We start from the raw sequence: 55,391 nt of genomic DNA on the forward strand, positions 1-55,391 counted from the left end.
ACGATCTCCACCCAATCGCCCTTCATGGTGCGATCCCCCTTCCGGGAAGGCCTGTCGGACGCCCCCTGAGCAGGGTTTTCCCCGCCCCTGACTGCCGCGCGCCCACTCCCCCAGTCTCCCACCGGGCACTGACAACCGGTGTGTTCCTCATGCGCGGCCTGTCGGCGCGAGGGGGCCTCAGTCCGTAAGCTGTGGCACGTCAGAGGGACCGGGCAGTGCGGGGCCGCCCACCGGGGCGGGACGGGCTCCCGGCCGGAGGTAGGGGAAGGACATGGCGATGATGCGGCTCCGGCGCGAGGACCCGCGAGTCGTCGGCTCGTTCAGGCTCCACCGGCGGCTGGGCGCGGGCGGCATGGGCGTGGTGTACCTCGGCTCCGACCGGCGCGGTCAGCGGGTGGCACTGAAGGTGATCCGGCCGGACCTCGCGGAGGACCCCGAGTTCCGCTCGCGCTTCGCGCGCGAGGTGTCGGCCGCCCGCCGGATCCGCGGCGGCTGCACGGCCCGGCTGGTGGCGGCGGACCTGGAGGCGGACCGCCCGTGGTTCGCCACCCAGTACGTGCCGGGGCCCTCGCTGCACGACAAGGTGAACGAGGAGGGCCCGCTGCCCGCCGCGCAGGTCGCCTCGATCGGCGCGGCGCTGGCCGAGGGGCTGGTGGCGGTGCACGAGGCCGGTGTGGTGCACCGGGATCTGAAGCCGTCGAACATCCTGCTGTCGCCCAAGGGCCCGCGCATCATCGACTTCGGCATCGCCTGGGCGACCGGCGCCAGCACCCTCACCCACGTCGGCACGGCGGTGGGCTCTCCGGGCTTCCTGGCGCCCGAGCAGGTGCGGGGCGCGGCGGTGACCCCGGCGACGGACGTGTTCTCGCTGGGCGCGACGCTGGCGTACGCGGCGACCGCGGACTCGCCTTTCGGGCAGGGCAGTTCGGAGGTGATGTTGTACCGGGTGGTGCACGAGGAGCCCCAGCTGCACGGTGTGCACGCGGCGTTGGCGCCGCTGGTGCGGGCGTGCCTGGCGAAGGATCCGGAGGACCGGCCGAGCACCCTGCAGCTTTCGCTGCGGCTGCGGGAGATCGCCGCCCGGGAGGCGCGCGGGCTGCCGGAGGGCGCGGCCACCGGGGCGGCCGTGCGCCCGGCGCGGCCGACCGGGAAGCGGGCCGAGCAGTATCTGCGGCAGCGCACCTCGCGCGACGGCGACCGCCCCTCGGGCGGCCGCGGCTCCCGGGGGACCTCCGGCCGCGCGGGCCTCGCCGACCGGGACGGGGCGGGCGCGTCCCGGGGCCCGGCGCCTCGTACACCGGCCCGGAACACCCCCCGGCCCTCCGCCGGGGGGCGGTCGGGCGGCTCGGCGGGAGGGGCGTCGGCCCGTCGTCCGGTGCGTACCGCGGGCGGCGCCCGGCCGGGGCCCAGGCGGCCGGCGAACCCCCGTCTGCTGCGCCAGCGCCTGGTCGTGTTCGTGACGGTGACGCTGCTGGTCGCGCTCGGCATCGCGGCGGCACAGGGCTGCCAGGGGCCGGCGCGGGGGCTGGGACGTCCCGCGGGTCCGGCCGTCGACACCGGGGACGCGGCCGGGGCGGGGGCGCCGGTCTCAGCCGGTCCGGTGGTGCGCCCGGCTCGCTGACGCCCGCTCACCTCCGGTGCCTACAGCACGCCGAGCGCGGACAGGACGGTCAGGCACAGCGGGAGGGTGGCGGCGAAGGCGCCGCCCGCGTGCAGCGCGGCTTCGGGGAGGGTACTGCCCGCGGCACCGGAGAGGATGCCCGCGACCAGGGCGACGAGGGCGGAGAACAGAACGGCGACCAGGACCCACAGGGCTCTGACCACCGGGGGGTGTGAGACGGGCTGGGTGCTCATCGGTCGTCTTCCTTCCCTTCGGGAGGACGGCCGGGGCGAGCGCGGACAGCCCCGACCCGACCGCCCTCTGGATGGGGCAAAGTCGAGATCTGCACCCCCAGTACAGACCTGTGTGTCATCGACGTGAGCGGGTCGGCGGCGGTCGGCCCGCCGCCGGCCGCGCCGACCGAGTACTGGCGCGTTCACTTTATCACCCAGTGTCACCAAATGCCCGCTTTGGCGGACAGTGGACACACGGACGGGCTCACCCCGCGGCGGGGCCGGTCGCGTAGAAGGCCACGGCCGCCGCCGCGGCGACGTTGAGGGAGTCCACGCCCGCGCTCATGGGGATCCGCACGGCCACGTCGGCGGCCGCGACCGTGGCCGGGCGCAGACCGTCCCCCTCGGAGCCGAGGACCAGGGCGAGCCTGGGGTGCCGGCGGGCCGCGAACTCGCCCAGCCCGACCGCGTTCTCGTCCAGGGCGAGCGCCGCGGTGACGTACCCCGCCTCCCGCAGCACCCCGACATCCCCGGGCCAGGACTCCAGTCTGGTCCACGGCACCTGGAGGACCGCGCCCATGGAGACCTTGACCGAACGCCGGTACAGGGGGTCGGCGCAGTCCGGTGAGAGCAGTACCGCGTCCATGCCCAGTGCCGCCGCGCTGCGGAACAGGGCACCGATGTTGGTGTGGTCGTTCACGGCCTCCAGCACCGCCACCCGGCGCGCGCCCGCCAGCAGGTCCGCCGCCTCCGGGAGGGGCTTGCGCCGCATCGAGGCCAGGGCCCCGCGGTGCACGTGGTAGCCCGTCACCCGCTCGGCCACCTCCGGGCCGACGCTGTAGACGGGCGCACGGGTACCGGCGACCACGTCGCGCATTGCCTCGGCCCACTTGGGCGTCAGCAGCATCGACCGCATTTCGTAGCCGGCCGCGAGGGCGCGCCGGATGACCTTCTCGCCCTCGGCGATGAACAGGCCCTCCGCCGGTTCGCGCACGCGCCGCAGCCCGACGTCGGTCAGGCCGGTGTAGTCGCCCAGGCGCGGATCGCCGGGATCCTCGACGGTGATCGGACCCCGGGCCGCCCCGGTCCCGGCCCCGCCCTCCGGCCCGGCGGTGTCCACTCCCTGTGCCCCGGTCCTCCCGGTGCCCTCGGCCTCCCGCGCCGTCACCGGCCGGCCCCGGCCCGGTTCACGCCGACCACCTCGCCGACGACGATCACCGCGGGCGGGCGTACGCCCTCCTCCTCGACCGTGCGCGCCGCGGTCGCCAGGGTGGCGTCCACCCGGCGCTGGCCGGCCATGGTCCCCTCCTGGACCACGGCGACGGGCGTGTCCGGGGCCCGCCCGTGCTCGACGAGGGCCTCGGCGATGGCGCCGATGCGCTCCACCGCCATCAGCATCACCAGGGTGCCGCGCAGCTTCGCCAGGGCCGCCCAGTCCACCAGCGAACGCGGATCGCCGGGGGCGACGTGGCCGCTGACGACGGTGAACTCGTGGGCCACCCCGCGGTGTGTGACCGGGATGCCCGCGGCGCCGGGCACACTGACGGAGCTGGAGATGCCGGGCACCACCGTGACCGGGATCCCGGCCTCGGCCAGCGCCTGCGCCTCCTCCATGCCGCGGCCGAAGACATAGGGGTCGCCGCCCTTGAGGCGTACGACGAACCTTCCGGCCCTGGCGTGCTCCACGAGGGCGGCGTTGATGGCCTCCTGTGCCATCGCCCGGCCGTAGGGGATCTTGGCGGCGTCGATGACCTCGACGTGCGGCGGCAGTTCGTCCAGCAGGTCGCGCGGGCCGAGCCGGTCGGCGATCACCACGTCCGCCTCGGCCAGCAGCCGGCGGCCGCGCACCGTGATCAGGTCCGGGTCGCCCGGGCCTCCGCCGACCAGTGCGACGCCGGCCCTGCGGGCACGGTGCCGGGGGGCGGTCAGGGTGCCGTCGCGCAGGCCCTCGACCACCGCGTCGCGCACGGCGGCCGAGCGGCGCGGGTCGCGTCCGGTCAGGACGGCGACGGTGACGCCCTCGCTGCGTCCGGTGGCCGGGGTCCAGGCGGTGGCGGCGTCGGCGTCGTCGCTGCGGACGCACCACACCCGGCGCTCCTCGGCCTCGGCGGAGGCGGCCGCGTTGGCGCCGGCGTCGTCGGTGGCGACGACCGCGTACCAGGCGCCGTCCAGATCGCCCGGACGGTAGGCGCGGCGCTCCCAGCGCAGCTCGCCCGCCTCGGCCATGGCCTCCACCGAGGGGGTGGCCGAGGGCGCGATCACCAGGACGTCGGCGCCCGCGGCCAGCAGCGCGGGCAGCCGCCGCTGGGCTACGGTCCCGCCGCCGAGGACGACCACGCGGCGCCCGGTCAGACGCAGACCCACGGGATAGGCGGGGTGCGCGAAGTGCTCGGACATGGCGATGCGGCTCCTTGGAGGATCGCGGGCCGCTGCGGCGCTGGAGCGGCAGAGACGGGACTGGCTGCGGAGGGCAGCGGATGCGGGCAGCGTACGACGCGGCGGCCCGGACCCGCTGTGCCGCAGGTCACCGGAGGAGACCTGCGGTTCTCCGGCGACCTGCGGACGGTACGGCGGTGGGGCGTGTCAGTTCTTCTCGGTGACGCCCGCCGAGTCGAAGGTGGCCACCTCGTGCATGGCCCGGGCCGCGCTCTGCACCACCGGCAGGGCCAGCAGGGCACCCGTCCCCTCGCCGAGCCTCAGGTCGAGGTCGATCAGGGGGCGCAGGCCCAGCTTGGTCAGCGCGGCGACGTGGCCGGGCTCCGCGCTGCGGTGGCCGGCGATGCAGGCCGCCAGCGCCTCGGGCGCGATGGCCCGCGCGACCAGGGCCGCCGCCCCCGCGCTCACTCCGTCCAGGACGACGGGGGTGCGCAGCGAGGCGCCGCCGAGGATCAGCCCGGTCAGCGCGGCGTGCTCCAGCCCGCCGACCGCCGCCAGGACGCCGAGGGGGTCGGAGGCGTCGGGCCGGTGCAGCTCCAGGGCTCGGCGGACCACCTCGACCTTGCGGGCGTGCATCTCGTCGCTGACACCGGTGCCGCGACCGGTGACCTCGGCCGGGTCGGCGCCGGTGAAGACCGCGATCAGCGCGGCGGAGGCGGTGGTGTTGGCGATGCCCATCTCACCGGTCAGCAGCGCCTTGTTGCCCGCCGCCACCAGGTCGCGGGCGGTCTCGATGCCCACCTCGACCGCGCGCAGCACCTCCTCGCGGGTGAGCGCGGGCCCGGCGGTGAAGTCGGCCGTGCCGGGCCGCACCTTGCGCGGCAGCAGACCGGGCGCGGACGGCAGGTCGGCCGCCACCCCCACGTCCACCACGCAGACCTCGGCGCCCACCTGGTTCGCGAAGGCGTTGCAGACCGCGCCGCCGGCCAGGAAGTTGGCGACCATCTGCGCCGTGACCTCCTGCGGCCAGGCGGTGACGCCCTGGGCGTGCACCCCGTGGTCCCCGGCGAAGACGGCGACGGCCGCGGGCTCGGGGATCGGCGGGGGGCACTGCCGGGCCAGACCGCTGAGCTGCGCGGAGATGATCTCCAGCATGCCGAGCGCACCGGACGGCTTGGTCATCCGCTTCTGGCGCTCCCACGCCTCGCCGAGCGCCTTGGCGTCCAGCGGGCGGATGCCCGCCAGGGTCTCGGTGAGCAGGTCGTGCGGCTCCTCCGCGCCGGGCAGGACCCGGCGGCCGTAGGACTCCTCGTGGACGACCCAGGACAGCGGGCGGCGCTTGGACCAGCCCGCCTGCACCAGCTCGGGCTCGTCCGGGAAGGCGTCCACGTACCCGATGCACAGGTAGGCGACGACCTCCAGGTGCTCGGGCAGGCCGAGGGCCCGGACCATCTCGCGCTCGTCGAAGAAGCTGACCCAGCCCACGCCCAGGCCCTCCGCGCGGGCCGCGAGCCAGAGGTTCTCCACCGCCAGGGCCGAGGAGTAGGGCGCCATCTTCGGCTGGGTGTGGCGGCCGAGGGTGTGGCGGCCGCCGCGGGTGGGGTCGGCGGTGACGACGATGTTGACCGGGGTGTCGAGGATCGCCTCGACCTTCAGCTCCTTGAACTGCTTGGCGCGGGCCCGGGGCAGCGACCGGGCGTACGCGTCGCGCTGGCGCATGGCCAGCTCGTGCATCGCCCTGCGGGTCTCCTCGGAGCGGATGAGGACGAAGTCCCACGGCTGGGAGTGGCCGACACTGGGGGCGGTGTGCGCCGCCTCCAGGACGCGCAGCAGCACGTCGTCGGGGATCGGGTCGGAGCGGAAGCCGTTGCGGATGTCCCGCCGCTCGCGCATGAGGCGGTGCAGCGTCTCGCGTTCGGCCTCGTCGTAACCCGGGGCGGCGGGGGCGGCAGCCGCGGGTTCGGCGGCTTCCCCCAGGGCTTTGCCGGCCTCGGCGGCGTCGGCCGCCTCCGGCGTTCCGCTCCCGGGCTCCTGACCGGCCACGGGTACGGCCGGCCCGCCGTCGGCGGGCGGCTGTGCGTCCTCCTGCCCGGGGGCCTCGGCGGTGACCGCCACGGCCTCCATCACCTGCGGCCCGGCGCCGGGCACCGCGGCCACGGCGAGCCGCTGCTGCTCGGGGGCCGGTTCGGGGGCCTCCGCGGCCGGCGCCTCGCCGGTCTCCGGAGCGGGAGCCCCGGTCCCGGCGGGCACGGGCTCGGCGGGCACGGGCTCGGACGGCGCCTGGGCCGGCGCGGGTGCGGCGGCCGCGGGTTCGGGGGCGGGCACCTCGGCCGTCTCCTGGGAAGCGGCTTCCCCGGAGGCGGGTTCCTCGGAGGCGGGTTCCTCGGAGGCGGGCTCGGTGGGGGCGGGTTCGGTGGGGGCGGGTTCGGTGGGGGCGGGTTCGGCCGAGGCGTTCACCGGGACCTCCGCCGCGACGGGCTCCCCGGTGTTCTCCGGGGCTTCCGGGGTCCTGCGCGCCTCGGGCCCGGGCTGCTCCGGTTCCGCCTCCTGCGACTCGTGGGCGGTCCGGGCTCCGGGGCCGGCCACGGAGGGCTCGGGTGCGCCGGCCTCGGCGGCCGGCGACGCTGCGACGGGGGCAGTGGCCACGGGAGGCTCGTCCGCCCCGGCCTCCGCCTCGGGCACAGGCTCCGCCTCCGGGGCGGGATCGGGATCGGGCGTCTCGTCCACCGGCGCCGGCGCGGGCTCCTGGGGCTGCGGCTCTGCCGCCTCCTGGGAAGCGGCATCCTCGGGCACGGACTCCGCCTCGGGCGCGGCCTCCGGCTCGGCCACGGCCTCCGGCTCCGGGGCGGGAGCGGGAGCGGGAGCCTGCGCGGCCGGCGCCTCACCGGTCTCCGGAGCGGGAGGCATCGCGGCGAGGTCCGGGCCGGGCAGCGGCTCGGCCGGCCACCCGGCCGCCGGCTGCGCGGGAGCGGTTCCGGGTTCCGCCGCCGGGGGCTGCGGTGCCCAGGCACCGGGCTGCACCGGGTCGGACGGAAGCGTGCCGGGCTGCGCGGCGGGAGCGGGCGCGACGGCCTCGGGCGCCTCCGGGGAGGGAGCGGCCTGCGCCGCGGGCTCCTCGTGGGCGACGTCGAAGTACTCGGGCCCCGTGGTCGGCGGCCCGGGCTGCCGTACGGGCACGCCCTGCGGGGGCGTGGGCGCCGGAGCCGCCGGAGCGCTGCTGCGGTCGGCGAGCGTGCGCACCACGCCGGACTGCTCGGGCACGGGCGGCCCCAGGTGCGGCGGCCGGGGAGGCGTCGCGGCGGTGTGGGGCGCGTGCCCCTGGGCCGTCTGCGCGGGCGGCACGGGGTACTGCCCGTATCCGTCCGACTCGCGCGGGCCGGGTACGGGTGCGGGCGCCTGAGGCTGCGCGGACGCCGGCGCCTCGCCCCATCCGTGGGAGCCGGGCAGCAGCAGATCGTCCTCGTAGCCCGAGGCCACACCTTCGACCGGGCCCGCGAAGGTGTACGTGCCGGGTGCCGGTGCGCCCGGCTGCTCCGGCTGTCCGCCTGCGTTCTCCGGCTGTCCCTCGCCCGGGACCCGGCCGGTGTCAGTCATGCGTACCCCTCGCCCATCGGTAGTGCTCCTTCCGGCCCCAGCGGGCGCCCGCCGTGCCCCCGTCCGACCCGTCCGGACATCGACAGACAAAGTGTCAATACCGGCAGGCGGCACAACGGTCCATCAGCCTACCCGCCACCGCGCCCCGCGGGAGGCGGGGGTGGACGACTGGGCCCGGTTGGTCCGGTTCGTCTCGGACGAGATCACATCCGGCTGCCGGACAGCAGGAAGACGACCGCGCGTTCGCGTTCCGTCCACTCCCGGGTGTCCAGTTCCAGGGACTGGAGCAGGGCGCACTCCACGGCGTATCCGCCGTCCGCCAGCACCCTTCCGACGGCCTCGGCCTCGTCGCGGGTGGAGGCGTGTGTGACGATCCTCTCGGGCCTGCGGTCGGCGCAGGCGGCGACCGTGCGCACCCCTCCCCCGCCGACGCGCACCACGTCGGGTTCGGGCAGCGCCTCCAGGGCCAGGGGCGCGACGCCGTGCACGACCTGGAGCTGGACGCCGAAGTGCCGTGCGGCGGCGGACATCCGCGCGCAGGCCGCCGCGTCGCGCTCGACCGCGAGGACCGCGGCACCGAAGCGGGCGGCCTCCACGGCGACGGCTCCGCTGCCCGCGCCGATGTCCCACAGCAGGTCGCCCGGTCTGGGACCGAGTCTGGCGAGCTGGACGGCGCGCAGCTGCGCGGAGTCGGCGGTCCCCGCCACGGCCGCCCGGGTGTCCTGCCCGGTGTACTCGGCGGCCGGCAGGGCCCAGCCCCGCACGGCGGGCGGGTAGTTCGGATCGCGTCCGGCCAGCCATCCGCCCTGGCCCGCCGCGCCGGGCCCGGCCGCGGCCGCCGAACCGCCCACCACGATCACGACGTTGGGGTCGCGCCAGACGTGGTCGGCGACCTTGTCGGAGGTCAGTACGGTGACCCGTTCGCGGTCGGTGCCCAGTGCCTCGCAGATGAAGAAGGTGCGGTGCACCCCCTCCAGCAGCAGGGCCAGTTCGGCGGGCCCGGCGCCGGGCGAGGTGAGGACGGCGACCTTGGTGTGGGCGCGGCAGACGTTGACGGCACGGCGCAGGGTGCGGCCGTGGGCGACGACGATCCGGGCGTCGTCCCAGGGCATCCCCGCGCGGGCGAAGGCCGCGGCGACGGAGGAGACGGCGGGTACGACCTCGACCTCCAGGCCGTACTCGGGTGCGCGCAGGGTGCGCACGACTCCGAAGAACCCCGGGTCTCCGTCGGCGAGGACCACCGCGGTGCCGCGGTGCCCGGCGATGCGGCGGGCGGCGAGCGCCACGCTGCCCAGCCGGACGCGCTCGGCCGCGGGCGGGACCTCGGGGAGGGCCAGGTGGTGGGCGGCGCCGGCGACGAGGGTGGCGGCTCCGAGCGCGGCGCGGGCGGCCTCGGTCAGCGGCGAGCCGTCCCACCCGATCACGGTGACACGGTCGGCCATCGTCGGCTCTCTCCTGGCGCGTGGTGGGGGCGGGGACGGAAGGCGTCGCGGGGGACGTGCGCGGGTGCGGGGTGCGGTGCCGGTGGGACGGCGTCGCCGCAGTGAGGTTACCGCGCCCGGCGCGGGAGGACGGCCGGGGCTTCACGGCTCGGACTCCGTGCTTGCGGGCTCCGTGCTCGCGGGCCGTCAGCGCCAGTCGGGATAGGCGGTGTAGCTCCCGGCCTCGGGGTAGGCGGAGTAGCCTCCGGTGTCGGCCGCCTCGCCCGGCCCGTCCTCCAGGTCCTCCGGCAGCAGGCTCCACACGATCAGGTCGGTGCGGATGTCGGTCCAGCTCCCGTCCTCGGTGCGGGTCCGGGCTATCCAGGCGTTGCGCAGTACGCCCTCGCTGACGCAGCCGACCTTCTGCGCGACCTGCTGGGAGGCGGTGTTGCCGGCCGGGGTGCGGATCTCCAGCCGCTCGAACTTCCGGTCCTGGAACAGCCACTGGGCGGCGGCGAGCAGCGACTCGGCGGCGTACCCCTCACCTCGCGCCCAGGGGGCGATCACGTACGCGGCCTCGGCGGACAGCACCCGCCAGTCGGCCTTGCGCAGATGGACGGTGCCGACCAGTCGCTGGGTGAGGAACTCGGTCACGGCGAAGACGATGCCGTCTCCCCCGGTCCGCTGCGCGGGCGCCCCCCGGGCTATCCACTCCAGGGCGTGCTCCTCGGTGTAGGGGACGGGCACGGAGGTCCAGGCGGTGACCAGTTCGTCGTTCATCATCTCGGTGAACGCGGGGGCGTCCTCGGTCTCGAGGGGACGCAGCACGAGCCGTTCCGTGCTGATCGAGATCTCCGGGAAGATGGATGTCATGCGCCACTCCAGCCTGACGGGGTCGAGTGCACAGCATGCAGCATCACCCCGGCGGTGCGCAGCGCGGGCCCCGGTGGTGGGCCGGGCCCCCGGAAACCGCCGCCGGGGCCCGGCCCACCACCCCACCGGTGTCAGGAGGCGTCGGAGGCCGCCACCACCGAGCCCCGGTACTTCTTCTCGATGAAGTCGGCGACCTTCTGGGAGGCCAGCAGGTCGGCCAGCTTCCTCACCCGGGGGTCGTCCTCGTTGCCCTCCTTCACGACGAGGAGGTTGACGTAGGGGTTGCCCTCGGCCTCCTCCAGGGCCAGGGCGTCCTCGGCGGGCTTCAGACCGGCCTCGATGGCGTAGTTGCCGTTGACGACGGCGGCGTCCACGTCGTCGAGGGAGCGGGGCAGCGCGGCCGCCTCCAGCTCCTTGAACTCCAGGCCCTTGGCGTCGGCTATGTCGGCCAGGGTGGCGTCCTGCCCGGCGCCGTCCTTCAGCTCGATCAGGCCGTGGTCGTCCAGGAGCTTGAGGGCGCGGCCCTCGTTGGTGGTGTCGTTGGGCACCGCGACGGTGTCGCCGGCGCCGAGTTCGGAGGCCTTCTTCAGGGTGGAGGAGTACAGGCCCAGCGGTTCCAGGTGGACGCCCGTCACGGGCACCAGGTGGGTGCCCTGCTTGGCGTTGACGTCGTCCAGGTAGGGCTTGTGCTGGAAGTAGTTGGCGTCGACCTCGCCGTTCTCGGTGGCGGTGTTGGGCAGGACGTAGTCGGTGAACTCCCTGATCTCCAGCTTCAGCCCGGCCTTCTCGGCCAGGTTGTCCCTGACGAAGCCGAGGATGTCGGCGTGCGGGGTCGGGGAGGCGGCGACGGTCAGCGGTGCGTCGGCGTTCCCCGGACCGCCGGAGGCGGCGGGGTCGGAGTCGGTTCCGCAGGCGGCCAGCGACAGGGCCAGCGCGGCGGTGGCCGTGACGGCGGCGGCCCTGGTGCGGGCGGCCCTGGTGACGGCGGACTTGGTGATGGTGCGCACGAAGAGTGCCTCTTTCCGTTGTGCGTTCTCCGGGCTCCGGGGTGCCGGGGCTCCGGTCGGTGCCGGACAAGGGGTCCGGCTTCCATGGGTGGGGGGTGGGTCGGGGGTGGTTCAGGTGGTGCGCTCGCGGCGGGAGAGCAGGCGCACCGCGCCGTCGCCCAGGAGCTGCACGGCGGTGACGAGGGCGAGCAGCACGACGACGGTGGCGAGCATGAAGCCGGTCTCGAAGCGCTGGTAGCCGTAGGTGATGGCCTTGCTGCCCAGACCTTCGGCCCCCACCGCGCCGGCCATCGCGGAGTAGCCGACGAGGGTGATGACGGTGGTGGTCAGGCCGGCTACGAGGGAGGGCAGGGCCTGCGGCAGCAGCGCCTTGAAGACGACCGTGCCGGTGCCGCCTCCCATGGACAGGACGGCCTCGACCAGTCCGTGGTCCACCTCGCGCACGGCCGTCTCCACCAGGCGGGCGAAGAAGGGGATGGCGCCGATGGACAGCGGCACCACGGCGGCCGTCGGGCCGATGGAGGTACCGACGACCATGCGGGTGAAGGGGATCAGGGCGACGACGAGGATGATGAAGGGCAGGGAGCGCCCGACGTTGACCACGGTGCCGACGGCCTTGTTGACCGCCCTGTTCGCCAGCAGCCCGCCGCGGTCGGTGAGCACCAGCAGCACGCCCAGCGGCAGGCCGCCCAGGACGGTGACGAGGGTGGACCAGCCGACCATGTAGAGGGTGTCGACGGTGCCCTGGAGCAGGATGGGCTGCATCTCCGGCCAGGTCATCGGGTCTTCTCCACGGTCTCGAAGGTCTCGGGGGTCTCGGGGGTCCCGGAGGTCTCAGGGCGCTCAAAGCCCCGGGCGGCTCCGGCCGCCCCGGGGAACTCGACGGTCAGCCCCCGCTCGCGCAGGAAGCCGATCGGCACGGCGTTGTCCTCGCGGCGGCCGGGCAGTTCGATCCGCATCCGTCCCACCTGGCGGCCGCCGATGGTGTCCATGGCGGCGCCGAGGATCGACACGTCGATGGCGTGGGTGCGCGAGAGCTGGGAGATCAGCGGCCGTCCGGTGCTCTCGCCGTGGAAGGTGACGTCCACGACGGTGCGCTCCCGGACCTCCCCCTCCGCGGTCTTCACCTCCCCGGCCGGGGCCGCTCCCCCGAGGGGGAACAGCTCGCGGGCCAGCTCCGAGCCCGGGGTGGCCAGCAGTCCGGAGACGGTGCCGGACTCCACGACCTTCCCGTCCCGCATCAGCGCGGCCGAGTCGCAGACGGTCTTGACGACGTCCATCTCGTGGGTGATGAGCAGGACGGTCAGACCGAGCTGCCGGTTGAGGTCGCGCAGCAGGGCCAGGACGGAGCGGGTGGTCTCCGGGTCGAGCGCGGAGGTCGCCTCGTCCGACAGCAGCACCCCGGGGTCGCCCGCCAGCGCCCGGGCGATGCCGACGCGCTGCTTCTGGCCGCCGGAGAGCTGTGCGGGCCAGGAGCGGGCGTGGTCGGCGAGACCGACCAGGCCGAGCAGTTCGCGGGCCTTGCGGGCGCGCTCGCGGCCGGGGACGCCGAGGATCTCCAGCGGCAGTTCGACGTTGCCCTGGACGGTCCGGGAGGACAGCAGGTTGAAGTGCTGGAAGACCATGCCGATGCGGCTGCGGGCCCGGCGCAGCTCGGCGCCGGCCCGCGTTCCGCGCCCGGCCAGGGCGGTGAGGTCCTGTCCGTCGACGACGACCGTGCCGGAGGTGGGGCGCTCCAGCAGGTTGACGCAGCGGATGAGGGAGGACTTCCCCGCGCCGCTGCGGCCGACGACGCCGAAGACCTCGCCCTCGCGGACATGGAGGTCGACGCCGTCGAGCGCTGTCACGTCGCGGCCTCGGGAACGGTAGACCTTGGTGAGTCCCGTGGTGGTGATCACTGGGTGTCCATCACTGTCGAGTGCGCGGCGCGGGGATGCGGCGCCGGGCACGGGAGGTTCCTGACGAAAGGGGTGGGAACCCGCGGTCCGGGCCACGCCCGGTGCGGGCGGACGGCGGGCGAGCGCGGGGCCGAGCACATCCGGCGCCCTCCCGGCGGAATACCGGCAGGCGGGAGGCTCAGATCTCGCTTCGGGGCGCGAGGCGGCTCAGGCGGGGGCCCTCAGCGGTCACACATTCGACACATACGGCGAGCACCGGGCGTCGTGGTCGCCTCGGTCGCACGGATGCGGCAGCTCGTCGCGGTCATGCGGACGAGTAAAGCAGACCCCTGCCCCCTACACGTAAAAGACGGACGCCTTTGTCCGGATAGTGGACGGCCGAGGTGTGCGGCGGCCGGCCCGAACCCCTCGGAGGAAAGCCTCCGCACCCGCCGCCACCTGCGTGGACGCTGTTCGCGGGCCGTACGGTCAGCGGCCCGGTCTGTGGTCAAGGCCACGGTCGGCCAGAGCTTCGGGAGGGGTCGTTTCGTCCGCGATGACGGGCTCGAATAAGGTGCCGACATGCTCACCCCGCTGACGGTCGCGGTCGCCGTGGCCGCGCTCGCCCTGGCCGCCTGGTGCGGCTTCGCGGCCTACCGGGACCAGCCGACCAAGGACTGGCACTTCGCCGGCATGGCCGTGGTGACCGTACTGGCCCTGGTGCAGTTGGTCGTCGGCGTCGTACAGCTGGCGCGCGGCGAGAAGCCGGACGGCGGCACGGTGGTCTTCGTCTCCTATCTGCTGGGGGTGGCGGCCTGCGTGCCCGCGGTCGGCTTCATGTCGCTGGCCGAACGCACCCGCTGGGGTTCGGCGACGGTCGCCGCGGGCGCGGTGGTGATGGCCGTCCTCCAGGTGCGGCTGTACGACGTGTGGGGAGGCGGGCATGGCTGAGCCCTCGGGGCCCCGGATCCCGTCCGGCCCCCCGGCGCGGCCGGGTCTGCACCGCGGACCGGGCCGGCTGCTGGTCACGCTGTACGCGGTCTTCGCGATCGGCGCGACCTCCCGCTCGGTCTACCAGCTCTCCACCCGCTTCGACGAGGCACCGCTGGCGTATCTCCTGTCGGCGGTGGCCGCGGCGGTGTACGTGGTGATCACCGTCGCCCTGGTCCGCGGCGGCCGGGGCGCCCGCCGGGTGGCGCTGGTGTGCTGCGCGGCCGAGCTGGCCGGGGTGCTGACGGTCGGCACCTGGACGGTGCTGGATCCGTCGGCCTTCCCCGATGCGACCGTCTGGTCGGACTACGGCCTGGGATATCTGCTGCTCCCGCTGGTCCTGCCGGTGATCGGCCTGCTGTGGCTGCGCCGCTCGCCCGCCGGGGCCGGCGCGGTCTGACCCCTGCCGCGCGCGTACGGTCGCCCCGGCGGGGATCTCCGCCGGGGCAGCCGTACGCGCGCGGGACGCGCGGAGGGCGCGGTCAGGCGCTGGCGGCGTACGTCCGGGAGACGTCCCCGCCCGCGGGCGAGGGCTCAGGTGCCTTCTCCAGGGTCACCATGCTCAGCCGGGGGGAGACCCGCTCGGTGGCCACCGGGGTGTAACCGAGCCTGCGGTAGAGGCGGATGCCGCCCTCGCTGCGGTGGCCGGTGGACAGCCGGTAGCGCCGGGCGGACCGCTCCCGCGCCAGCCGCTCCTCGACCGCGGACAGCAGCCTCCCGCCGAGCCCGTGCCGCTGCATGCGGGGGTGGACGATCAGCTTGCCGATCACGGCCGTGCCGTCGTCCTCGACGCGGCCGCGCACCGAGCCGACGACCTCCGCGCCGAGCCGGGCCACGAGCACGCAGCCTCGGGCCAGTTCGGCGCGGAGGCCGTCGAGGGTCTGGGTGAGCGGCTCGATGCCGTAGTCGCCGTGGAGCGCGGCCTCGGACTGGTAGCACAGGTACTGCAGTTTGAGGATCTGCTCGGCGTCTTCGTCCGTCGCCGCCGAGATGGTCACGCTCGTTCCCATGTGCGCACGTCTCCCCATGTCTCGTCGCGTCCGGGAGCGCGTGTCGAACGAGGGTCGCGCGCCCGAACTGTCTGCCCTGATGACGCCGGTGGTTCACCGCACCCTTCCCCCTGGTTCGGGGGGCGCAACCTCCGTCGTGAGCATTCTGCGCAGGCGATCGGTGCAAGGGGAACGAATCGGTTCGGGACCGCTCTGTGAGATTCCCAACTCGGGGGCCGCTTCCGGTGGGAGGGGAACCGGCGGCGGGGTCCCGGCGGGAGGGCGGCCCGGTGCGGGCAGCCGGGGGCCGGGCCGCCCTCCCGCCGGGAGCGCGAAACGGCCGCGCGGGCCGCGAACGCGCCACCCTCACGGGTGACCGCCGCGGCCCGCGCGCCCCTCTGGTCCGGCCGAGCCCGGCCGTCAGCTCCGGCGGAAGTCCTCGGCGGCCAGCAGGGCGGTGTCCGGCTGGTCGGCGAAGATGCCGTCGATGCCCGTCGCGAAGTACGCCCGCAGGGCGCCGAAGGCGTCCCCGTAGGCGTCCGGGTCGGTGCCGCGGCGGAAGTCCGCGGGCAGGAAACGGTTCTCGTTGCGCATGGTGTACGGGTGGAGCAGCAGCCCGCGGGCGTGGGCGTCGCGCACCAGGGTGGTGGGCTCGCCCAGCCGCCCGTCCGCCCGCCGGGGGACGACCAGGTCCAGCGTCGGCCCGATGCCCTGGGCGAAGCCGGAGATCCACTCCAGCCCCTCGGGGGTGACCAGATCGGCCACGGTGCGCGGGTCGCCGGCCTCGGTGAAGTCCCACGGGCGGGAGGAGGCCGAGGAGAGCAGCACCACGCGCGGGGTCCGCACCAGCCGGCTCATCCGCTCCATGCTGCTCGGCTCGAAGGACTGCAGGAACGTGGGCGAGTTCGCGCGGTCCCGCCCGTACCGGCGCAGCAGCTTCGCCAGCCGCTCCTCCAGGCCCAGGCCCAGGCCTCGGAAGTAGCTGGGGTGCTTGGTCTCGACGTGCAGCCAGACCGGGCGTCCGCGCCGGCGGCCCTCTCGCTCGGCCCAGCGCAGCACCTCCTCGAAGGACGGGACCGTCCAGCGGCCGTCGTAGAGGGTGTTGTGGGGGCGGGTGCCGGGGATGCGCTCGGTGGCGCGCAGCGTCTTGAGTTCGGCGAGGGTGAAGTCCTCGGTGAACCAGCCGGTGATCTCGGTGCCGTCCACCGTCCTGGTGACCTTGCGGCCGGCGAACTCGGGGCGGTCGGCCACGTCCGTGGTGCCGGTGATGTCGTTCTCGTGACGGCAGACGAGATGGCCGTCCCGGGTGGGCACGAGGTCCTGCTCGATGACGTCGGCGCCCATGTCGAGGGCGAGTTGGTAGGCCCCCAGAGTGTGCTCGGGCCGGTAGCCGCTGGCACCGCGGTGGGCGATGACGGCGGGCACCGGCAGGGCGGTGCGTCCCCGGCCCGCGCCGCTCCCCCGGCCGCCGTCGGCCGCCGCGGCGGCGGCCGGTCCCAGCGCCGCCGCGCCCGCGCCCAGCACCGCCGCGCCCAGCACGGTTCTGCGGTCCGGCCTCTGCGCCTGTCCCATGAGCACTCCTCTCGGCTTCACACGCCTGTGACTGTCCCGCACCTGACAAGCAACGGAACCCGCGCATGGTAGGTGTGCGTCGCTTCACCGCGGGAGACCTCGCACGAAACGTGGCGTGAACGGCTGACAAATCGCGCCATCGCGGGGTATCCGTGGGACGGACCCGGCGCGCGCCCGCCGGTGACCGGCGAGTACCGTACCGACCTGCGCGGGTGCGCGCGCTGACCATCACGACCGGAGGGCACGTTGTCCCGTTTCCTGCTCATCAAGGCGCTGCTCGGCCCGCTCCTGCGCGTGCTGTTCCGTCCGCAGGTCGAGGGAGCGGAGCGGATCCCCGGCAGCGGACCGGTGATCCTGGCCGGCAACCACCTGACCTTCATCGACTCGATGGTCCTCCCGCTCGTCGTCGACCGGCAGGTCTTCTTCATCGGCAAGGACGAGTACGTCACCGGAAAGAGCCTCAAGGGCCGTCTGATGGCGTGGTTCTTCACCGGCGTCGGCATGATCCCGGTGGACCGCGACGGCGGGCGCGGCGGCGTCGCGGCGCTGATGACCGGCCGCCGGGTGCTGGAGGAGGGCAACGTCTTCGGCATCTACCCGGAGGGCACCCGCTCCCCCGACGGCCGCCTGTACCGGGGCCGCACCGGCATCGCCAGGCTGACGCTGATGACCGGCGCGCCTGTCGTCCCGTTCGCGATGATCGGCACCGACCGTGTGCAGCCGGGCGGCAGCGGGCTGCCGCGGATCGGCCCGGGCCGCCGCGTCACCGTCCGCTTCGGCGAGCCGCTGGACTTCTCGCGCTACGACGGCATGGACCGCGACCGCTATGTGCTGCGGGCCGTGACCGACGAGGTGATGAGCCATGTGATGCGCCTGTCGGGCCAGGAGTACGTGGACGTGTACGCCACCAAGGCCAAGGCGGCCTGAACACCCGTCGGCGGCAGCCGGGGCGTACGGCCGCCCCCGCTCCCGGAGCGGGGCGCTCCCGGGGCGGCACGTTCACCCCTTCGGGGCAACCGCGTCCCGCCGGCGCCTCCCGGTTCACTCCTTCCGGGGGCGTAGCGGGGAGCGGTGCTGTCCATGCTTCCCCAGGACGCCGACGGACCCGGAGGAGCACCACGTGCCGCGCTCGCCGATGAAGCACCGCCGGAGAGCGGCGTGGAGGGCGTGGAGGCGGAGGGTGGCCCGGAAGGGGCGCGAGGAGGGGAGGCGGCGGGTGCTCCGCCGCCCCGCGCCCCGTCGCCGCCGTTCCGGCCCGTGTGGACCGCCCGGTGTCTCCGGGGAGCTGTCCGGCCGGGAGCCCGGCGCGCCGCCGGTGGTCCGTGCCGCCGCGCGCACCCAGCACACGCCGTCCGGGCGCTGCGGCGGGGCGAACTGGTGGTGGTCGGAGCCCGCTGCCGGGAGGGGACCGGCGAAGTGTGGTTCCCCTCCGGTCCCCGACAGGGGTTCGGCGGGGCCTCGGCGGCGACCTGACGGCAGGTCAGGCCACGGCGCCCGGGCGGTCCTCCCCGGCCCACTCCCGCTGCCGGGCCAGCTCCTCCTTGACCTCGGCGAGCTGGACGGCGACGGCGGACGGCGCGGTGCCGCCCCGCCCGTCCCGGGAGGCCAGGGCGCCGGAGACGCTCAGCACGGTGCGGACCTCGGGGGTGAGGTGGGGTGAGATCTCCGCGAACTGCTCGTCGGTCAGTCCGTCCAGCTCGATCCCGGCGGCCTCGCAGACCTTGACGCACTCCCCCGCGATCTCGTGCGCGTCCCGGAACGGCACGCCCCTCTTCACCAGCCACTCGGCGACGTCGGTGGCCAGCGAGAAGCCGGCCGGGGCCAGCTCGGCCATCCGCTCGCGGTTGACGGTGAGGGTGGCCATCATCCCGGTGAACGCCGGCAGCAGGATCTCCAGTTGGTCGCAGGAGTCGAAGACCGGCTCCTTGTCCTCCTGCAGGTCGCGGTTGTACGCCAGCGGCAGCGCCTTGAGGGTGGCCAGCAGCCCGGTGAGGTTGCCGATGAGCCGGCCGGACTTGCCGCGCGCCAGCTCGGCGATGTCCGGGTTCTTCTTCTGCGGCATGATCGACGAGCCGGTGGAGAAGGCGTCGTGGAGGGTGACGAAGGAGAACTCCTTGGTGTTCCAGATGATCACCTCCTCCGCGATCCGGGAGAGGTCCACGCCGATCATCGCGGTGATGAACGCGAACTCGGCGACGAAGTCGCGCGAGGCGGTGCCGTCGATGGAGTTGGCGGCCGAGCCGTGCTCGAAGCCGAGGTCGGCGGCGACCGCGCGGGGGTCCAGGCCGAGCGATGAACCGGCCAGCGCCCCCGAGCCGTAGGGCGAGACGGCGGTGCGCGCGTCCCACTGCCGCAGCCGCTCGGCGTCCCGGGACAGCGCCTGGACGTGGGCGAGGACATGGTGGGCGAAGAGGACCGGCTGGGCGTGCTGGAGGTGGGTGCGGCCGGGCATCGCCACGTCCGGGTGCGCCTCGGCCAGGGCCACCAGGGCCTCGTTCAGGTCGGCGAGCAGACCGCCGATGATCCGGGCGTGGTCGCGCAGGTACATCCGGAACAGCGTGGCGACCTGGTCGTTGCGGGAGCGCCCGGCGCGCAGCTTGCCCCCGAGCTCGGGACCGAGGCGCTCCAGCAGCCCGCGTTCCAGGGCGGTGTGCACGTCCTCGTCGGCGACGGTGCCGGTGAAGGTACCGTCGGCGACGTCGGCGGCCAGCCGGTCGAGGCCGGCGAGCATCTTCTCCAGCTCATCGGCGGTCAGCAGGCCGGCCCGGTGGAGCACCCGGGCGTGGGCGCGCGACCCGGCGATGTCGTAGGGGGCCAGCCGCCAGTCGAAGTGGACGGAGGCCGACAGGGCGGCCAGCGCCTCGGCCGGTCCGTCGGCGAACCGGCCGCCCCACAGCCGTACGTCGCCGCCTGCGGCGGAGGGCGGGGTCTGGGGGGCGTTGGTCATCGGTGCTCCTCGTGCGCTTACCCGGCGTGCCGGGCGGGTTCGGGCGGTGGCGGACGTTGGCGGGCGGTGGCGGGCGGTGGCGGGCGGTGCCTCGAACCGTGCCGGGCCGTGTCGGGTGGCGCCGGGGCCGGCCGGGACGGGAAGGCGCCCGCCTCCCCCACCACGGGGGCGGAGGAAGCGGGCGGCGTGCGGCTGCCGCGGGGGCAGGTTACTGCGCGAGGTCCCGCTTGGCGGCGATCTTGCTGCTCATGCCGAAGATCTCGATGAAACCCCTGGACATCGACTGGTCGAAGGTGTCGCCGGTGTCGTAGGTGGCCAGGTTGAAGTCGTACAGCGACTTGTGGGAGCGCCGGCCGGTGACGGTGGCCCGGCCGCCGTGCAGGGTCATCCGGATGTCGCCGGACACATGCTCGTTGGCCTCCTCGACGAAGCCGTCCAGGGCCCGCTTGAGCGGGGAGAACCACAGGCCGTCGTAGACCAGTTCGCTCCAGCGCTGCTCGACCTGCCGCTTGTAGCGGGCCAGTTCGCGCTCGACGGTGACGTTCTCCAGCTCCTGGTGGGCGGTGATCAGCGCGATGGCGCCCGGCGCCTCGTAGACCTCGCGGGACTTGATGCCCACCAGCCGGTCCTCGACCATGTCGATCCGGCCCACGCCCTGGGCCCCGGCCCGCTCGTTGAGCTGCTGGATGGCCTGCAGGACGGTGACGGGCCTGCCGTCGACGGCCACGGGGACGCCCTTGTCGAAGGTGATGACCACCTCGTCGGCCTCGCGCGCGGTGGCCGGGTTCTGCGTGTAGTCGTAGACGTCCTCGATCGGCGCGTTCCAGATGTCCTCCAGGAAGCCGGTCTCCACGGCCCGCCCGAAGACGTTCTGGTCGATGGAGTACGGCGACTTCTTGGTGGTGGCGATCGGCAGGCCCTTGTCCTCGGCGAAGGCGATCGCCGCATCACGCGTCATGGCGTAGTCCCGCACCGGCGCGATGCACCTCAGCTCGGGGGCCAGCGAGGAGATGCCGGCCTCGAACCGCACCTGGTCGTTGCCCTTGCCGGTGCAGCCGTGGGCGACGGTGGTGGCGCCGTGCTTCCTGGCGGCGGCCACCAGGTGCTTGACGATGGTCGGCCGGGAGAGGGCGGAGACCAGCGGGTAGCGGTCCATGTAGAGCGCGTTCGCCTTGATCGCGGGGAGGCAGTACTCCTCGGCGAACTCGTCCCTCGCGTCGGCGACCTCGGCCTCGACGGCGCCGCAGGCGAGCGCGCGCTTGCGGATGACGTCCAGGTCCTCTCCGCCCTGGCCGACGTCCACGGCGACGGCGATGACCTCGGCGCCCGTCTCCTCGGCGATCCAGCCGATGCAGACGGAGGTGTCCAGGCCACCGGAGTAGGCGAGTACGACGCGCTCGGTCACGGGGGGCTCCTTACGATGCATACGGTGACTGGTATAAGTATGCATTCCCCCGTATGGTTCGTCAAAGAACAGTCATCCGTCGGGAAAACCGCAGGTCAGCTGCCTTCCGTTGGTCAGTGGCACACCGAACGCGTCAGCCGGGGGCGCCCCGGGTGGTCTCCCGCAGCACCTTGGCCAGTACGGCCGCATGGCTGTGCTCCGCGTCCCTGGTGGCCGTCAGCAGCGTCAGCGTCCCCTCTCCGGCCGACTCCCGCAGCCGCTCCACCGCCTCGTGCCGCCCCGCCTCCTCCAGCTCCGCGCGGTAGCGCCCGGCGAACTCCGCGTACCGCTGTGGGTCGTGGCCGTACCAGCGGCGCAGCCCGTCCGAGGGGGCGGCGTCCTTGCACCACTCGTCCAGTTCCGCCGCGTCCCGGCTCAGACCGCGTGGCCAGATCCGGTCCACCAGCACCCGCCGGCCGTCTCCGGGGCCGGCCTCCTCGTACACACGGCGCACCCGCACCCCGGGGCCCCCGCGTCCGTCCCGGCTCCTGCCTCCGCCTGTTCCCGCGCCTTCGGCCATGCGCCAAGCCTGCGCCGGAAATACCGGGCGCGCACGCGCACACGGCGGCATGATGCCCGTGTGGGAAAGACATACGAACGCATCGACGGACGGCTGCGGGACTTCATCGAGGCCCAGCCCGTCTTCTTCACCGCCACCGCGCCGCTGTCCGGCGAAGGCACCGTCAACCTCTCCCCCAAGGGGCTGAGAGGTTCCTTCGCCGTCCTCGACGAGCGCACCGTCGCGTATCTCGACTTCGCCGGCTCCAACGCCGAGACCGTCGCCCATCTGCGGGAGAACGGCCGGATCACCCTGATGTGGTGCGCCTTCTCCGGCCCGCCGAACATCGTGCGCGTCCACGGCCGCGGGGAGCCCGTCTTCCGCGACGACCCGCGCTGGGGAGAGCTGATCGCCCGCTTCCCCGGCATCGACCACTCCCGGCACGGCCTGCGCGCGATCATCGTGGTCACCGCCGAGCTGATCCGCGACACCTGCGGTTACGCCGTGCCGCTGATGACGTACGAGAGCGACCGACCGCTGCACGGCTCGCGCTTCGGGCGCGAGACGGACGAGTCGCTGGACGCCTACTTCCACAAGAAGGAGCACGTCGCCACCAGTATCGACGGCCTCCCGGGGCTGCCGCTCCCCCTGCCGCCCACACCCGCCTGACCACCTGGATGCCCGGACACCGGACCACCTGGCGGAACGTTCTTGCGGCCAGAGCCCCGGAAGGAGTTCCATCGGGCGGTGCGAACCGAACACATCAGCAGCGCCGCGCCGGTGATCACCCGTCTGCCGGCCACCGAGATCCCCGCCGCGGCCCGGGAGCTGGCCGCCCTGCTCCGCGACGCCGTCGAGGGCGGCTCATCGATCGGCTTCCTCGCCCCGCTCGACCCCGCCGAGGCGGCGGCCTGGTGGGAGGGCCTGGCGCCCGAGGTCGCCGACGGCAGGACGGCGGTGTGGGTCGCCCGGGGCGGCGGCCGGATCCTGGGCACCGTGCAGCTGAGGTTCTGCGGCATGCCCAACGGCCGCCACCGCGCGGAGATAGCCAAGCTGATCGTGCACCGGGACGCCCGGGGCCGGGGGCTGGGCCGGCTGCTGCTGGCGACGGCCGAACGGGAGGCCGCCGGCGCGGGGATCTCCCTGCTGGTGCTGGACACCCAGACCGGCAGCCCGGCCGAGCGCCTCTACCGCTCGGCCGGCTGGACCGAGGCCGGCACGATCCCCGACTACGCCGCCGACACCGAGGGCGTGCTCCGGCCCACGACCCTCTTCCACAAGAAACCGCTCTGAGCCGGCGGACGGCGGCGGGCGACCGGGCGCGCGACCGCCCGCCGCCGTTCACCGGCTGCCTCCGCGCGGCGGACGCCGCCGGCACGGCGGCGGGTTCGATCATGGCGTTCGCCGGGACCGGCGGGACGACTGCCGCGACCGTACGCCCCACCACCTGCGAGCGATTCCGAGGAGTCCCCATGCTCAGCACCCCTCTCGGCGACGGCGCACAGCTGTGCCCCCTGGAGCCGTGGCAGGCGGCGGAGCTGGCCGCGTACACCGACCGGGTGCGCGGCCATCTGGCGCCCTGGCTGCCGTGGGCGCACACCGTCACCGACACCGCCTCGGCCCGCGCCTTCCTCCAGCGGTACGCCGACAAGCAGGCCGCCGACGAGGGTCGGATCTACTGCATCCGGCTCGACGGCGAACTGGTGGGAGGCATGATCTTCCGGCTGTTCAGCGCTTCCGAGGGCTCCTGTGAGCTGGGCGCCTGGCTGGCCCCCGAGGCCCAGGGGCGCGGGCTGGTCACCACCGCCGCACGGCGCATGATCGACTGGGCGGTCGAAGTGCGCGACCTGGCCCGGGTGGAGTGGCTGGTCTCCCCGGACAACGGCCCCAGCATCGCGGTGGCCAAGCGGCTGGGCATGACGCACGAGGGCACCCTGCGCAGCGTGTTCCCCATGGGCGGCCGCCGCCACGACCTCCAGGTCTGGGCTGTGCTGGCCCACGAGTGGCGGGCCGCCGCCGGGCACGGCGCAGCCGGCTGACGGAGAGCGAACCGCGCCGCCCGGACCCCGGCCGGGGTCCGGGTCTCAGGTGCCGTTGCCCTGGTGGGAGTTCTTCTGCGCCAGCCGCAGCAGATGGTCGGCCAGGGCCTGCCCACCGGTGGGGTGGCGGCTGATCAGCAGCAGGGTGTCGTCGCCGGCGATGGTGCCGATGATGTCGTGCACCTCCGCCTGGTCGATGGCCGAGGCGAGGAACTGGGCGGCGCCGGGCGGGGTGCGCAGCACCACCAGATTGGCCGACGCCTCGGCGGAGATCAGCAGCTCGCCCGCCAGGCGTGCCATCCTCGCCTCGCTCGCGGACTCCCCCAGCGGGGCCCGGGGCGTGCGGTCGCCGCCCTCGCCGGGGACGGCGTAGATCAGCTCGCCCCCGGTGTTGCGGATCTTCACCGCGCCCAGCTCGTCCAGATCCCGGCTGAGCGTCGCCTGGGTGACGCTCAGCCCGTCGTCGGCGAGCAGCTTGGCGAGCTGGCTCTGGGACCGGACCGGCTCGCGGTTCAGGATCTCCACGATCCGGCGGTGCCGGGCCGTACGCGTGTGGGGTACGGCCGGGCCGCCGTGGTTGCCGCCCTGCGCCTGCGCCTCGGTCATCGTCTCGTCAGTCTCCGGCTCGTCGGGTCCCGCCGGCGGCGTCGAGGACGGCGGGGAGGGACCGGACCAGCGCGTCCGCCTCGGCTTCGCCGATGATCAGCGGCGGGGCCAGCCGGACGACGTCCGGAGCGCACGCGTTCACCAGGAAGCCCGCGTCCTGGGCAGCCTGCTGCACCTGGGGTGCGACGGGTTCGGTCAGTACGATACCGAGCAGCAGCCCGGCGCCGCGGACGTGGTCGACCAGCGGGTGCCCCAGCCCCTGGACGGCGTCGCGCAGCCGGCCGCCGATCCGCCCGACGTGGTCGAGGAGGCCCTCGGAGGCGATGGTGTCCAGGACGGCGAGCGCCGCCGCGCAGGAGACCGGGTTGCCGCCGAAGGTGGAGCCGTGGTGTCCGGGGCCCAGCAGTTCGGCGGCCTCGCCGAAGGCGACCGTGGCGCCGATGGGCAGGCCGGCTCCCAGCCCCTTGGCGAGGGTGACGACGTCGGGCCGCACCCCCTGCGCCTGGCAGGCGAACCAGTGCCCGGTGCGGCCGATGCCCGTCTGGACCTCGTCGAGCACCAGCAGGGTGCCGGTGGCGGCGGTGATCTCACGGGCGGCGGCCAGATAGCCCTCGGGCGGTACGACGACGCCGTTCTCCCCCTGGAGCGGCTCGAGGATCACCAGGGCGGTCTCCTCGGTGACGGCCGCCCGCAGCGCGTCGGCGTCGCCGTAGGGAACGTGGGTGACCTCGCCGGGCAGCGGCAGGAAGGGGTCGCGCTTGGCGGACTGACCGGTCAGCGCGAGGGCGCCCATGGTGCGGCCGTGGAAGCCGCCGGTGGCGGCGACCATGTGCGTGCGGCCGGTCCGCCGGCCGATCTTGAACGCCGCCTCGACGGCCTCGGCCCCGGAGTTGGAGAAGTAGACGCGCCCGGTGCGGCCGAAGAGCCGGAGCAGCCGTTCGGCCAGGGCGACCGGGGGCTCGGCGACGAAGAGGTTGGAGACGTGGCCGAGGGTGGCGATCTGCCCGGAGACCGCGCGGACGACCGCCGGGTGGGCGGTGCCGAGCGAGTTGACGGCGATGCCGCCGACGAAGTCCAGGTACTCCCTGCCGTCGGCGTCCCACAGCCGGGCGCCCTCGCCGCGGGTGATCGGGATGCGGGGGGTGCCGTAGTTGTCCATCAGCGCGCCCTGCCAGCGCCGGGTGAGACCGGCGTTGCCGGGCGGGAGCGTGTGCGTGGGCGTGGTGGCGGGGGCGGCGGTGGTGTCGCTCATGCCCGCTCCTCCTTCTGCGGTGCGGCGCCGTCCGGCACGACCATGGTTCCGATCCCCTCGTCGGTGAAGATCTCCAGCAGGATGGAGTGCTGGACGCGCCCGTCGATGACCCGGGCGGTGTTAACGCCGTTGCGCACGGCGTACAGGCAGCCCTCCATCTTGGGCACCATGCCGCTGGCCAGGTCCGGCAGCAGCTTCTCCAGCTCGCTCGCGGTCAGGCGGCTGATCACGTCGTCGCTGCTGGGCCAGTCCTCGTAGAGGCCCTCGACGTCGGTGAGCACCATCAGCGTCTCGGCGCCGAGCGCCGCCGCGAGGGCCGCGGCCGCGGTGTCGGCGTTGATGTTGTAGACGTGCCCGTCGTCGGCGCTGCGGGCGATGGAGGAGATCACCGGGATACGGCCGTCGTCCAGCAGGGCCTGGACGGCTCCCGCGTCCACCTCGGTGATCTCGCCGACGCGGCCGATGTCCACCTGCTCGCCGTCGATGTGCGCGTAGCGCTTGGTGGCGGTCAGGGTGTGCGCGTCCTCGCCGGTCATGCCGACGGCGAGCGGGCCGTGCCGGTTGAGCAGGCCGACCAGCTCGCGCTGCACCTGGCCGGCCAGCACCATCCGCACGACGTCCATCGCCTCGTCGGTGGTGACCCGCAGTCCGGCCTTGAACTCGCTGACCAGGCCGAGCCGGTCCAGATGGGCGCTGATCTGCGGACCGCCGCCGTGGACGACGACGGGCTTGAGGCCCGCGTGCCGCAGGAAGACCACGTCCTGGGCGAACGCGGCCTTCAGCTCCTCGTCCACCATGGCGTTGCCGCCGAACTTGACGACCACGGTCTTCCCGTGGTGGCGGGTCAGCCAGGGCAGCGCCTCGATGAGGATCTGGGCCTTGGGCAGGGCGGTGTGCCTACGTGTGCTCATGACGAATAAGCGCTGTTCTCGTGGACGTAGTCGGCGGTGAGGTCGTTGGTCCAGATGACGGCGGACTCCTCGCCCGCCGCCAGGTCGGCGGTGATGCGGACCTCGCGGTAGCGCATGTCCACCAGTTCGCGGTCCTCGCCCACCGATCCGTCGCGGCAGACCCACACGCCGTTGATGGCGACGTTCAGCCGGTCGGGCTCGAAGGCGGCGGAGGTGGTGCCGATGGCGGACAGGACCCGGCCCCAGTTGGGGTCCTCGCCGTGGACGGCGCACTTGAGGAGGTTGTTGCGGGCGATGGAGCGGCCCACCTCGACGGCGTCTTCCTCGCTGGCGGCGTTCACCACCTCGATCCGGATGTCCTTGGAGGCTCCCTCGGCGTCCCGGATCAGCTGCTGCGCCAGGTCGTCGCAGACGGCCCGTACGGCCTCGGCGAACTCCTTCGCCTCCGGGGCGACGCCCGAGGCTCCGGAGGCCAGCAGCAGCACGGTGTCGTTGGTGGACATGCAGCCGTCGGAGTCGATCCGGTCGAAGGTGGTGCGGGTGGCCTCGCGCAGCGCGGCGTCCAGCCCGGGGGTGTCCACGTCGGCGTCGGTGGTGAGGACCACCAGCATCGTCGCCAGCCCCGGGGCGAGCATGCCCGCGCCCTTGGCCATTCCGCCCACGACCCAGCCGGATCCCTCGGCGACGGCGGTCTTGTGCACGGTGTCGGTGGTCTTGATGGCGATGGCGGCCCTGTCGCCGCCGTGCGGGGACAGGGCCTCGGCGGCCTTGCCGATCCCCGGCAGCAGCCGGTCCATCGGCAGCCGGACGCCGATCAGACCGGTGGAGCAGACGGCGACCTCGCCGGCGCTGTGACCGAGCACCTCGGCGGTCTTCTCGGCGGTGGCGTGGGTGTCCTGGAAGCCGAGCGGGCCGGTGCAGGCGTTGGCGCCACCGGAGTTGAGGACGACCGCCGAGACCTGCCCGCCCCTGAGGACCTGCTCGGACCAGAGCACGGGTGCGGCCTTGACGCGGTTGGAGGTGAACACACCGGCGGCGGCCAGACGCGGCCCGGTGTTGACGACCAGAGCCAGGTCGGGGTTGCCGTTGTCCTTGATCCCGGCGGCGATCCCCGCCGCGGTGAATCCCTTCGCAGCGGTCACACTCATGGTGTTGTTCCGCTCCCTTCTCCGCCCGCGCGGCACGGCGCGGGCATCGTCGTCGACAGCGGGCCGGCGGCCGCGCGTGCGTCACCGGCCGCGGCCGGGAGGTGCCGCTCCCGGCTCACGGGGCGACCCCGGTGACGGGGAGGCCGGTCTCCTCGGGCAGGCCGAGGGCGATGTTCATGCTCTGCACCGCGCCGCCCGCGGTGCCCTTGGTGAGGTTGTCGACGGCGCTGACGACGACCACACGGCCGGCCGTCTCGTCGTACGCGACCTGGACCAGCGCGCTGTTGGAGCCGTACACGGCGGCGGTGGACGGCCACTGGCCCTCGGGCAGCAGGTGGACGAACGGCTCGGCGGCCAGCGCCTTGTCGTAGGTCTCGCGCAGCCGGCCGGCGGTCAGGCCGGGCCGGGCCCTGGCCGTGCAGGTGGCCAGGATGCCCCGGGACATCGGGGCGAGCGTCGGGGTGAAGGAGACGGTGACCGGCTCGTTCGCGACGGCCGAGAGGTTCTGGGCCATCTCGGGGGTGTGCCGGTGGACCCCGCCGACACCGTAGGGGCTCATCGAGCCCATCACCTCGCTGCCCAGCAGATGGGGCTTGGGCGTCTTGCCCGCGCCCGAGGTGCCGGTGGCCGCGACCACCACCACGTCGGGTTCGACCAGGCCGGCCCCGAGCGCCGGGAAGAGCGCCAGCGTCACGGCCGTCGGGTAGCAGCCGGGGACCGCGACGCGCCGGGACCCCGTCAGCGCGTCGCGTGCCCCCGGCAGCTCGGGGAGGCCGTACGGCCAGGTGCCGGCGTGCGGCGTGCCGTAGAAGCGCTCCCACTGCTCCGGGTCCCTCAGCCTGAAGTCGGCCCCGCAGTCGATGACCAGCACCTCGTCCCCGAGCTGCTCGGCGACGGCCGCGGACTGGCCGTGCGGCAGGGCGAGGAAGACCACGTCGTGGCCGGTCAGCGCCTCCACCGTGGTGACCTCCAGAACGCGGTCGGCCAGCGGCGGCAGGTGCGGCTGGAGCGCGCCCAGGCGCTGCCCGGCGTTGGAGTTGCCCGTCAGCGCCCCGATCTCGACCTCGGGGTGTCCGGTCAGCAGACGCAGGATCTCGCCCCCCGCGTAGCCGCTCGCTCCCGCCACCGCCGCTCGCACTGCCATGGAATCCTCCTCATCGACAGCATGACTATACGCACAACAGCAGTTTTATGCAATGAATGTATGCGGCGGCCCCGGAGGCCGTGGGGACGGGGCGAGGAAGACGTCCGGCCCGCCGACCGGTCGGAAGGACCGGTCGGCGGGCCGGACCGAGGGTGCGGCCGCGGGCGCGGCGTCACGCGGGGACAGCGAGGGCCGAGGCCCCCGGTCAGGTGCGGGGCGGGCGGGGCCCGTCGTCCTGTTCCGCCTTCCGCTCCTTCAGCCGCGCCGCCTCCTTGCGGACCTCGGCCTGGGTGGCGCGCTCCTTGCGCAGCCACTCGGGGTTCTCCGCCTTCAACGCCTCGATCTGCTCGGTGGTCAGGGGCTCGGTGATGCCGCCGCGCGCGAGTCCCGAGTTGGAGACGCCCAGTTTCGCCGCCACCACCGGGCGGGGGTGCGGTCCGTCGCGCCGCAGCTCCCGCAGCCACTCGGGCGGGTCGTTCTGCAGCGCGTCCAGTTCCGCGCGCGAGACGACGCCCTCCCGGAACTCGGCGGGGGTGGCCTCGAGGTACACACCCAGCTTCTTCGCCGCGGTGGCGGGCTTCATCGTCTGGGCGGTCTGCTGCGACTTCATGGAGCCCAGGGTATCGAGCGCCCGCGGCTCCTCCCGCCACCCGGCCGTCCGGCCGACCGGTAGCCTGGCCCGGTGAACGGCTCGGAAGCGTCCCCCTCGTTCCGGCTCGCGTACGTCCCGGGAGTGACACCCGCCAAATGGGTGCGGATCTGGCACGAGCGTCTGCCCGGCGTCCCGCTCGACCTCGTCCAGGTGCCCGCCGCCGAGGCGTCCGGCGTGCTGCGCGACGGCGGCGCCGACGCGGGTTTCCTGCGGCTGCCCACCGACCGGACGGATCTCAGCGCCATCCCCCTCTATACCGAGACCACGGTGGTGGTCGTCCCCAAGGACCATCTCGTGACGGCGGCCGAGGAGGTGTCCGCCGGAGAACTGGCCGACGAGATCGTGCTGCACCCCCTCGACGACACCCTGGACTGGGAGCGCCCCCCGGGACGGCCCGCCCTGGAGCGCCCCGCCACGACGGCGGACGCGATCGAACTGGTGGCGGCGGGAATCGGGCTGCTCGTCGTACCGCAGTCGCTCGCCCGCCTGCACCACCGCAGGGACCTCACCTACAGGCCGGTCACGGACACCCCCCAGTCGCGCGTCGCGCTGTCCTGGCGGGAGGACCGGACCACCGATCTGGTGGAGGACCTCATCGGGATCGTCCGGGGGCGGACGGTCAACAGCACCCGGGGCCGGCGCCCCGCCGCCGCCGTCGGGGAGCCCGAGCCGGACCGGCGGGGCGGGCAGGACAGGGCGAAGCCGCAGCGTTCGGACGGGGGCGGAGCGCGGCGGAGGTCCGCGGGAGGCGGGCAGACCGGCCGCGGCAGGGGATCCGGTGGTGCCAGGGGATCCGGCGGCGGCAGGCGCGGCAGGCCTCGTCGCAGGTCGTAGCGTCTCCACCGGGACCGCTGGCGCACGGCCGCGCCCGGCCGCGCGTCAGTGGTCCATGGCCAGCGTCCAGTCCCCCGCCCACCCGGCCAGGGTGACCGACGACAGCGGCCGGACGTCCACGCGCCAGTAGGTGTGCGGCGGCGCCTTCAGCGCGTACACCGCGGCCGCGCGCAGCACCGTCGGTTCGACGACCGCGGCGATCAGGGTGTCGCCCTCGCCGCCCGGCCGGGTGTCCAGCCAGTCGCCCACCCGCAGGATGAAGGAGAACAGCGACTCGCCGCCGTGCGGGGTGGCATGGGGGTCGGCCAGCCAGGCGTCCACGGCCCGCGGCTCGACCGCGGCGACCTCCCTGAGGGTGCGCCCGCGCCACCGCCCCATGTCGCACTCGCGCAGCGCGGGCTGGGCCAGCGGCCGCATCCCCAGGACGTCCCCGGTCTCACGGCAGCGCATGGTCGGCGAGCAGTAGCGCAGTTCGGCGCCCGCCAGATGTCCGTACGCCGCGATGGCCCACTCCGCCTCCCGCCACCCGGCGGCGTCCAGGGGGCGGTCGTCCTCGAAGCGCACGTCCAGCAGGGATGAGCTGCGGGCGGCGGCGAGCAGCGTGATCCGCAGATGCATTACCGGATGGTAGAACCGTGAACCGGATTGTTCGACGGTCGGGCACGGACTGTTTTCGGACGTATGCCCGGATCACTCGGGGATCAGCGCCATCAGCCGTCCGGGCTCCGCGGGCGCCCGGACGCCCTCCACCCCTAGAATCGGGATCAAAAGTATTTTCTTCTCGATACAGGCAGAAGGAGACCGCCGATGCAGGCGAACACGGGCGACCTGCTGCTGGTCCACGGCAGGTTCGTGGGACAGCACGAGAGGGTCGCGGAGATCATCGAGGTACTGGGGACGAACGGCGAGCCGCCGTACCGGGTCCGCTTCGAGGACGGGCACGAGACCGTGATGTCGCCGGGGCCCGACTCAGTGGTGCGGCACCACGGCGAGCCCCTGCTGGAGCACGGCGAGCCCCGGCGCCGCTGACGCCGGGGCCGCGCACAGGACGGAGGGAGGCGCGGACCGCCGCGGGGGCCTGGCTAGCGGGGCGCACGCACCGGGCGGTCGTAGTGGTCCTCGACCACCCGGCTCATCGCCCCGATCGGGTCCGCGGCGACGTGCTTCGCCGAGAAGTAGACGTTGCCGCGGACCTCGGGGTACCGGTCGCAGAGCGTCAGATGGCGGGAGAGTTCGGCCGGGTCGTGCCAGGCCGGCCCCTGGGCCGGATCGCCCGCCTTGTACAGCGCCTCGCCGATGTGGAGTTCGACGCCGGTGCCCCGCACCACGTCGGCCCACCAGGGCACCAGTTTCGCGTAGTCGGCGGCGGCGAAGCCGATGTTCCAGTACACCTGCGGCACGATGTGGTCGACCCAGCGCTCACGCACCCACTTGCGGGTGTCGGCGTACAGATCGTCGTAGGTCTCCACGCCCGCGCGGGTGTCGGAGCCCTCCGGATCGGTGCCCGCGTTGCGCCACACGGCGAAGGGGCTGATCCCGAAGCGCACGCGCGGTTTGGTCCGCCTCAGGCGCAGCGCGGTCTCCCGCACCAGCCGGTCGATGTTGTCGCGCCGCCAGTCGGCCCGGTCGGTGAAGGCGCCGCCGTACCGCTCGTAGGCCTCGTCGTCGTCGAAGACCTCTCCCGCCACCGGGTACGGGTAGAAGTAGTCGTCCCAGTGCACGCCGTCGATGTCATAGCGCTCCACCGCGTCGAACATCGCGTCCTGGACGAAGGCGCGCACCTCGGGCAGCCCGGGGTTGTAGTAGAGCTTGCCGCCGTAGGTCACCACCCACTCCGGGTGGCGGCGCGCGGGGTGGGATCCGGCCAGCCGCCCGGGGTCGGTGTGGTTGGCCACCCGGTAGGGGTTGAACCAGGCGTGCAGTTCCAGCCCGCGCCGGTGCGCCTCGCACACGGCGAAGCCCAGCGGGTCCCAGCCGGGGTCCTCGCCCTGGGTGCCGGTGAGGTACTGCGCCCAGGGCTCGTACGGCGAGGGCCACAGGGCGTCCGCGGTGGGCCGCACCTGGAGGAACACCGTGTTGAGACGGCGCTCGACCGCCGTGTCCAGATGCGCCAACAGCTGTCTTCGCTGCTCGCCGGCGGCGAGCCCGGGCCTGGTCGGCCAGTCGATGTTGGCGACGGTGGCCACCCACATCCCGCGCAGCTGCGGGCGCTGCCGGTACCGGCCGCCCCCGCCGCCCGTCTCCCCGGCCGACGCCGTACCCGCCCCCGGGCCCGCCAGCAGCGAGCCGGAGAGCATCCCGACCGCCGCCGCGCCGAAGGTCCTCCGAGTCAAACGCCCCATGCTGCCTCCTCCTGACGACGCCTCACCCGATCATCCCGGCCGGGTAGCGGCATGGCAACTGCGCGTGACGGACGAGTGGGCGCCCGGCGGCGCCCCACCGCCTGCGTGGTCGGTCTTTCCGGTGAGGACGTGCCCATGCCCAAGAAAGGGGTCGGCGGCCGCCGCACCGGCGGCGCCGGCCCGGCCGGAGGACGACCGGCCGCCTCCGTGAGCCCGGCCCCGAGGATCCGGGCACCGCGCAGTGCTCCATCGCCTACGAGGTCGACGGCGAGACCCGCGCCACGAGCCGGCCTTCCGGACGGCCGGTCGGCCGGGGCCGCGAAGCCCCGGCCGACCGCTTCTCCGGCGCGACGCGGTAACGTCGGTCGGCGAGGCGCTGCGGCCGGAACCGTACGGGGGCGGCGTCACGGACCAGTGGATCAGCGAAAGGCACGATGTGACCGACATCGAACGCGTCGGAGTGGTTGGCTGCGGCCAGATGGGCTCGGGTATCGCCGAGGTCTGCGCACGGGCCGGCCTGGACGTCATGGTCGCCGAGACCACCGGCGAAGCCCTGGAGATAGGCCGTACCCGGCTGGTGACCTCCCTGGAGAAGGCCGCCGCACGAGGCAAGATCGGCGAGACGGAGCGCGACGCCACCCTGGAGCGCCTGTCCTTCACCACCGACCTCGGCGAGTTCGCCGACCGCGATCTGGTGATCGAGGCGGTCGTGGAGAACGAGCAGGTCAAGACCGAGATCTTCCAGATCCTCGACCAGGTGGTGACCAGCCCGGACGCGATCCTGGCCTCCAACACCTCCTCCATCCCGCTGGTGAAGCTGGCCGTGGCGACCTCCCGCCCGGACCGGGTGATCGGCATCCACTTCTTCAACCCCGCGCCGGTGCAGCGGCTGGTGGAGCTGATCCCGGCGCTGACCACCTCCGACGACACCATCGCGCGGGCCGAGACCGCGGTCGTCAAGCTGCTGGGCAAGCACGCCATCCGCGCCCAGGACCGTTCGGGCTTCGTGGTCAACGCGCTGCTGATCCCGTACCTCCTCTCGGCGATCCGGATGTTCGAGACGGGCATCGCCAGCCGCGAGGACATCGACAACGGCATGGAGATGGGCTGCGCGCACCCCATGGGGCCGCTCAAGCTCGCCGACCTCATCGGCCTGGACACCGTCGCATCGGTCGCCTACTCGATGTACGAGGAGTACAAGGAGCCGCTGTACGCCGCCCCGCCGCTGCTCCAGCGGATGGTCGACGCCGGCCGCCTGGGCCGCAAGACCGGCGCGGGCTTCTACACCTACTGAGATCCCGCCGAACCGCACGGCGCCGGCCGGGCCGCGCGGAGGCGGGAACGCCGACGGCGGGGCGCCCCTTTTGAGGGGCGCCCCGCCGTCGGCGTTCCGCGTTCCCCGTCGCAGGCACCGGACGTACCGGCCGCCGCGGACGGGGGGCGGCTTACGCGCCGCGCAGCACCGCGCCGGTGCGCGCGACCGCCGCGGCCACCGCGGCCTCGCGGGCGGCCGTGGCCTCCTCGGCCGTCAGCGTGCGGTCGGGCGCGCGGAAGCGCAGGGCGTAGGCCAGGGACTTCTTCCCCTCGCCCAGCTGCTCGCCGGTGAAGACGTCGAACAGCCGCAGCGACTCCAGCAGCTCGCCCGCGCCGCCGCGCAGCGCCGACTCGACCTCGGCCGCCGGGACGGAGGCGTCCACCACCAGGGCGACGTCCTGCGTGGCCACCGGGAAGGCGGACACGTGCGAGGCCTGCGGAGCGCCCGAGGAGGCCCGCTCCAGCAGATCGAGGTCGATCTCCATGGCGCAGGTGCGGTCGGGCAGCTGCATCGCCTTGATCACGCGCGGGTGCAGCTCGCCGGCGTGCCCGACCAGGGTGCGCTCGCCGTCGGCGCCCGCGTACAGCGCGGCGCAGCGTCCCGGGTGCCAGGGAGCGTGCCGGTCGGCCGCCACCTCCAGCTCCACACCGGCCTCGCGGGCGACGGTGCGGGCCGCCTCGACCGCGTCGGCCCAGGTCGCCGGGCGGCCCTTGCCCCACCAGCCGGCCTGCTCGCGCGCCCCGGCCAGCACGACCGCGGCCCGGCGCGGCTGCGCGGGCAGCGCGGCGGTGAGGGAGGCGAGCTCCTCGTCGGTGGGGCGGCGGTCGACCGGCAGCCGGACGGCGACGGTCTCGCCCCCGGTGGGCCAAAAGACCAGGCCGGTCTCGAAGAGCGCCAGATCGTGCGAGCCCCGGCCGTCGTTGCGGCGCAGCGCGGTGAGCAGGCCGGGCAGCAGCGTGGTGCGCAGCGCCGGCTCCTCGTCGGAGAGCGGGTTGACCAGCCGTACGGTGCGGCGGCGGGGGTCGCCCGCCTCCAGACCGAGCCGGTCGAAGGCCGCGTCCCCGACGAACGGGTAGTTCGGCGCCTCGACGTACCCCGCTCCGGCCAGTGCCCGCCCGACCCGGCGGCGCAGCCGCTGCCGCTCGGTCAGACCGCGGCCCGAGGGAAGGCGCGGCAGGGTGGAGGGCAGGGCCTCGTAGCCCTCCAGCCGCATGACCTCCTCGGCCAGGTCGTTGGGGTCGGTCAGGTCCGGCCGCCACGAGGGCACGGTCACGGTCAGCTCGTCGGTGCCGTAGACGTCGCAGCCCACGTCCTGCAGCCGGCGCGCCACGGTCTCGCGTCCGTAGGCCACGCCCGCGACCCGGTCCGGGTGGTCGGCGCGCATCCTGATGGTGTGCGGGCCGCTGGGCGAGACGATCTCGGTCACGCCCGCCTCGGCGCTGCCGCCCGCCAGCAGGACCAGCAGGTCCACGGTGCGCTGGGCGGCGGCGGAGGCGGCCTGCGGGTCGACGCCGCGCTCGAAGCGCCTGGACGCCTCGGAGGAGAGCTTGTGGCGGCGGGCGGTGCGGGCGATGGAGACCGGGTCGAAGTGCGCGGCCTCGATCACGACCTCGGTGGTGCCGGCCGTATCGCGGGCGTCGGCGATCTCGGTGTCGGCTCCGCCCATCACCCCGGCCAGGCCGATCGGACCGCTGTCGTCGGTGATGACCAGGTCCTCGGGGTGCAGCTCGCGCTTGGTGCCGTCGAGGGTGGTGAGCTTCTCCCCCGGCCGGGCCCGGCGCACGCCGATCGCCCCGCTGACGCGGGAGCGGTCGTAGGCGTGCAGGGGCTGGCCGAGTTCGAGCATCACGTAGTTGGTGATGTCCACGGCAAGCGAGATCGGGCGCATGCCGGCCTTCTGCAGCCGCCGCTGGAGCCAGATCGGGGAGCGGGCGTCGGGCCGCACACCGGTGACCGTGCGGGCGGTGAAACGGTCGCAGCCGCGCCGGTCCTCGACCTTCACCGGGTGGCCGTGCTCGTTGGGCACGGGGACGTCCAGCAGCGCCGGGTCGCGCAGGGGCAGGCCGTAGGCGGTGGCCGCCTCGCGGGCGACGCCGCGCATGGACAGGCAGTAGCCGCGGTCGGGCGTGACGGCGATGTCGAGGACCTCGTCGACCAGTTCCAGCAGCTCGATCGCGTCGGTGCCCACCTCGTGCTCGGGCGGGAGCACGATGATGCCCTCGTGGTCGTCGCTCATGCCCAGCTCGCTGGCCGAGCAGATCATGCCCTCCGACAGCTTGCCGTAGGTTTTGCGGGCGCCGATGCGGAAGTCGCCGGGCAGCACGCCGCCGGGCAGGATCACCACGACCTTGTCGCCGACGGCGAAGTTGGTGGCGCCGCAGACGATGTTCTGCGGCTCACCCGTGCCGTTGGCGTCGCCGACGTCGACCTGGCAGTAGCGGATCGGCTTCTTGAAGCCGGTCAGCTCCTCGATCGCCAGGACCTGTCCGACGACCAGCGGCCCGGTGATGTCGGCGCCGAGCCGCTCGACGGTCTCGACCTCCAGCCCGGCCGCGATCAGCTTCGCCGCGACGTCGCGGCCGGTCTCACCGGCCGGCAGGTCGACGTACTCCCGCAGCCACGAAAGCGGGACCCGCATCAGATCTCCATCCCGAACGGCCGGGTGAACCGGACGTCACCCTCGACCATGTCTCGCATGTCCTCGACGTTGTGGCGGAACATCAGCATCCGCTCGATACCGAACCCGAAGGCGAAGCCGCTGTAGCGCTCCGGGTCCACGCCGCAGGCGGTCAGCACCCGCGGGTTGACCATGCCGCAGCCGCCCAGCTCGATCCAGCCTTCGGAGGAGCAGGTGCGGCAGGGGCGGTCGGGGTCGCCGACGGACTCCCCGCGGCAGGCGAAGCACACCATGTCCATCTCGGCGGACGGCTCGGTGAAGGGGAAGTACGACGGGCGCAGCCGGGTGCGCAGGTCCTCCCCGAACAGGGACCTGACCATGTGGTCCAGGGTGCCCTTGAGGTCGGCCATGGTCAGGCCCTCGTCCACGGCGAGCAGCTCGACCTGGTGGAAGACCGGGGTGTGGGTCGCGTCCAGCTCGTCGGTGCGGTAGACCCGGCCGGGGCAGATCACGTACACCGGCGGCTTGCGCTCCAGCAGGGAGCGGATCTGCACCGGCGAGGTGTGGGTGCGCAGCACGACGCCCGACTCCCCCTCGCCGGAGCCGTCCGGGCCCTGGACGAAGAAGGTGTCCTGCATGGTGCGGGCCGGGTGGTCCGGGGCGATGTTGAGGGCGTCGAAGTTGAACCACTCGGCCTCGGCCTCGGGCCCCTCGGCGACCTCGTAGCCCATCGCCACGAAGACGTCCTCGATGCGCTCGGACAGCGTGGTCAGCGGGTGGCGGGCGCCCGCGGGGACGCGGTCGAAGGGCAGCGTGACGTCCACCGCCTCCTCGACCAGCACGCGCTCGTCGCGCTCGGCCTCCAGCTCCTCCTGGCGCCGCTTGAGGGCCTGGCCCACCGCGCCGCGCGCCTGGCCGACGCGCCGGCCGGCCTCGGCCTTGGCGTGCGGCGGCAGGGCGCCGATCTCGCGGTTGGCCAGCGCCAGCGGCGAGCGGTCGCCCGCGTGGGCGGCCTTCACCTCGCGCAGCGCCTCCAGATCGCCGGCGGCGGCGATCGCGGCGAGGGCCGCGTCCCGTGCCCGGTCGATCTCTTCCGGTTTCAGTGCCTCGACCTCTACGGGGTCGTACGACTTGTTGGGTGCGGACATCTCTTCCCGTGCTTTTCGGTTGGCCCGTGGTTTCGGTTGGTTGCTTCGCCCCGCTCCGGCGCTTCGGCACCCTTGGTCTCCCGGCGGAGCCGGTTCCCGGGCCGCTCGAAGGTACCGGTTGTCGAGTCTACGGGGCGAGGAAGATCGCTACTGACCCGGAGGAGCCCGCGGGCGCCCGCTCAGGCCATGAAGGCCGGAACGCCCGCGGGCAGGATAAATCGGAACTCGGCGCCGCCGGCGGGCGAGCGGCCGACCGTGATCGCCCCGCCGTGGGCCTCGACGATGCCCTTGACGATGTACAGGCCCAGACCGGTGCCGCCGCGCTTGCTGCCGCGCCAGAAGCGGGTGAAGACGCGGCTCATCGATTCCTCGGGGATGCCGGGGCCCTCGTCGCTCACCGTGACCGCCGTTCCTTCGTCGCCCGTCTCCGTCCGTGCCGGTGCCACCTCTATGGTGACCGTTCCCTCACCGTGGCGCACGGCGTTTTCCAGCAGGTTGCCGAGCACCTGGTCGATCTTGTCGGGGTCGGCCCACAGTGGCGGGAGTTCGGTGGCGATCCTGCGGGCGAAGCGCTCCTCGGGGTGTCCCGCGGCGATGTGGGCCCGTATGTGCCGCTCCACGGCGGCGGCCATGTCGACGGGCTGGCGGTGGATCTCCAGCCGCCCGGAGTCGATGCGCGAGATGTCCAGCAGTTCGGTGATGAGCCGGGTGACGCGGTCGGCGTCGGCGTCCACCGTCTCCAGCATCAGCCGCTTCTGGTCGTCGGTGAACCTCTCCCACTTGGCCAGCAGCGTCGCGGTGAAGCCCTTCACCGAGGTCAGGGGCGAGCGCAGTTCGTGGGCGACCGTGGCGATCAGCTCGGCGTGGCTGCGCTCGGTGCGCCGGCGGGCCTCGGTGCCGCGCAGGGTGACCACCAGCCGCTGCACGGGGCCGGCGGGGCGGGCGCGGACGTACCGGGCGGAGACCAGGACCTCCCGGCCTCCGGGGAGTAAGAGGTTGCGTTCGGGCTGGCCGGTGCGGATGGCCAGGCCCCCGTAGGGGTCGGTGACCTTCCACCAGCGTCGCCCCTCAAGGTCCTCCAGTGGCAGGACCTGCTCGACGGGGCGGCCCAGCGCGTCCTCGCGCGGCAGTGCGGTGATGCGGGCGGCGGCGGCGTTGAAGCAGACGACCCGGCCGCGGGCGTCGGCGACGACCAGCCCGTCGGGGAGGTCGTCGGGGAGCACCTCCGTGCCGTCGGGCCGCGGTGGCTCCCGCCGCGCGAGGCGGTCGCGGGGTGTGCGGGGCGCGCCGGGCGCCTCGGGCGGCCCGCCGCCCTGTGCGCCGGACGTCCTCACGTCCACTCCCGCTCACCCCCTTCGGTCCCCGGGGCCGCCACCCTACTAGCTCGGGGTGACGCTGCGGCACCCTCCGGATGCGCGCTGCGCACGGGCCGAGGCGTAGAGGCACACCGCCGCGGCGGTCGCGAGGTTCAGGCTCTCCGCGCGCCCGTGGATGGGCACACGCACCACCTCGTCCGCCAGGGCGCGGGTCTCCTCCGGCAGCCCCCATGCCTCGTTGCCGAAGACCCAGGCGGTGGGGCCGCCCATGCGGCCCTCGTCCAGTTCGGTGTCCAGGTCGTGCTCGCCCGCGCCGTCGGCGGCCAGCACCCGCACACCCGCCTCGCGCAGCCCGGCCACGGCCCGCTCGACGGGGACGCCGACCGCGACGGGGAGGTGGAAGAGGCTGCCGACCGAGGCCCGCACCGACTTGGGGTTGTACAGGTCCACCGAGGCGTCGGTGAGCACCACCGCGTCGGCACCGGCCGCGTCCGCGCAGCGCAGCACCGTCCCGGCGTTCCCGGGGTCGCGCACGTTGGCCAGGACGGCGACCAGCCTGGGGCGGGCGGCCAGCACCCGGTCGAAGGGCAGGTCGAGGAAGCGGCAGATCCCGACCAGCCCCTGCGGGGTGACGGTCTGCGAAAGCTCCGCGATCACCTCGTCGGTGGCGGTGCGGACGCGGGCCCCGGCGGTGCGGGCGGCGGCGACGATGTCGGCGTGCCGCTCGGCGGCCTCGGGGGTGGTGAACAGTTCGGTGAGCGTGGGCTCACCGCCGCTGCGGTGGCCGGCGGCCTCGCGTACGGCCTGGGGTCCCTCGGCGAGGAAGCGGCGCTCCTTGCCGCGGGTGTTGCGGCGGGCCAGCCGCCGGGCGGCGGTGACGCGCGGGGAGCGCGGGGAGGTCAGTTCCGGGGCGGCGGCCATGGCGCGGCGTTCTCGCTTCTCGGGTGTCTCGGGGCTTCTCGGCGGGTGGGGGCCGGGCGGGCCGGGGCAAACGACCGGACCCGCGGGCTCGATGGCCCGCGGGTCCGGTGGCGTCCCGTGCCGTCGTCAGGCGGCCTTGGGAGCGTTGACGTCGCTCGGCAGCGCCTTCTGGGCCACCTCGACCAGCGCGGCGAACGCGTTCGGGTCGTTGACCGCGAGGTCGGCCAGGATCTTGCGGTCCACCTCGACCTCGGCGGCCTTCAGGCCCTGGATGAAGCGGTTGTAGGTCATGCCGTTGGCGCGGGCGCCGGCGTTGATCCGCTGGATCCACAACTGCCGGAAGTCGCCCTTGCGGCGCTTGCGGTCGTTGTAGTTGTAGACGAGGGAGTGGGTGACCTGCTCCTTCGCCTTGCGGTACAGGCGGGAGCGCTGGCCGCGGTAGCCGCTGGCCTGCTCGAGGATCGCCCGGCGCTTCTTGTGGGCGTTGACCGCCCGCTTGACGCGTGCCACGTGAATTACTCCTTGTCGCGGGGCCGGTGTGGTGGTCCGGCTGCCGTGCTACGGCGCCGTCGGCCCGAAAGTTCGATTGGGTCCCGGTGTCCGGTGTCCTGCGCCCGGCCGCTCACGGGGAACGGCGGGCGGCGGGCTCACTTGCCGAGAAGCTTCTTGATCTTCTTGGCGTCGGCCGGAGCCATCTCGGTCTTGCCCGCAAGGCGGCGCGTCAGCGTGGACGGCTTGTGCTCGAGAAGGTGGCGGCGGCCGGCGCGCTGGCGCATCACCTTGCCGGAGCCGGTGATCTTGAAGCGCTTGCTCGCACCACTGTGCGTCTTGTTCTTCGGCATGTCGCCGTTCTCTCCTCGTCGGTGGCGCCGCCGTAGCCGGCCGTGGGCCGGCGTGCGGCAGCGTCAGCTGTTTCGGTTGCTGTCCGGGCCCGGGAGGGCCCGTGCGATCCGGCGGCCGGCTCCGCGGCCGCCGGGTCATGCCTCGGCGCGTTCCTCGGCAGGGGCCGCGTTCCCCTGCTGGCGCTCCGCCTTGCGGGCGGCCTGCGCCTCACGGGCTTCGGCCATCGCCTCGGTCTTCTTCTTGTGCGGACCGAGAACCATGATCATGTTCCGGCCGTCCTGCTTGGGGTTCGACTCGACGAAGCCCAGGTCCTGGACGTCGTCCGCGAGGCGCTGGAGCAGCCGGTAGCCCAGCTCGGGACGGGACTGCTCACGACCGCGGAACATGATCGTGATCTTGACCTTGTCCCCCTGCTTGAGGAACCGGACGACGTGACCCTTCTTGGTGTCGTAGTCGTGCGGGTCGATCTTCGGCCGGAGCTTCATCTCCTTGATGACCGTGTGCGCCTGGTTCTTGCGCGCCTCACGGGCCTTCATGGCCGACTCGTACTTGAACTTTCCGTAGTCCATGAGCTTGCACACCGGCGGACGGGCGGTCGCCGCGACCTCGACCAGGTCGAGGTCGTACTCCTGGGCAAGCTCCAGGGCCTTGGCAAGCGGCACGATGCCGACCTGCTCGCCACTGGGACCGACGAGTCGCACCTCGGGGACGCGAATCCGGTCGTTGATGCGGGGCTCGGCGCTGATGGGGCCTCCTCGGTTGCGCCACGCGGATGCCTGGCGGACAGCCGCGCACGGTTGCGTTCGGTACGACCACCGAACCGGAACGCGAAAACGCCCCGGACGGGACGCAGGCGGGGCTCCTCGTTGACCGGGAGCACCGCCGCGATACACCGCGGGGCGCAGCCTGACCTGTGACCCGCCGGCCCGGAGGCCGGTCGGGTGGGAGCTTCGGAGCCTCCACTTGCGGGCCGGAACGCGCTCCACACGGATCGCCCGGCGGATCGTCTGGACGATCCGTTCGGGTGATCGCGCCGGGAGTGTGGTCCGGCCGGTCGATATCCCAGCATAGCAGGGCCGGGGGGAACTTCCTCCCCGGGCGTCGCACACGCGCGCGTACGGACGGAGCCTAGGCTGGAGCGCACCCGATCAGCAGGAAGCGGAGAACGATGAGCGACGACAGCGGCACCCCCGCCCCCTCCCCCGGCGCCGCCGGAGGTGCCGCGGGGGCGGCCGACTTCGAGACGATGACCCGCGACATCGCGGACGTGCCCGCGGTCGAGGTGATCACCACGGTCGCGGTCCACCTGATGAGCTCGGCCGCGGTCAACCTCGGCCTGGCCGAGGGCGGCGAGGACCACAAGGACCTGGACGAGGCCCGCAAGCTGATCCAGGCGCTGGCCGGGCTGGTGACCGCCGCCGCCACCGAGATCGGCTCCTACCACGCCGCTCCGCTGCGCGACGGGCTGAAGTCGCTCCAGCTCGCCTTCCGCGAGGCGTCGGCGGTGCCGGACGAGCCGGGCCAGGGACCGGGCGAGAAGTTCACCGGCCCGGTCATCGGCTGAGGCCGGGGGCCGCCGGCCCCCGGGCGCCCGGCCCCTCCCGCCCACCCGGCCGCGGCCGGGCGTCAGTCGCGGTCGTACAGCGGGCGCCCCGGCAGGGCTCCCTCCGGCGGCAGCAGGGCCAGATCCAGACCGCGCACCAGACGCGCGCGGAGCGTCTCGTCCGCCGCGAGCGCGGCGGCCACCCGCCCTGCGGTCTCGCGCGGCGGCGCGGCCGGGTCCAGGCGCAGGGCCAGCACGCCGTCGGTGCCTCGGCCGGGCCCCAGCCGGGCGGCGCTCACCGCGGGCTCGGCGGCCAGCACCGTGCGCAGCGCCTCGGTGACGGCCGGGTCCTCCAGCGGATCGGCGGCCTCCGTGCGGCCTTCGGCGAGGGCCAGCAGCGCGGGGCCGGTGAGCTGGTAGGTCACCGGCCCGGCGAGATCCAGCACGAGGGTGTCGGCGCCCTCCTGGGCGAGGGCCTGGAGCGCCTGGCGCAGGGGGACGGCGACCGGACGGGCCTCGGGGCGCCAGCGGGCCAGACTGTCGGTGGAGGTGAAGGCCGGCAGGGCCCTGCGCCCGCCCGGCGCGTTGAGCGTGGGAACCGCCATGTCGCTGGTCTTCTCCCGGCGCAGACCGTCCTCGCCGGTCTCCACCTCGCCGAGGACGGCGACCACCGGGACCAGCAGCCGGGCCTTCGCCAGGGCGGCCAGCACCTCCGGCTCGGCGGTGCGGTCCTGTGCCCAGGCGGCCAGCGCCCGGGCGAGTGCGGGATCGGCCGAGCCGTCGTCGCCGGAGAAGCCGGGGTCGGGGATGTTCTTGAGCGCCACGCCTCGAGGGTATCCGCCCGGATCAGGCGGCCTGTCTCCCGGTCCGCTCCCCCTGCCGCCCCGCCGGCCGGTCACCCCGGTACAGCAGTACGGCGCAGAGCACCAGCAGCAGACCGGCGACCGCGGCGGCGGGCGCCAGCCGGCCGCCGTACCCGCGGTCGGGGACCGGGCCGGCGCCGAAGTACTCCTTCGGATACGCCTCGGCCACCGGCCGCTGCGGCCGCGGTTCGACCTTCGTGCCCAGCTCGATGGCGGCGGCCGGGTCGACGATGCCGCTGCCCAGGTCGTCGCTGCGCCCGCCGGGCGGGGTGTTCCGGGCGGTCTGCGCGATCAGTTCCCTGACCTGCGCCGGGCTGAGGTCGGGGTGGGCGGCACGCACCAGGGCCACGCAGCCGGAGACGAAGGCGGCCGCGGCGCTGGTCCCCCAGCCCTCGTAGTACTCCCGGTCGGGGTAGGTGATGATCACATCGTGGCCGGGAGCACTGACGGTCGCGTACCAGCGGCGCGTGGAGAAGGGGGCGCGCCGGCCGGTGCGGTCCACGGCGGTCACGGCGATCACACCGGGGTAGGCGGCCGGATAGGAGGCCCGGTCGCCGTCCTCCCCGCCGTTGCCGGCTGAGGCGACCACCACCGAGCCCTTGCCCAGCGCGTAGCGGACGGCGGCGTCCTCGGCCGGGTCGGGGTGGGCGGAGGCGCTGTCGTCGCCCAGGGAGAGGTTGATGACGTCGGCGCCCTGGTCGGCGGCCCAGCGGATGCCCTCGGCCAGTGCCTCGCCGCGCTCCTCGCGGGCCTTCTTCCGCTGCGGGTCGTCGTCCTCCAGCAGAACGCGCACGGGCAGGATCCGCGCTTCGGGGGCGACTCCGAGGACGCCTCGCGAGTCGCCGGGGCCGTGGCCGCGTCCGGCGATGATCCCGGCCATCGCGGTGCCGTGCCGGGCCCAGTACTCGTCGCCCCGGCGGGCCCCGAAGCCGATGAGGTCCCTGCCCTTGAGCACCCGTCCGCGCAGGTCGGGGTGGCCGGCGTCGACTCCGGTGTCGAGCACGGCGACGGTGACGCCCTGGCCCCGGGTGGTGTTCCAGGCGTCGCGCGCGCCCACCGCGTCCAGGCCCCACTGCCGGTCGCGCACCTCGTCGGCGTGCGCGACGGGCGCGGTCAGCAGGAGGGAGGCGCAGAGCACCGCGAACGCCGACAGCGCGGAGACCAGCCCGGCGGCGCGGCGGGGGCGGCGGACGTGCGGGGGGTTCGCGGTGGCGGGGAGGCCCGTCGTGTTCATCGGTCCTGTCCGGTTTCCTGGGCGACGATGTGGCGCAGGCCGCGCTCGACGCGGTCGGCGATGCCACGGGCGTCGTGGCCGAGGCCCGCCTGGGCGGGTGCGGTGGTCTGGTCCTCCAGCACGGCCTCGGAGGCGGGCTGCGGTTCGCCGACGGTACGGCCGTCGGCGAAGCCGGAGACGGTGTAGACCACCACGGGGGCGTCGGTGAGCGGCCGGACCGTCCAGCTGGCGCGCTGGGCGTCGCCGAAGCGGGCCGCGGCGGTGCCGCGCGCCGCGTAGGGGCGGGGCATCAGACCGGCGCGCAGTTCGAGGTCCTCCTCGTCGAACCGCTCGCGCAGGGCCCGCATGCCCTTCTCATCGGCCTCGGTGAACAGCAGCCCGACCGTGGTGACGCCGCTGCCGGTCTCGTCCGCGTACGTGGCGCGCAGCAGCCGCTCGCAGCCGGCCGGTGAGAGGACCTCGGCCAGCGAGGGGTCGAAGGCGTTGCGGCAGTCTGCGTCGGGGGCGACCGCCACCCGGGTCCAGCGCCGGTCGGCGCGTCCCGGCCCGGCGCCCCGGCCGCGCAGGGTGCGGGGGAAGAGCGTGTCGACGGGTATCTCGCGCCACAGCGAGCGCGTCCCGGCGTAGTCGGCCGCGGGGCGATCGCCGGAGTCGCCGGTGAGCCAGACCCCGGCGGCGGCTCCGCCCAGCAGCCCGAGGCCCAGGACGAGGCAGACGGCCGCCGCGGCGGTGCGGACCGGCCCGCGCACGTGCCGCCCCGGCTCCGGGGCGGCGGCCGGCGTGTCCGGGTACACCAGGGGTGCGCCGAACCGCGGTGGCGGCCCCGTCGCTATCGGGGGCGCGGCGGCCGCGACCCGGGGGACTCCCGGCGGCACGGCGGGCCGCGGTGGGACGACGGGTGGGAGCGGAGCCCGGACCGGGTCGGCCTCAGTGCTCACCGGCACCCCCTCGTGTTCTGTGCCGCCCCGTCGAGTCCCTTTCGGGGCAGGCCGGTTGGTATCGGGACATCACACCGCTGACCAGCGGTCGGCGGTGGTGTGCGCGTCACTCTACGTGGATCCGGCGCAGTGGCGGCAACCCGCGTCCCGGCCTCCGCGAGGGGCCCTGACCCCGTGCGCGGGACCGAGCCGCCGCCACCGGGTCTGTCCCGGGCCCGGTGGACTCTGGCAAGCTGCCGGGGTGTTCGACGCGACCGCTGACCCCTCAGCCGACCGGGCCCGCTACGACCGGGCCACCGCCCATCTCGACGCGCCGCTCGCCGTCGTCGACCTGGCGGCGTTCGACGCCAACGCCGCCGATCTGGTGCGCCGCGCCGGCGGCAAGCCCGTGCGCGTGGCGAGCAAGTCCGTGCGCTGCCGCGTTCTGCTGGAGCGCGTGCTGGCGCGGGACGGGTTCGCCGGCGTCATGGGCTTCACGCTCGCCGAGTCCCTGTGGCTGGCCCGCTGCGGCTTCGACGACGTCCTGCTCGCCTATCCGTCGGCGGACCGGGCCGGTTACGCCGAGCTGGCCGCGGACCCGAAGCTGGCCGCGGCCGTGACGGTGATGGTGGACGATCCCGCGCAGTTCGCCCTGATCGACGCCGCCCGCGGCGGTGGACGCGAGGAGATACGGGTCTGCCTGGAGCTGGACGCCTCGCTGTGGCTGCTGGGGGGCCGGATACGGATCGGCGCGCGGCGCTCGCCGCTGCACTCCCCCGCCCAACTGGCCGAGCTGGCCCGGTCGGTGGCGCGCCGGCCCGGTTTCCGGCTGGTGGGCCTGATGGCGTACGAGGGGCACATCGCGGGCGTGGGCGACACTCCGCCCGGGCGTCCGCTGCGCGCGCGGGCGGTGAGGATGATGCAGTCGGCCGCACGGCGCGAGCTGGCCCAGCGGCGCGCGGTGGCGGTACGCGCGGTGCGGGCGGTGGCGCCGGACCTGGAGTTCGTCAACGGCGGCGGGACCGGGAGCGTGCAGCACACCGCCGCCGAGGATGCGGTCACCGAGATCGCCGCGGGTTCGGGGCTGTTGATGCCCCGCCTGTTCGACCACTACACCTCGTTCTCCGGCCGCCCCGCGGCGCTGTTCGCGCAGCCGGTGGTGCGGCGGCCCGGGGTGGGTGTGGTGACGGTGCTCGGCGGCGGTTATCCGGCCTCCGGCGCGGCGGGCCGGGACCGGCTGCCGGTGCCGTATCTGCCGTCCGGGCTGCGCTACGACCCGGCGGAGGGGCCGGGCGAGGTGCAGACGCCGCTGCTCGGGCCGCCCGCCGACGACCTGCTGATCGGCGACAAGGTGTGGTTCCGGCACGCCAAGGCCGGGGAGCTGTGCGAACGTTTCGCGGCACTGCACCTGATCGAGGGCGACCGGGTGGCGGCGACGGTGCCGACCTACCGCGGGGAGGGCCGCACCTTCCTGTGAGCCTCCGCCGGCTCCACCGGGGCCCGTCCCCGGCCCTTCCGCCGTGCCGGGAGTGGGAGGAAGCCGGGGCTCAGACCTCCATGCCGGGGCCGCCGACGGCGCGGACGCCCGCCACGATCCGGTCCATCTCGCCGGGGTCCGGGGCGTCGGCGTGGATGTCGAAGCCCAGGCGCATCACCAGCATCCGGCCGCTGCCGTCGGGCGCGGGGAAGACGACGGACTCCACGTACGCGTCGGGCTCCAGCTCGTTGGCGATCCGCCAGCGCACCCGGTGGCCCTTCCGTCCCGCGACGGTGACCTCGCCGGAGGAGACCACCTCGTGCTCCTCGATCCCGCCGTAGCCCCTGGTGTCGTAGGACTCCTCGGCGTTGCGGGCGATGTCCGCCTCGGCCATCGCCCGCGGGCCGGCCCCCTCGGGGTCGTCGGCGGCCCGCAGGGAGACCCCGGCGCGGACGCAGGTGAGGGAGGCGTCCCCGGGGCAGGGATAGGAACCGGAGGACAGCCAGATCCCGCTGTCGGTCTCCGTCTCGTTCCAGCCCTCGGGGACGGGGACTGCGACGCCGTTGACCCGGTCGACCGCGGTGCCGGGGGTTCGGTCGTCCTCCTCGCCTCCCGGGTCCTCGTCCGGCCCGTCCTCCTCCGGTCCGCCGGGCGGCGTTCCGCCGGGGGCCTCGTCCGCACCGGCGGTGGTGCCGGGCTCGGCCCGGCGGTCGTCGGAGCCGCCGGATCCCCCGGAGCCACCGAGCAGGAGCAGCCCTCCCGCCAGGAGCGCGCTCACCACGACGGCGGCGGCTATGACGGCGGCCACCAGCGGCCCGCGCGACGGCCCCGCGTCCGGGCCTGGCGGGAGGGCGACGGGCAGCCCGTACGGGGTGTGGGTGTCCCGGGCGTCGTACGCGTCGTAGGCGTCGTGTGTGCCGGCGCCGGCGGTCCGGGTGTGCGCGGTCCAGGCCGAGCCGTCCCACCAGCGCTCGGGTGCCGGGCCGGGGCCCGTGTGCCCGGGGTCCGCGTACCAGCCGGGCGGTGTCGTCATGCTCACGGCGTGCACAGTAGCGGCAACCGGCGCCCGGGAGGACCGGTGCGCCCCCATCGGCCGCGACGGAGCGGGGCACTCCGGTCGGAACGGCACTCCGGTCAGGACGGAGGAGCGGCCGGCCGGGCGGTCGGCGGGCCGGACAGCGCGGCGGTCAGCGCCGCGCCGAGCACGGCCGGCGCCTCGGCCAGGGAGGGCCCGTACCAGGTCAGATGCCGCCCGCTGACGAGGGCCGCGGGCAGCCCGGGGAACGCCTCGGGGCCGTCGTCGGCGGTGAAGCGGTACGGCTCGTCGGGCAGCACCACGAGATCGGCCCGGCCCGGCTCGTTCAGCTCCCCGATCCCGGCGCGCGGATAGCGCTCGGCGTGGTCGGCGTAGGCGTTGCGCACGCCGAGGCGGGCCAGGATGTCGCCCGCGAAGGTGTCCCGGCCCAGCACCATCCACGGCCGCCGCCAGATCGGCACCACGGCGGTGGCGTCGGCCACCGGCCGCAGCGCGCTCCAGGCGTCCTCGGCCTCGTCCAGCCAGGCGGGCCGGGGCAGTCCGCATCCGGCGGTGAGCACCCGGTCCAGTTCGGCGAACGCCTGCGGGAGCGTGCGGATCTCGGTGACCAGCACCTCGGTGCCCGCGCCGCGCAGGGCGGCGAGGTCGGCGGGGCGGTTCTCCTCCTCGTTGGCGATGACCAGGTCGGGGCGCAGGGCCGCGATCCGCTCCAGGTCGGGGTTCTTGGTGCCTCGCACCCGCGCCACGTCCAGACCGGGCGGATGGCTGCACCAGTCGGTGGCCCCGACCAGCAGTTCCGGGCCGGTGGCGGCCACCGCCTCGGTCAGCGACGGCACCAGCGAGACGACGCGGCGGACTTCGCCGGAGCCCTGAGCCGGGGCCGAGGGGGACTGGTGTCGTCGTGCGGTCGCCATGCGGTCAGCCTAAGACCCGGCGTTCGACGGCCGGCGCCCCGCGGCAGGACTTCCCCGCCGCGGGATCCCGCTGTCGGACCGGTGCGGCATGATCGGGGCGTGACCACGCGACGCCTGATGCTCCTCGATGCCGCCTCCCTCTACTACCGCGCCTACTTCGGGGTTCCCGAGTCGGTCAGGGCACCCGACGGCACCCCGGTCAACGCGGTGCGCGGGCTGCTGGACTTCATCGCCCGCCTGGTGCGCGACCACCGCCCCGACGACCTGGTCGCCTGTATGGACAACGACTGGCGGCCGCACTGGCGGGTCGAGCTGATCCCGTCCTACAAGGCGCACCGGGTGGCGGAGGAGTCCGAGCGGGGTCCGGACGCCATAGGGGCCTCCCCGGCGAAGCCAGGGGAAGAGACGCCCGACACCCTCTCCCCCCAGATCCCGGTGATCGAGGAGGTGCTGGACGCGGTCGGCATCGCCCGGGTCGGCGCGGACGGTTACGAGGCCGACGACGTCATCGGCACCCTCGTCCGCCGGGCCGGCGGTCCGGTGGACGTCGTCACCGGCGACCGCGACCTGTTCCAGCTCGTCGACGACGCGCGCGGGGTGCGGGTGCTCTACCCCGTCAAGGGCATGGGCGACCCCGCGGTCGTCGACGAGGCGGTACTGCGGGAGAAGTACGGCGTGGCGAGCGGGTCGGCGTACGCGGACCTGGCTCTGCTGCGCGGTGACCCGAGCGACGGGCTGCCGGGGGTGGCCGGCGTCGGCGAGAAGACCGCGGCCCGGCTGCTTCAGTCGTACGGCGATCTGGACGGCATCCTGGCCGCCGTCCGCGATCCCTCCTCCGGTCTGACGCCGGCGCAGCGGCGGAAGCTGGAGGCGGCGCGGGAGTATCTGGCCGTGGCGCCGAAGGTGGTGCGGGTGGCCGGGGACGTGGCGCTGCCGGATTTCGACCCGGCGCTTCCGGCCGAGCCGCTGCACGCCCAGGAGCTGGAGGAGCTTGCCGAGCGGTGGGGACTGGGCGGCGCGCTGCGGCGGCTGCTGGACGCCCTGGCCGGCTGAGCGCCCTCGCGGCCCGGCCGGGGCGGAGGACGTCGCGCACACGCCGGCCGGCGCCGGGCCCGTGTCCCGGTCGCCCGGCGCAAGCGCCGGACACGCTCCGGCCCGGTGGGCGGTTCGGCCGCCCACCGGGCCGGGTCCGCCGTGGCCCGCCCGTCAGCCGACGGAGGTGTACGCCACCACGCCGCGCACCACCTTCTCGGAGGCCCTGCGGGCGTTGCGCGCCACCGTGCCGCCCTCGGGCGCCGCCGCGGCGATCTGGCCGAGTACGTCGACCAGTTGCTTGCACCAGCGCACGAAGTCGCCGGCCGGCATCTCGGCCTCCCGCAGCACCGAGTCCAGGCTGTCGCCCTCCGCCCAGCGGTAGGCGGCCCAGGCGAAGCCGAGGTCGGGCTCGCGCTGGCCCACGCCCTCGGACTGGTTGATCCGGTGCTCCTCCTCCAGGGCGTCCAGCCGGCCCCAGATACGGACCATCTCGCCCAGCGCGTCCTTGGCCTTCCCCCCGGGCAGCACCGGCTGGAGGGCGTCGTCGGCCGAGCGCGCCTCGTACACCAGGGCCGAGGCGCAGGCGGCCAGTTCGGTCGGGGACAGGCCCTCCCAGACGCCCTCGCGCAGGCACTCGCTCGCCAGCAGGTCCAGCTCGCCGTAGAGCCGGGCCAGCCGCCGGCCGTCGTCGGTCACCTCGTCGCCGCGCAGATAGCCCAGGTCCGACAGGAGCGCGTAGACGCGGTCGAAGGTGCGGGCGATGGTGTTGGTGCGGCCCTCGATGCGGCGCTCCAGCTGCCGGGTGTCGCGCTTGAGGCGGTGGTAGCGCTCGGCCCAGCGGGCGTGCGCCTCGCGCTCGTCGCAGCCGTGGCAGGGATGGGCGCGGAGCGCCTTGCGCAGCCGTGCGATCTCGGCGTCGTCGGCGGCCTCCGAGCGCTGCCCGCGGCGGGCGCGCCCCGGCTCGTGGTGGCCGGCCCTGGTGCGCAGCGCCGAGGCCAGGTCTCTGCGGGACTGCGGGCTGCGCGGGTTGAACGACTTGGGGATCCGCATCCGCTCCAGCGGCTCGACGGGGACGGGGAAGTCCATCGAGGCCAGCCGCTTGACCTGGCGGGCGGCGGTCAGCACAAGCGGGCGGGGGCCGTCGTGGTGGTCCCAGCCGCGGTGGCCGTGGCTGCGCCCGGCCGGAACGCCCGGGTCCAGTACGAGCGCCAGACCGGCGAACTTTCCGGTGGGCACGTGGATCACATCGCCCGGCCGCAGCTTCTCCAGCGAGTCGGCCGCCGCCGCGCGCCGCTGGAGGGCGCCCTGCCGGGCCAGTTCGGTCTCGCGGTCCTTCAGCTCGCGCCGCAGCCGCGCGTACTCCTCGAAGTCCCCCAGATGGCAGGTCATCGCCTCGCGGTAGCCCTCCAGGCCCTCCTCGTTGCGCTGCACCCTCCGGGAGATGCCGACGACCGCGCGGTCGGCCTGGAACTGCGCGAAGGAGGTCTCCAGCAGTTCGCGCGAGCGGTGCCGCCCGAACTGCGCGACCAGGTTGACCGCCATGTTGTACGACGGGCGGAAGGAGGAGCGCAGCGGGTAGGTACGGGTGCCGGCGAGCCCGGCCAGCGCGCCCGGGTCCATGCCGCGCTGCCACAGCACCACCGCGTGGCCCTCGATGTCGATGCCGCGCCGCCCGGCGCGACCGGTGAGCTGGGTGTACTCGCCGGGGGTGATGTCGACGTGCTGCTCGCCGTTCCACTTGACCAGCTTCTCCAGCACCACCGACCGGGCGGGCATGTTGATGCCCAGTGCGAGGGTCTCGGTGGCGAAGACGGCCTTGACCAGGCCGCGGACGAACAGCTCCTCCACGACCTCCTTGAAGGTCGGCAGCATGCCCGCGTGGTGCGCGGCGATGCCCCGCTCCAGCCCCTCCAGCCACTCGAAGTAGCCCAGGACGTGCAGGTCCTCGTCGGGGATGGAGGCGGTGCGCTCCTCCACCAGCTCGCGCACCCGCGCCCGCTCCCCGGCGTCGTTCAGCCGCAGCCCGGCGTACAGGCACTGCTGTACGGCCGCCTCGCAGCCGGCGCGGCTGAAGATGAAGGTGATCGCCGGGAGCAGCCCCTGGGAGTCGAGCTGGTCGATCACCTCGGGGCGGCCGGGCGTCCAGATCCGGCTGCGCTGGCGCCGCTCGCGCTCCCGGTCGGCCTCGCGCACCGGTTTGCCGCGGCGCCTCTCACGGACGGAGGGCAGGCGGCTGTTCTCCATCTGGGCCATGCGGAGCAGGTCCGGATTGACCTCGCGGCGGCCGTTCCTCTCCTCGAACAGGTCGTACATCCGCCGCCCGGCCAGCACGTGCTGCCACAGCGGCACGGGCCGGTGCTCGGAGACGATCACCTCGGTGTCGCCGCGGACGGTGTCCAGCCAGTCGCCGAACTCCTCCGCGTTGGAGACGGTGGCCGACAGCGACACCAGCGTCACCGAGTCGGGGAGGTGGATGATGACCTCCTCCCAGACCGCGCCGCGGAACCGGTCGGAGAGGTAGTGCACCTCGTCCATCACCACGTAGCCCAGGCCCGCGAGTGCCTGCGAGCCGGCGTAGAGCATGTTCCGCAGGACCTCGGTGGTCATCACGACCACCGGCGCGCCGGAGTTGATGCTGTTGTCGCCCGTCAGCAGGCCGACGTTCCGCGCGCCGTGGCGTTTGACCAGATCGTTGTACTTCTGGTTGGACAGCGCCTTGATGGGCGTGGTGTAGAAGCACTTGCGGCCCCGGGTGAGGGCCAGGTGGACGGCGAACTCGCCCACGATCGTCTTGCCGGATCCGGTGGGCGCGGCGACCAGCACGCCCTTGCCGGCCTCCAGTGCCCTGCACGCCTCGATCTGGAACGGGTCCAGCTCGAAGTCGTACATCTCGCGGAAGGGAGCCAGAGCGGTGGCCTGCTCGGCGGCGCGGACCCGGGCGGCGGCGTAGCGCTCTGCTGGGGACATGTCCTCGGTCATCGTACTTACGAGCCTACCGGCCGCCACCGACACGGCACCCGGTCTTTACGGCCCGGCGGGCTCCGGGGCGAGTACCCGGACCGCCGCCGGGGCCGCCTCGACCGTGAGCGGCAGGGGTCCCAGCGGCTCGCCGTCGGCGTAGCCGGTCACGCTCTCCCCGGGCGTGGCGGCCTCCAGGGTCACCTTCGCCGCCCGGTGCACGGTGACCGCGGGGTGGGCGAGGTGGGTGCCGCGGTAGACGCGCGGGAAGACCCTCAGCAGGGTGGTCCGGTCGCACTCCCCCACCACCGTGACGTCCAGCAGGCCGTCGTCGAGGCGGGCGTCCGCGCAGATCTTCATGCCTCCGCCGTAGGAGGGGCCGTTGCCGACCGCGACCAGTGTCGCGTCGGTCTCCAGCGGCGGGCCGTCGTCGAGCACGAGGCGGTACGGGACGGTCCGCAGCCCGGCCAGTTCGGCGAGTATCGCCGCGTCGTAGCGCAGGCGCCCGGCCGGCCACCGCATGCGGTTGGCCCGGTCGTTGACGCGGGAGTCGAAGCCGGAGGCCAGCACGCTGCCGTACCAGCGCCCGCCGACCCGGCCGAGGTCGATGCTCCGGTGTCGCCCTTCCTTGAGCGCCTGCGCGATCACCCGTCCCGCCCCGGCCGGGTCGCGTACGGGCAGGCCCAGGGAACGGGCGATGTCGTTGCCGGTGCCGACGGCGACCACGCCCAGCGGGGTGTCGGTGCCGGCCACCGCCTGGAGGGCGAGGGAGGCCATCCCGTCCCCGCCGACGGCTATCAGCGCGCCGGTGCCGCCGCGCACGGCCCGCCGCGCCCTGGTGAGCGCGTCGTCGGCGTCCGCGCCGACGATCGTGCGCACCGAGAAGCCCGCCGCGCGCAGGGCCCGTGCGGCGGGCTGGGCGGCTCCCGCACCGCGGCCACCGCCCGCGGTGGGGTTGACGAACAGGGTGGTCTCACCGGTCACGCGCGGACCATACCGGCTCAGGTGGCGTCGTCGTAACCGTTGCGCCTGGTCGGAGCGTCCTCGGAGGCGCCCTCGGGCAGTGCGGAGGGGCCGTCGGCGGAGTCGATCGCCCCGACCTTCTCCGGGGTGTGGTCGAGCGGGGACGCCTCGTCGTCGCTCAGCCCGGCGTAGGGGTCCTTGCGGCTGCGGCGCCGGTCGTTGAACAGGGAGACGCCGACGGCGACGAAGTACAGCAGCACGATCGGAGCGGCCAGGGCGCCCATGGTCAGCGGGTCGCCGCTGGGGGTGGCGACGGCGGCGAAGACCGTGATGCAGATGACCATCACCCGCCACCAGCCCAGCATTCTGCGGCCGGTGAGGATGCCGCTGAGGTTCAGCATCACCAGCACCAGGGGCAGCTCGAAGGCGAGGCCGAAGACGACGACCATCCGCGTGATGATGTCGAGGAGGTCGTCCAGGGGTACGAGGTTGCCGGTGCCGTCGGGGGTGAACTCGATCAGGGTGGCGGCCATCGTCGGCAGGACGATGTAGGCGAGGTAGGCGCCGCCGAGGAAGAGCGGCACGCCGGCCGCGACGAAGGAACGCGCGTACTTCTTCTCGTGGCTGTGCAGGCCGGGGGCGAGGAAGGCCCACAGCTGGTAGAGCCAGACCGGGCAGGCCAGCACGATGCCGGTGGTGAGCCCCACCTTCAGCATGACGGTGAAGGGGGCGATCAGGCCGTTGAGGGTGATCTCGGCACAGGCCTCGCCCTTCTCCGCGGCCCGGCCGAAGCCCTCGGTGCAGCCGACGGCGTCGCGGAGCGGCTCGGTGAGGAAGTCGGCGATCTGCTTGTAGTACACCAGCCCGACGACGGTGACGGCCAGGATGGCCAGCACCGACTTCATCAGGCGGTTGCGCAGCTCCCGCAGGTGCTCCGCGAGCGGCATGCGCCCCTCGGGATCCCTCTGCGGCTTCCCCTGTCTGCGGGCGGACTTGAGCAACCCACGTCCTCGGTGTCAGTGGCGGTGTGCCGGGTGTCTGGGCTCGGACGGCACCGGGCCCGTCGCCGGGCCTGGGGCCGGGTCAGTTCTTGGTGGTCTGCTGGCCGGGCTCGTTCACCGGACGGGAGCTGGTGACGTCACCGGGCGCGGCCTGGATCGTCCTGGGCGCGGCCTGCTGGGCGGAGGTGTCCTGCTGGGCGGCCTCGTTGTCGTTCTCGTTCTCCTTCTTCATGGCCTTGGCCTCGCTCTTGAGGATGCGGGCCGACTTGCCGAGGGAACGGGCCATGTCGGGGAGCTTCTTGGCGCCGAACAGCAGCAGGACGACGAGGAGGATCAGTACGATCTCCAGGGGCCTCAGATTGCCGATCATGTGCCACTACCTTCTCGCCGGGGCGGCGTGTCCGTGCCTGCCCTACTGATTCGGACGGGCTTCCTCGTACTGGTGCGCTGGCAGCGATCGTAACCCCGGGGGGTGAACGCGGGGCAATGCCTCCGCGTCATCCCGGTGCCGGTCACGGACACCACGTTCACACCGTCTTGAAGGGTACCGCCCCGGCGCCCGGACATGGAGGGGGCGACGCCCGGCCGCGACCCCGGGGGCACACGCCGGCGTGCGGCCGACGCACCCCCGGTGCCCCGGTCAGCGCTCGATCCGCGCCCGTGCGGCCAGGGGGGTCGCGGCCCGCTCCAGGTCATCGGCGGCTCTGGCGAGATGCTCGCAGCCGTCGCCGACCGCCCGGGCGAAGCGCCGTACCTCCAGCCCCACCCGGACGGCGAGGACGCCGAGCACGGCGATTCCGCAGAAGGCGAGCGTGAGGAAGAACATGGGCCAGAGCATGGGGGCGAGCGTAGTGGACGGCCGCGGCCGGAGCGGGGACGCCCCGTCCGGCCGGGCTCGCCGGCCGGGGCCGGACCTGGCCGGCCCTCAGTCGCCGTACGC

General features: G+C 74.3%; 54 protein-coding genes (2 of these 54 only partly in view). 13 read left to right on the forward strand and 41 right to left on the reverse strand.

The features are described 5' to 3' along the window. On the reverse strand, window positions 1-26 hold the beginning of the coding sequence (locus ACW69E_RS16915; protein WP_093850830.1) for a hypothetical protein. 217 nt of this gene lie to the left of the window's left edge; the window shows 26 of its 243 coding nt (coding positions 1-26); the start codon lies at window positions 24-26; the stop codon falls past the left edge of the window. Between the two features lie 245 nt (window positions 27-271). On the opposite strand from ACW69E_RS16915, the gene ACW69E_RS16920 reads away from it, so the two are divergent. Beyond that, a complete protein-coding gene (locus tag ACW69E_RS16920; protein ID WP_457499075.1) occupies window positions 272-1,621 on the forward strand; it encodes a serine/threonine-protein kinase in 1,350 nt (449 codons plus the stop codon). Between the two features lie 20 nt (window positions 1,622-1,641). Here the strand turns inward: ACW69E_RS16920 and ACW69E_RS16925 are convergent, their stop codons facing one another. The 9 genes from ACW69E_RS16925 to ACW69E_RS16965 form a co-directional block, all read right to left on the reverse strand. Then, the gene (locus ACW69E_RS16925; RefSeq protein ID WP_457499076.1) at window positions 1,642-1,854 is read right to left on the reverse strand and encodes a hypothetical protein; all 213 of its coding nucleotides are present in this window, start codon (window positions 1,852-1,854) and stop codon (window positions 1,642-1,644) included. Window positions 1,855-2,098: 244 nt separating this feature from the next. Further along, window positions 2,099-2,953 (reverse strand): TrmH family RNA methyltransferase, encoded by an 855-nt coding sequence (locus ACW69E_RS16930; protein ID WP_457499151.1) that lies wholly within the window; start codon window positions 2,951-2,953, stop codon window positions 2,099-2,101. Between the two features lie 44 nt (window positions 2,954-2,997). Then, a complete protein-coding gene (gene cobA / locus ACW69E_RS16935; protein ID WP_457499077.1) occupies window positions 2,998-4,230 on the reverse strand; it encodes a uroporphyrinogen-III C-methyltransferase in 1,233 nt (410 codons plus the stop codon). A 186-nt stretch (window positions 4,231-4,416) separates the two neighbouring features. Further along, window positions 4,417-7,803: a nicotinate-nucleotide--dimethylbenzimidazole phosphoribosyltransferase gene (gene cobT, locus ACW69E_RS16940; RefSeq protein WP_457499078.1), complete on the reverse strand. Its 3,387-nt coding sequence runs from the start codon at window positions 7,801-7,803 to the stop codon at window positions 4,417-4,419. 203 nt (window positions 7,804-8,006) lie between these two features. Continuing rightward, a complete protein-coding gene (gene cbiE, locus ACW69E_RS16945) occupies window positions 8,007-9,245 on the reverse strand; it encodes a precorrin-6y C5,15-methyltransferase (decarboxylating) subunit CbiE (protein WP_457499079.1) in 1,239 nt (412 codons plus the stop codon). A 186-nt stretch (window positions 9,246-9,431) separates the two neighbouring features. Next, window positions 9,432-10,097 (reverse strand): GNAT family N-acetyltransferase, encoded by a 666-nt coding sequence (locus ACW69E_RS16950; protein ID WP_457499080.1) that lies wholly within the window; start codon window positions 10,095-10,097, stop codon window positions 9,432-9,434. Window positions 10,098-10,228: 131 nt separating this feature from the next. After that, a complete protein-coding gene (locus tag ACW69E_RS16955; protein WP_457499081.1) occupies window positions 10,229-11,104 on the reverse strand; it encodes a MetQ/NlpA family ABC transporter substrate-binding protein in 876 nt (291 codons plus the stop codon). A gap of 111 nt (window positions 11,105-11,215) precedes the next feature. Beyond that, a complete protein-coding gene (locus ACW69E_RS16960; protein ID WP_457499082.1) occupies window positions 11,216-11,884 on the reverse strand; it encodes a methionine ABC transporter permease in 669 nt (222 codons plus the stop codon). Then, complete coding sequence (locus tag ACW69E_RS16965; protein ID WP_457499083.1) at window positions 11,881-13,002, reverse strand: methionine ABC transporter ATP-binding protein; 1,122 nt, start codon at window positions 13,000-13,002, stop codon at window positions 11,881-11,883. The genes ACW69E_RS16960 and ACW69E_RS16965 overlap by 4 nt, the downstream gene beginning before the upstream one ends. Before the next feature lie 561 nt (window positions 13,003-13,563). Between ACW69E_RS16965 and ACW69E_RS16970 the strand changes: the two genes are divergently transcribed. Then, window positions 13,564-13,932 (forward strand): hypothetical protein, encoded by a 369-nt coding sequence (locus ACW69E_RS16970; RefSeq protein ID WP_237878894.1) that lies wholly within the window; start codon window positions 13,564-13,566, stop codon window positions 13,930-13,932. Next, a complete protein-coding gene (locus tag ACW69E_RS16975) occupies window positions 13,925-14,371 on the forward strand; it encodes a hypothetical protein (RefSeq protein WP_457499084.1) in 447 nt (148 codons plus the stop codon). The genes ACW69E_RS16970 and ACW69E_RS16975 overlap by 8 nt, the downstream gene beginning before the upstream one ends. Before the next feature lie 82 nt (window positions 14,372-14,453). Here the strand turns inward: ACW69E_RS16975 and ACW69E_RS16980 are convergent, their stop codons facing one another. Next, a complete protein-coding gene (locus ACW69E_RS16980; RefSeq protein ID WP_457499085.1) occupies window positions 14,454-14,981 on the reverse strand; it encodes a GNAT family N-acetyltransferase in 528 nt (175 codons plus the stop codon). Window positions 14,982-15,380: 399 nt separating this feature from the next. Further along, complete coding sequence (locus ACW69E_RS16985; protein ID WP_457499086.1) at window positions 15,381-16,532, reverse strand: glycerophosphodiester phosphodiesterase; 1,152 nt, start codon at window positions 16,530-16,532, stop codon at window positions 15,381-15,383. A 246-nt stretch (window positions 16,533-16,778) separates the two neighbouring features. On the opposite strand from ACW69E_RS16985, the gene ACW69E_RS16990 reads away from it, so the two are divergent. Further along, the gene (locus tag ACW69E_RS16990) at window positions 16,779-17,459 is read left to right on the forward strand and encodes a lysophospholipid acyltransferase family protein (RefSeq protein ID WP_457499087.1); all 681 of its coding nucleotides are present in this window, start codon (window positions 16,779-16,781) and stop codon (window positions 17,457-17,459) included. A 553-nt stretch (window positions 17,460-18,012) separates the two neighbouring features. Here the strand turns inward: ACW69E_RS16990 and argH are convergent. The 3 genes from argH to ACW69E_RS17005 form a co-directional block, all read right to left on the reverse strand. Beyond that, window positions 18,013-19,479: an argininosuccinate lyase gene (gene argH, locus ACW69E_RS16995; protein WP_457499088.1), complete on the reverse strand. Its 1,467-nt coding sequence runs from the start codon at window positions 19,477-19,479 to the stop codon at window positions 18,013-18,015. Window positions 19,480-19,687: 208 nt separating this feature from the next. Continuing rightward, window positions 19,688-20,884: an argininosuccinate synthase gene (locus ACW69E_RS17000; RefSeq protein ID WP_457499089.1), complete on the reverse strand. Its 1,197-nt coding sequence runs from the start codon at window positions 20,882-20,884 to the stop codon at window positions 19,688-19,690. A gap of 133 nt (window positions 20,885-21,017) precedes the next feature. Continuing rightward, on the reverse strand, window positions 21,018-21,443 hold the full coding sequence (locus ACW69E_RS17005) for a DUF488 domain-containing protein (RefSeq protein ID WP_457499090.1): 426 nt from the start codon (window positions 21,441-21,443) through the stop codon (window positions 21,018-21,020). A gap of 60 nt (window positions 21,444-21,503) precedes the next feature. Between ACW69E_RS17005 and ACW69E_RS17010 the strand changes: the two genes are divergently transcribed. From ACW69E_RS17010 to ACW69E_RS17020, 3 genes are all read left to right on the forward strand, one after another. Further along, on the forward strand, window positions 21,504-22,091 hold the full coding sequence (locus tag ACW69E_RS17010; RefSeq protein ID WP_457499091.1) for a pyridoxamine 5'-phosphate oxidase family protein: 588 nt from the start codon (window positions 21,504-21,506) through the stop codon (window positions 22,089-22,091). A 78-nt stretch (window positions 22,092-22,169) separates the two neighbouring features. Further along, window positions 22,170-22,715 (forward strand): N-acetyltransferase family protein, encoded by a 546-nt coding sequence (locus ACW69E_RS17015; RefSeq protein ID WP_457499092.1) that lies wholly within the window; start codon window positions 22,170-22,172, stop codon window positions 22,713-22,715. A gap of 179 nt (window positions 22,716-22,894) precedes the next feature. Beyond that, complete coding sequence (locus ACW69E_RS17020; RefSeq protein ID WP_457499093.1) at window positions 22,895-23,461, forward strand: GNAT family N-acetyltransferase; 567 nt, start codon at window positions 22,895-22,897, stop codon at window positions 23,459-23,461. 45 nt (window positions 23,462-23,506) lie between these two features. Here ACW69E_RS17020 and ACW69E_RS17025 read toward each other — a convergent pair whose 3' ends face one another. The 6 genes from ACW69E_RS17025 to ACW69E_RS17050 form a co-directional block, all read right to left on the reverse strand. Beyond that, window positions 23,507-24,067: an arginine repressor gene (locus ACW69E_RS17025; RefSeq protein WP_457499094.1), complete on the reverse strand. Its 561-nt coding sequence runs from the start codon at window positions 24,065-24,067 to the stop codon at window positions 23,507-23,509. Between the two features lie 7 nt (window positions 24,068-24,074). Beyond that, window positions 24,075-25,319, reverse strand: coding sequence for an acetylornithine transaminase (locus ACW69E_RS17030; RefSeq protein WP_457499095.1), 1,245 nt, complete (start codon window positions 25,317-25,319; stop codon window positions 24,075-24,077). After that, a complete protein-coding gene (gene argB, locus ACW69E_RS17035) occupies window positions 25,316-26,230 on the reverse strand; it encodes an acetylglutamate kinase (RefSeq protein WP_457499096.1) in 915 nt (304 codons plus the stop codon). Before argB ends, ACW69E_RS17030 begins: the two co-directional genes overlap by 4 nt. Beyond that, window positions 26,227-27,378 (reverse strand): bifunctional glutamate N-acetyltransferase/amino-acid acetyltransferase ArgJ, encoded by a 1,152-nt coding sequence (argJ, locus tag ACW69E_RS17040; RefSeq protein WP_457499097.1) that lies wholly within the window; start codon window positions 27,376-27,378, stop codon window positions 26,227-26,229. Before argJ ends, argB begins: the two co-directional genes overlap by 4 nt. A 115-nt stretch (window positions 27,379-27,493) precedes the next feature. Further along, window positions 27,494-28,522: an N-acetyl-gamma-glutamyl-phosphate reductase gene (gene argC, locus ACW69E_RS17045; RefSeq protein WP_457499098.1), complete on the reverse strand. Its 1,029-nt coding sequence runs from the start codon at window positions 28,520-28,522 to the stop codon at window positions 27,494-27,496. Between the two features lie 205 nt (window positions 28,523-28,727). Next, a complete protein-coding gene (locus tag ACW69E_RS17050) occupies window positions 28,728-29,132 on the reverse strand; it encodes a DUF5997 family protein (RefSeq protein ID WP_457499099.1) in 405 nt (134 codons plus the stop codon). Between the two features lie 72 nt (window positions 29,133-29,204). Here ACW69E_RS17050 and ACW69E_RS17055 point away from each other — a divergent pair, with 72 nt between their 5' ends. Further along, window positions 29,205-30,008: a LysR family transcriptional regulator substrate-binding protein gene (locus ACW69E_RS17055; RefSeq protein WP_457499100.1), complete on the forward strand. Its 804-nt coding sequence runs from the start codon at window positions 29,205-29,207 to the stop codon at window positions 30,006-30,008. A gap of 45 nt (window positions 30,009-30,053) precedes the next feature. Here the strand turns inward: ACW69E_RS17055 and ACW69E_RS17060 are convergent, their stop codons facing one another. Continuing rightward, a complete protein-coding gene (locus ACW69E_RS17060; RefSeq protein ID WP_457499101.1) occupies window positions 30,054-30,626 on the reverse strand; it encodes a histidine phosphatase family protein in 573 nt (190 codons plus the stop codon). Between the two features lie 189 nt (window positions 30,627-30,815). Here ACW69E_RS17060 and ACW69E_RS17065 point away from each other — a divergent pair, with 189 nt between their 5' ends. Then, entirely contained in the window at window positions 30,816-31,037 is a 222-nt protein-coding gene (locus tag ACW69E_RS17065; RefSeq protein WP_457499102.1) for a DUF1918 domain-containing protein, read from the forward strand. A 53-nt stretch (window positions 31,038-31,090) separates the two neighbouring features. Here the strand turns inward: ACW69E_RS17065 and ACW69E_RS17070 are convergent, their stop codons facing one another. Beyond that, window positions 31,091-32,350, reverse strand: coding sequence for a glycoside hydrolase family 10 protein (locus ACW69E_RS17070; protein ID WP_457499103.1), 1,260 nt, complete (start codon window positions 32,348-32,350; stop codon window positions 31,091-31,093). 436 nt (window positions 32,351-32,786) lie between these two features. Here ACW69E_RS17070 and ACW69E_RS17075 point away from each other — a divergent pair, with 436 nt between their 5' ends. Then, entirely contained in the window at window positions 32,787-33,644 is an 858-nt protein-coding gene (locus ACW69E_RS17075; protein WP_457499104.1) for a 3-hydroxybutyryl-CoA dehydrogenase, read from the forward strand. A gap of 151 nt (window positions 33,645-33,795) precedes the next feature. Here ACW69E_RS17075 and pheT read toward each other — a convergent pair whose 3' ends face one another. From pheT to infC, 7 genes are all read right to left on the reverse strand, one after another. Continuing rightward, window positions 33,796-36,303, reverse strand: coding sequence for a phenylalanine--tRNA ligase subunit beta (pheT, locus tag ACW69E_RS17080; protein ID WP_457499105.1), 2,508 nt, complete (start codon window positions 36,301-36,303; stop codon window positions 33,796-33,798). Then, window positions 36,303-37,430, reverse strand: a complete 1,128-nt coding sequence (gene pheS, locus ACW69E_RS17085; protein ID WP_093662407.1) for a phenylalanine--tRNA ligase subunit alpha — start codon at window positions 37,428-37,430, stop codon at window positions 36,303-36,305. The genes pheT and pheS overlap by 1 nt, the downstream gene beginning before the upstream one ends. Before the next feature lie 179 nt (window positions 37,431-37,609). Next, window positions 37,610-38,770, reverse strand: a complete 1,161-nt coding sequence (locus tag ACW69E_RS17090; RefSeq protein WP_457499106.1) for an ATP-binding protein — start codon at window positions 38,768-38,770, stop codon at window positions 37,610-37,612. Window positions 38,771-38,809: 39 nt separating this feature from the next. Then, window positions 38,810-39,667 carry a TrmH family RNA methyltransferase gene (locus ACW69E_RS17095; RefSeq protein WP_457499107.1) on the reverse strand — a complete coding sequence of 286 codons (858 nt, stop codon included), beginning with the start codon at window positions 39,665-39,667 and terminating at the stop codon, window positions 38,810-38,812. Between the two features lie 126 nt (window positions 39,668-39,793). Continuing rightward, complete coding sequence (rplT, locus tag ACW69E_RS17100) at window positions 39,794-40,177, reverse strand: 50S ribosomal protein L20 (protein WP_093662401.1); 384 nt, start codon at window positions 40,175-40,177, stop codon at window positions 39,794-39,796. 137 nt (window positions 40,178-40,314) lie between these two features. Beyond that, window positions 40,315-40,509 (reverse strand): 50S ribosomal protein L35, encoded by a 195-nt coding sequence (gene rpmI, locus ACW69E_RS17105; protein ID WP_093850868.1) that lies wholly within the window; start codon window positions 40,507-40,509, stop codon window positions 40,315-40,317. A gap of 135 nt (window positions 40,510-40,644) precedes the next feature. Continuing rightward, window positions 40,645-41,256: a translation initiation factor IF-3 gene (gene infC / locus ACW69E_RS17110; RefSeq protein WP_457499152.1), complete on the reverse strand. Its 612-nt coding sequence runs from the start codon at window positions 41,254-41,256 to the stop codon at window positions 40,645-40,647. Window positions 41,257-41,678: 422 nt separating this feature from the next. On the opposite strand from infC, the gene ACW69E_RS17115 reads away from it, so the two are divergent. Then, the gene (locus ACW69E_RS17115) at window positions 41,679-42,074 is read left to right on the forward strand and encodes a DUF1844 domain-containing protein (RefSeq protein ID WP_457499108.1); all 396 of its coding nucleotides are present in this window, start codon (window positions 41,679-41,681) and stop codon (window positions 42,072-42,074) included. A gap of 62 nt (window positions 42,075-42,136) precedes the next feature. On the opposite strand, the gene ACW69E_RS17120 is transcribed toward ACW69E_RS17115, so the two are convergent. From ACW69E_RS17120 to ACW69E_RS17130, 3 genes are read right to left on the reverse strand one after another with little or no spacing between them, the layout of a single operon-like run. Beyond that, window positions 42,137-42,877, reverse strand: coding sequence for an SseB family protein (locus ACW69E_RS17120; protein WP_457499109.1), 741 nt, complete (start codon window positions 42,875-42,877; stop codon window positions 42,137-42,139). Window positions 42,878-42,899: 22 nt separating this feature from the next. Further along, entirely contained in the window at window positions 42,900-44,150 is a 1,251-nt protein-coding gene (mycP, locus tag ACW69E_RS17125) for a type VII secretion-associated serine protease mycosin (RefSeq protein ID WP_457499110.1), read from the reverse strand. Beyond that, complete coding sequence (locus ACW69E_RS17130) at window positions 44,147-44,899, reverse strand: hypothetical protein (RefSeq protein ID WP_457499111.1); 753 nt, start codon at window positions 44,897-44,899, stop codon at window positions 44,147-44,149. Before ACW69E_RS17130 ends, mycP begins: the two co-directional genes overlap by 4 nt. A gap of 430 nt (window positions 44,900-45,329) precedes the next feature. On the opposite strand from ACW69E_RS17130, the gene ACW69E_RS17135 reads away from it, so the two are divergent. Continuing rightward, window positions 45,330-46,544: an amino acid deaminase/aldolase gene (locus ACW69E_RS17135; RefSeq protein WP_457499112.1), complete on the forward strand. Its 1,215-nt coding sequence runs from the start codon at window positions 45,330-45,332 to the stop codon at window positions 46,542-46,544. A 70-nt stretch (window positions 46,545-46,614) separates the two neighbouring features. Here ACW69E_RS17135 and ACW69E_RS17140 read toward each other — a convergent pair whose 3' ends face one another. Together ACW69E_RS17140 and ACW69E_RS17145 are read right to left on the reverse strand one after the other, a co-directional pair. Further along, window positions 46,615-47,577: a DUF2510 domain-containing protein gene (locus ACW69E_RS17140; protein WP_457499153.1), complete on the reverse strand. Its 963-nt coding sequence runs from the start codon at window positions 47,575-47,577 to the stop codon at window positions 46,615-46,617. A 101-nt stretch (window positions 47,578-47,678) separates the two neighbouring features. After that, window positions 47,679-48,494, reverse strand: a complete 816-nt coding sequence (locus ACW69E_RS17145) for a helical backbone metal receptor (protein ID WP_457499113.1) — start codon at window positions 48,492-48,494, stop codon at window positions 47,679-47,681. A gap of 117 nt (window positions 48,495-48,611) precedes the next feature. Between ACW69E_RS17145 and ACW69E_RS17150 the strand changes: the two genes are divergently transcribed. Further along, a complete protein-coding gene (locus ACW69E_RS17150) occupies window positions 48,612-49,547 on the forward strand; it encodes a 5'-3' exonuclease (RefSeq protein ID WP_457499154.1) in 936 nt (311 codons plus the stop codon). A 153-nt stretch (window positions 49,548-49,700) separates the two neighbouring features. Here the strand turns inward: ACW69E_RS17150 and ACW69E_RS17155 are convergent, their stop codons facing one another. From ACW69E_RS17155 to ACW69E_RS17180, 6 genes are all read right to left on the reverse strand, one after another. Beyond that, window positions 49,701-52,508 carry a DEAD/DEAH box helicase gene (locus ACW69E_RS17155; protein ID WP_457499114.1) on the reverse strand — a complete coding sequence of 936 codons (2,808 nt, stop codon included), beginning with the start codon at window positions 52,506-52,508 and terminating at the stop codon, window positions 49,701-49,703. A gap of 45 nt (window positions 52,509-52,553) precedes the next feature. Then, on the reverse strand, window positions 52,554-53,471 hold the full coding sequence (locus tag ACW69E_RS17160) for a diacylglycerol kinase (protein ID WP_457499115.1): 918 nt from the start codon (window positions 53,469-53,471) through the stop codon (window positions 52,554-52,556). A 17-nt stretch (window positions 53,472-53,488) separates the two neighbouring features. Continuing rightward, entirely contained in the window at window positions 53,489-54,397 is a 909-nt protein-coding gene (tatC, locus tag ACW69E_RS17165; protein ID WP_457499116.1) for a twin-arginine translocase subunit TatC, read from the reverse strand. Window positions 54,398-54,533: 136 nt separating this feature from the next. After that, window positions 54,534-54,821, reverse strand: a complete 288-nt coding sequence (tatA, locus tag ACW69E_RS17170; RefSeq protein WP_457499117.1) for a Sec-independent protein translocase subunit TatA — start codon at window positions 54,819-54,821, stop codon at window positions 54,534-54,536. Between the two features lie 270 nt (window positions 54,822-55,091). Next, the gene (locus ACW69E_RS17175) at window positions 55,092-55,289 is read right to left on the reverse strand and encodes a hypothetical protein (protein ID WP_457499118.1); all 198 of its coding nucleotides are present in this window, start codon (window positions 55,287-55,289) and stop codon (window positions 55,092-55,094) included. Between the two features lie 87 nt (window positions 55,290-55,376). Further along, a protein-coding gene (locus ACW69E_RS17180) for a helix-turn-helix transcriptional regulator (RefSeq protein ID WP_206348165.1) crosses the window boundary here: on the reverse strand, window positions 55,377-55,391 show its 3' end. Its footprint extends 948 nt past the window's final position; the window shows 15 of its 963 coding nt (coding positions 949-963); its start codon lies beyond the right edge, outside the window — the gene reads right to left on this strand; it ends in the stop codon at window positions 55,377-55,379.

The organism is Streptomyces sp. SS8 (genome assembly GCF_054072955.1).

Coding starts and splice junctions, on each gene's coding strand:
- ACW69E_RS17095 (WP_457499107.1), bottom strand. CDS start 39,667: ATGGCCGCCGCCCCGGAACTGACCTCCCCGCGCTCCCCGCGCGTCACC.
- ACW69E_RS17145 (WP_457499113.1), bottom strand. CDS start 48,494: ATGGCGACCGCACGACGACACCAGTCCCCCTCGGCCCCGGCTCAGGGC.
- cbiE (WP_457499079.1), bottom strand. CDS start 9,245: ATGGCCGACCGTGTCACCGTGATCGGGTGGGACGGCTCGCCGCTGACC.
- argJ (WP_457499097.1), bottom strand. CDS start 27,378: ATGAGTGTGACCGCTGCGAAGGGATTCACCGCGGCGGGGATCGCCGCC.
- argC (WP_457499098.1), bottom strand. CDS start 28,522: ATGGCAGTGCGAGCGGCGGTGGCGGGAGCGAGCGGCTACGCGGGGGGC.
- cobT (WP_457499078.1), bottom strand. CDS start 7,803: ATGACTGACACCGGCCGGGTCCCGGGCGAGGGACAGCCGGAGAACGCA.
- tatA (WP_457499117.1), bottom strand. CDS start 54,821: ATGATCGGCAATCTGAGGCCCCTGGAGATCGTACTGATCCTCCTCGTC.
- ACW69E_RS17065 (WP_457499102.1), top strand. CDS start 30,816: ATGCAGGCGAACACGGGCGACCTGCTGCTGGTCCACGGCAGGTTCGTG.
- rpmI (WP_093850868.1), bottom strand. CDS start 40,509: ATGCCGAAGAACAAGACGCACAGTGGTGCGAGCAAGCGCTTCAAGATC.
- ACW69E_RS16980 (WP_457499085.1), bottom strand. CDS start 14,981: ATGGGAACGAGCGTGACCATCTCGGCGGCGACGGACGAAGACGCCGAG.
- ACW69E_RS16920 (WP_457499075.1), top strand. CDS start 272: ATGGCGATGATGCGGCTCCGGCGCGAGGACCCGCGAGTCGTCGGCTCG.
- mycP (WP_457499110.1), bottom strand. CDS start 44,150: ATGAACACGACGGGCCTCCCCGCCACCGCGAACCCCCCGCACGTCCGC.
- ACW69E_RS16960 (WP_457499082.1), bottom strand. CDS start 11,884: ATGACCTGGCCGGAGATGCAGCCCATCCTGCTCCAGGGCACCGTCGAC.
- ACW69E_RS17150 (WP_457499154.1), top strand. CDS start 48,612: ATGCTCCTCGATGCCGCCTCCCTCTACTACCGCGCCTACTTCGGGGTT.
- pheT (WP_457499105.1), bottom strand. CDS start 36,303: ATGCGGGTCCCGCTTTCGTGGCTGCGGGAGTACGTCGACCTGCCGGCC.
- ACW69E_RS17050 (WP_457499099.1), bottom strand. CDS start 29,132: ATGAAGTCGCAGCAGACCGCCCAGACGATGAAGCCCGCCACCGCGGCG.
- ACW69E_RS17020 (WP_457499093.1), top strand. CDS start 22,895: ATGCTCAGCACCCCTCTCGGCGACGGCGCACAGCTGTGCCCCCTGGAG.
- ACW69E_RS17140 (WP_457499153.1), bottom strand. CDS start 47,577: ATGACGACACCGCCCGGCTGGTACGCGGACCCCGGGCACACGGGCCCC.
- ACW69E_RS17005 (WP_457499090.1), bottom strand. CDS start 21,443: ATGGCCGAAGGCGCGGGAACAGGCGGAGGCAGGAGCCGGGACGGACGC.
- ACW69E_RS17070 (WP_457499103.1), bottom strand. CDS start 32,350: ATGGGGCGTTTGACTCGGAGGACCTTCGGCGCGGCGGCGGTCGGGATG.
- ACW69E_RS17155 (WP_457499114.1), bottom strand. CDS start 52,508: ATGACCGAGGACATGTCCCCAGCAGAGCGCTACGCCGCCGCCCGGGTC.
- ACW69E_RS17060 (WP_457499101.1), bottom strand. CDS start 30,626: ATGCATCTGCGGATCACGCTGCTCGCCGCCGCCCGCAGCTCATCCCTG.
- cobA (WP_457499077.1), bottom strand. CDS start 4,230: ATGTCCGAGCACTTCGCGCACCCCGCCTATCCCGTGGGTCTGCGTCTG.
- ACW69E_RS16970 (WP_237878894.1), top strand. CDS start 13,564: ATGCTCACCCCGCTGACGGTCGCGGTCGCCGTGGCCGCGCTCGCCCTG.
- tatC (WP_457499116.1), bottom strand. CDS start 54,397: ATGCCGCTCGCGGAGCACCTGCGGGAGCTGCGCAACCGCCTGATGAAG.
- argB (WP_457499096.1), bottom strand. CDS start 26,230: ATGAGCACACGTAGGCACACCGCCCTGCCCAAGGCCCAGATCCTCATC.
- ACW69E_RS17025 (WP_457499094.1), bottom strand. CDS start 24,067: ATGACCGAGGCGCAGGCGCAGGGCGGCAACCACGGCGGCCCGGCCGTA.
- ACW69E_RS16925 (WP_457499076.1), bottom strand. CDS start 1,854: ATGAGCACCCAGCCCGTCTCACACCCCCCGGTGGTCAGAGCCCTGTGG.
- argH (WP_457499088.1), bottom strand. CDS start 19,479: ATGACCAACGCCCCCCAGACCCCGCCCTCCGCCGCAGGCGGCGACGTA.
- ACW69E_RS17175 (WP_457499118.1), bottom strand. CDS start 55,289: ATGCTCTGGCCCATGTTCTTCCTCACGCTCGCCTTCTGCGGAATCGCC.
- ACW69E_RS17115 (WP_457499108.1), top strand. CDS start 41,679: ATGAGCGACGACAGCGGCACCCCCGCCCCCTCCCCCGGCGCCGCCGGA.
- ACW69E_RS16985 (WP_457499086.1), bottom strand. CDS start 16,532: ATGGGACAGGCGCAGAGGCCGGACCGCAGAACCGTGCTGGGCGCGGCG.
- ACW69E_RS17030 (WP_457499095.1), bottom strand. CDS start 25,319: ATGAGCGACACCACCGCCGCCCCCGCCACCACGCCCACGCACACGCTC.
- pheS (WP_093662407.1), bottom strand. CDS start 37,430: ATGTCCGCACCCAACAAGTCGTACGACCCCGTAGAGGTCGAGGCACTG.
- ACW69E_RS16950 (WP_457499080.1), bottom strand. CDS start 10,097: ATGACATCCATCTTCCCGGAGATCTCGATCAGCACGGAACGGCTCGTG.
- ACW69E_RS16975 (WP_457499084.1), top strand. CDS start 13,925: ATGGCTGAGCCCTCGGGGCCCCGGATCCCGTCCGGCCCCCCGGCGCGG.